We start from the raw sequence: 56,066 nt of genomic DNA, 5'->3' as shown, positions 1-56,066 counted from the left end.
CCATCTCGCTCTAAGGTTTTGTTCTGGAGCATGATCTTGTCCGAAAAGTCCGCAACTTTTCGGGATCATGCTCTAGGCCGCCTTCGAAAGCTCGCGGTGAACGTCAGCGAGGATCTCGAAGGAGCGCACCCGTGCCTTGTGGTCGAAGATCTGCGCCGTGACCATTAGCTCGTCAGCGCCGGTGCGCGCGATGAAGGCTTCCAGGCCTCGTCGCACCGTCTCGGGCGAGCCGACCACCGCACAGGACAGCGCTTGGGCCAGCATGGAGCGGGCGGTCGGGTCGAGATCCCGGTCGTAGTTCTCGACCGGGGAGGGCAGCGGGCCGGGATGGCCGGTGCGCAGGTTGACGAAGGCCTGTTGGAGCGAGCTGAAGAGGAGCTTTGCCTCGGCATCGGTCTCCGCCGCGAACACATTCAGGCCCAGCATCACATGAGGCTTGTCGAGCCGCTCGGATGGCTGGAAACGCTGGCGATAGAGCGCGATCGCATTCTCCATTTCGGCCGGCGCGAAATGCGAGGCGAAGGCGTAGGGCAGGCCGAGTATGGCGGCGAGCTGGGCGCCGTAGAGGCTGGAGCCGAGCACCCACACCTCCACGTCCTGGCCTTCGCCGGGCACGGCGCGCAGGCGCTGGCCCGGCTCGGCGGGCGCGAAATAGTTCATCAGCTCGACCACGTCCTGCGGGAAACTGTCGACCCCGGCGTCGAGGTTGCGGCGCAGGGCGCGCGCGGTCAGCATGTCGGTGCCGGGCGCGCGGCCGAGGCCGAGATCGATGCGGCCGGGATGGAGCGCGGCAAGGGTGCCGAACTGCTCGGCGATCACCAGCGGCGCATGGTTGGGCAGCATGATGCCGCCGGCGCCGACGCGGATGGTGTTCGTTCCGGCCGCGACATGGGCGATGACCACCGAAGTGGCGGCGCTGGCGATGCCCGGCATGTTGTGGTGCTCGGCCAGCCAGTAGCGCCGGTAGCCGAGGCGCTCGGCGTTGCGGGCAAGGTCGAGCGTGTTGGCAAGCGACTGCGAGGCGGTGCTGCCTTCGGTGATCGGCGACAGGTCGAGAACGGAAAGCGGGGTCATGGCGGTCTCTCCGGAAGGCATGAGGCCCGGATATAGGAACCGCTATCGCTTTCGCAAAGGCAGCGCTCGTCGCTGGTCCGACCGTTCGGTCGTCGTGCCCTACTTGGCCGGCACGCGCTCTTCCTCCTGTTCGCTGCCGTTCTCGATCGTCTGTTCGGCGGCGAGGAAGTTGCCGACATGGCGCAGGCCGTCGAAGTGATCGCAGAACACCTTGATGACCACCAGAAGCGGCACCGCGATCAGCGCGCCGATCAAGCCCCACAGCCACGACCAGAAGGCGACGGCGACGAAGATCGAAACCGCATTGATTTCCAGCCGCCGCCCGACGATCAGCGGCGAGACGAATTGACCCTCCATGATGTTGCAGCAGACCACCACCAGAGGCGCGAGCATCGCATAGGACAGGCTGTCGAACGACACGATGGCAATCACCGTCACCAGCGCGATGTTCATCGCCGCGCCGATATAGGGCAGGAAGTTGAGCAGCGCCGCGGTCGCGCCCCAGACGAAGGGCGTGGGCATGCCGATGGCCCACATGGCAAGCCCGATGACGATGCCCAGCCCGATATTGATCAGCGTGATCGTGAGCAGGTAGTGCGAGATTTCGCGCTCGATGTCGTAGACGATGTGCATCGCGCGCTTCTTCTCGCTGAGCCGAGCGAAGGACTGCACGATCTTCTGGTAGAGCAGCGGGCCCGAGGCGAGCAAGAACAGCGACAGCACGAAGGTGATGGCCGGCGTGGCGCCCACCGAGAGAAGGTTCGTGGCCGCCTGCGAGAGGATGCCCGGCTGCGCGATCACCACGCGCTGCACGCCTGGCTCCTGTGCGGTTTGGGCCACCTGCTCGACCTGGTGCGAGATATTTATCATCCGTTCGAAGGGTTGGCGCAGCTTGGCCAATCGCTCTGTGAGCTGGTTGCCGATCGCCGGAGCGTCATTGACGAGCTTGACGACCGGACCGCTGAGCAGATAGCCGGCGGTGCCGACGATGATCACCGCAATGATGACCAGGATGGTCGCCGACACGGGCTCGGGAATACCGCGCCGGCGCAGGAAGCGCACGATCGGCGTCAGCATCAGTGTCAGCAGGCAGGCCAGCACCACCGGCAAAAAGAAGTCACGCGCGAAATAGAGCGCATAGATCACCAGCAGCGTGAAAATGCCAATCAGAAGCGAGCGGATGAGCCTGATATCCGATGCTGTCTGCGCCGCATCCGGTGCGGCAGGTTCGGCCGGCCCATTGGCCATGTGCGATCCCCCTTGGAACGCCTCGCACGGTCTGCGAAGCGAGTGTCCCTTCGGGGCCAGAATGCGGCAGGAATGGTAAGGTTCCGTCAGCTGGCGGCCAGTGACGGCTCCATGGTCTCGACCTCACGGCGAACGAGTGGCGCGACCTTGGTGCCGAAGAGCTCGATGGCCTTCATAATCTTGGCATGCGGCAAGGTGCCGATGGCCATCTGCAACAGGAAACGATCGTTGCGGAACAGCCTGTGCATGTTGACGATCTTTTCGGCCACCTGTTCGGGGTTGCCGACGAACAGCGCGCCGCGCGGGCTGCGGGCCTGGTCGAAATGCGCCCGGCTGGTCGGGCCCCAGCCGCGTTCGCGGCCGATGCGGTCCATCACCTCCGCCTGCGGGGCGTAGAAATCATCGGCGGCCTTTTCAGTCGTCTCACCAACGAAGCCGTGCACGTTGAGGCTGGTGGCGAGCTTGGCCGCATCGTGGCCGGAACGGCGCGCGGCCTCGCGGTACAGCTCGAACAGCGGCGCAAAGCGCGCCGGCTCGCCGCCGATGATGGCCAGCGCCAGCGGCAGGCCGAGTGCGCCGGCCCGCGTCACCGATGTCGGCGTGCCGCCCACCGCGATCCAGATCGGCAGCCTTTCCTGATATGGGCGGGGATAGACGCCACGGTCGTTGATGGCCGGCCGCATCTCGCCCGCCCATGTCACACGCTCGCTGTCGCGCAGCGCAAGCAGCAGCTCCAGCTTTTCCTCGAACAGCTGGTCGTAATCCTCGAGCCGGTAGCCGAACAGCGGGAAGGATTCGATGAACGAGCCGCGCCCGGCCATGATCTCCGCGCGGCCGCCCGAAATCAGGTCGAGGGTCGAGAACTGCTGGAAGACGCGCACCGGATCGTCCGACGACAGCACCGTGACCGCGCTGGTGAGCTTTATGCGCTTGGTATGCTCGGCGGCGGCGGCCAGCGCCACGGCAGGCGCCGAGGCGGCATAGTCCGGCCGGTGATGCTCGCCCAGGCCGAACACGTCGAGCCCGACCTGGTCGGCAAGCTCGATCTCTTCCATCAGGCTGCGCAGGCGCTGAAAGGGCGTGACCGCGTCGGGCCCCGGCTCGGGGCTCACATCCGCGAAAGTGTAAAGGCCGATTTCCATGGCAAACCTCGAAACCGCTTTGCCTAATGCGTCACCAAGAGGTAGCTATGCGCGGGCGCCGAAACCAGTGGCACGACATGCCGACTTCAAAATCGCGTTGGCGCGCAAAAAAACCGTTTCCCAGAGGCAACAACCGTCGTTCGCATGGCTGGAATGCTGAATTCGGGCTTGAACTCTGGGCTCTGCCGCGTATGTAGACGGCTCGCAATTATAAGAAACTTGAAGGCGAAAATTGGCAATCTATAGGGAAAAGGACTTCCACGAGCGGCGCAACGCCGCCAACGCAGCAAAGCTGGCTCTCCTCGAAAGGTACAAGGCACGGCCGGCGGAAGACGATCCGGCAGTGCAGGCCCGCAAGGCCGAGCGCCAGGCAATCCTCGAAGCCCGTGCTGTGCGCGAGGCGGAAAAGGCGCGCCTGAAGCGGGAAAAGCAGGCTCGTGAGGCCGCCGAAAAGGCCGCGCGCCAAGCCGCCGAGGCTGAAGCACGCAGGCTGGCCGAAGAGGCCGCCGCAGCCGAGCGGGCACGCTTCGAAGCTGAGGAACAAGAACGCCTCTCATTCGAGCTTGCCGACGAGGCAGCGCGCAAAGCCAAGCGCGACGCCCGCTATGCCGCTCGCAAGGCGCGCAACGGCCGTATGCCTCTGCCGCCGCGCTGACGCGCGGCCCGGCCTCAAAACTGCAGCTTCTTGATCCTGCGCATCGCGACCCGGCGGCAACGCCGGGGGCGATGCGGGCGGGCAGCTATTTCTTGTCCTTTGATTTGATCGCCTGGACCGGTGGCGCCTTGAACGCCGGTTCGGCGGCATGCTTCTTCGCGTCTTTCTTGGGCTTCCGGGGTTCCTTGTTGCTGCGCAATTGACCTTTGGCCATGGTCAGCTCCTCCAATGAACAATGGAGCCAGTGAACCAAGGGATCGCCTCGAGGGCAAGGGGCGAGATTAACTGCATGCGAAGCCGCAGTTCAGCCGGCCTGGGTTCGATGGTCTTGCCGGAGCTACACTCCCGGCCTTCGGAGCGTTCCGATCCGGCCGCAGCGCTCAACCTTCGTCGCCGTCCATCACCATCAACCGCAGCTGCCCGGTCTTGGAATCGGCCATGCGCCGCGCGGGCTCATTGCTGGCGGGCGCATTTGCCTGCTCGCCGCCAGCGGCGGTCTCGTCGCCGAGTTCCAGCGTCTCGATCTTGGCGCCGCGGCGGGTGATCTTGCCGGTGGAAATCAGGATGTCGTCGATATCCTTGGCGGTCTGGCCGAAATGGCCCTGCAGCCGGCGCACGCGTTCGTCGAGGCGCGACACGTCCTCCATCAGCCGTATCACCTCGCCCTGGATCAGATGCGCCTGCTCGCGCATGCGCGCGTCCTTCAGGATCGCCTGGATCACCTGGATCGACAGCATCAGCAGCGAGGGCGAGACGATGACCACGCGCGCCTTGTGCGCCCGATGCACCAGCGCCTCGAAATTCTCGTGGATCTCGCTGAACACCGATTCGGAGGGCACGAACATGAAGGCCGTGTCCTGCGTCTCGCCGCTGATCAGATATTTTTCGGATATATCGCGGATGTGGATCTCGACATCGCGGCGGAACGCCTGGGCGGCGAGTTTTTGGGCCTCGGGGCCTTCGGCGGCGCGGATGGCGTTCCAGGCCTCCAGCGGAAACTTGGCGTCGATGACCAGCGACGGCGCGCCATTGGGCATCCGCACCAGGCAGTCCGGCCGGTTGCCGTTCGACAATGTCGCCTGGAACTCATAGGCGCCATGCGGCAGGCCGTCGGCGACGATCGCCTCCATGCGCGACTGGCCGAAGGCGCCGCGCGTCTGCTTGTTGGAGAGGATCGCCTGCAACTGCACCACCTGGCCGGCCAGCGACTGGATGTTGTTCTGCGCCGTGTCGATGACGGCAAGCCGCTCCTGCAGTTTGGCCAGGCTTTCGTGGGTCGATTTCGTCTGCTCGCTCATGGTCTGGCCGAGGCGGCCGGTCATGGTGTCGAGTCGCTGGCTGAGCGACTGGGTGAGTTCGGCCTGCCGCGCGCCGAACACTTCGGCCATCGCGCCCATGCGGCCATGCATTTCGGCCTGCGTGCGCAGGATCGTGTCCATGCGCATCTCGGCTTCTTCGGCTGCAAGCATCCGCGACCGGGAAGAGCGCCACAGCGCGATGGTGAGCATCGCCACGAGTGCGAGCAAGGCCAGCCCGAAAGCCAGCAGCATCTCGCCGAGCGTCAGCGTGCTGGCGCCGAGCCGGAGGGCAGGTTGCGAAAGAAGTGCGGGCAGATCGCTCATGAGCGCAAGATACGCGATTCGGCAGTATAGAAAAGATCAAAACAAGAACATTTGCGGTGCGAGCAGTTGACGCCATTCCTGCTAAGTTTTAGGTGAGGCGCATGACGATAAAGCCGCTGATCATCCTTCCCGATCCTGTCCTGCGCCAGCTTTCCAAGTCGGTGGAGCGCGTGGACGCCGACCTGCGCAAGCTGGCCGACGACATGCTGGAAACCATGTATGACGCGCCGGGCATCGGGCTCGCCGCCATCCAGATCGGCATTCCGCTGCGCCTGCTGGTGATCGACCTTGCCAAGGAAGGCGAAACGCCGGCACCGCTGGTGGTGATCAACCCCGAGATCGTGCACAGCTCCGACGAGCGCTCGACCTATGAGGAAGGCTGCCTGTCGATCCCGGACTATTACGCCGAGGTCGAGCGTCCGGCCACGGTGCGCGGAAGGTTCCTCGATCGCGAGGGCAAGCAGCAGGAGATCACGGCCGAGGGCCTCCTGGCCACCTGCCTGCAGCACGAGATCGACCACCTCAACGGCGTGCTGTTCATCGACCACATCTCCAAGCTCAAGCGCGACATGGTGATGCGCAAGTTCAAGAAGCTCGCCAAGGACCGTCCGCCGAGCCGCATGGTGGGGTGACACCCAGATCGTTGAGTTCTGCGCCTGCGGCCACTATGATATCGCTGATATCAGACGGAGGTCGTCATGGGCGACATGCTGATCCGTGGAATTCCAGAACCGCTGAAACGGGAAATTGCCCGCGCAGCCCAGGAGGACGGCAAGAGCTTGTCCGCCAAGGCCATCGAACTGCTGCATAAGGGGATGGTCGCGGAGGAGGACGTTAAGCCGGGCTCCGGGCAATCGGCGTGGGATGCGTTGCGCTCGGTGTTTGTCGCCGAAGGTGCCGTCGATGATGAGTTTTCCAAGATAATGGAAGAAATCGAAGCCGAGCGGAAGCGAGATTTCGGTCGGCCGGTCGAGGACTTCGAATGATCGTGCTGGATACGAACGTCGTTTCGGAAGCCAGTAAGCCTTCACCTTCTCCTGCCGTACTCGGCTGGTTCCAGAATCAGAATCTGCTGGAACTTTATCTCTGCGGTCCTGTGGTGATGGAACAAACCTATGGTGCCGAAAGATACCGGCTCCGGACCGGTTCCGACCGCTTCATTCGCGTGCTCGATCAGCTCGTGCATACCCAATTTCGCAACCGGATTCTTGAATTTGACGGCGGCGCGCCTTCAATTGCAGGTAAGCTGAGAGCTATGAGGGAGAGGCGCAGTCGGCCGGTCAGTCTTCCCGACGCCATGATCGCCGCGATCTGCCTCGTGAACGACGCCACTTTGGCCACGCGAAATGTCCGCGACTTCGACGGACTTGACCTGAAGCTCGTAAACCCGTTTGAAGCGGGTTGAGTAGCCGGCGCCGCATCACGCGCCGCCAAGCAGCCTGAATGGGACAAGAAATGCCGCTTCGCGTCATCTTCATGGGTACGCCGGATTTTTCCGTGCCGACGCTGGCCGCAATCGCGGCCGCCGGGCATGAGGTGGTCTGCGTCTATACCCAGCCGCCGCGCCCGGCCGGCCGCCGCGGGCTGGAGCTGACGCCGTCGCCGGTGCAGCGCGAGGCCGAAAGGCTGGGCATCGAGGTGCGCTCGCCGCTGTCGCTGAAGGGTGAGGCAGAGCAGGAAGCGTTTCGTGCGCTCGGCGCCGATGTCGCCGTGGTGGTGGCCTATGGGCTGCTCCTGCCCAAGGCCATCCTCGAAGGCACGCGGCTGGGCTGCTACAACGGCCACGCTTCGCTCCTGCCGCGCTGGCGCGGCGCAGCACCCATCCAGCGCGCCATCATGGCGGGCGATGGCGAAACCGGCATGATGGTCATGAAGATGGATGTCGGGCTCGACACAGGTCCTGTTGCACTCACCGCGGAGGTTGAGATCGGCCCGGACATGACGGCAGGCGAACTGCACGACCTGCTCATGCAGGAAGGCGCGGGCCTGATGGTCGAGGCGCTGGAAAAGCTCGAGCAGGGCAACCTGCCTTTGACGGCGCAGCCCGAGGACGGCGTGGTATATGCCAGGAAGATCGACAAGGCCGAAACCCGCATCGACTGGGCAAAGCCGGGATCGGAAGTGCACAATCATATTCGCGGCCTGTCGCCGTTTCCGGGCGCCTGGTGCGAGGTGACGATCGGCGGAAAGGCCGAGCGGCTCAAGGTGCTGCGCTCGACGTTTGCGCAGGGGGGCGGCGCGCCGGGGACGATTCTAGACGGAAATCTCACGGTTGCCTGTGGCGAGGGTGCGGTGCGCCTGCTGGAAGTGCAGCGCGCCGGCGGTAAAATCATTTCGGCGGAGGAGTTTTTGCGCGGGGCCAAGCTCGACAAGGGAGGAACACTGTCATGAGCACGGTAACCGTAAGGCAGGTAACACCCGAGGATCGCAAGGCAATTTTCAACGTCGAGGAGCGCGCCTTCGGGCGCAGGCATGAGGCCGATCTGGTAGAGCGCGTGGTGGCCGACGGCGAGCAGCTTCTGGAACTGGTTGCCGAGAAGGATGGCCGCATCGTCGGCCATGTGCTGTTCTCGCGGCTGCTGGTCGATCCGGACGGCACGCCCTTCAACGCAGTTTCGCTGGCGCCGTTGGCGGTCGATCCTGACTATCAGGGGCAGGGCGTGGGCAGCGCGCTCGTTCAACGCGGGCATGAGTTGCTTCAGGCGCGCGGCGAAAAGCTGTCGGTGGTGGTGGGCGATCCCGACTATTACGGCCGCTTCGGCTATGCGCGCGCAGGCGCGGAAAAATTCAAGAGCGACTATCAGGGCGACGCCATGCAGGCACTTTATTGGGGCGAGGCCCCGGACAGCGGGCAACTCGCCCATCCCCGCGCCTTCGCAGGTTGGTGATCAGTGCCGCGTTATCGCCTCGACATCGAATATGACGGAACCGCCTATGCCGGCTGGCAGCGCCAGGACGGCCCGGCTACGGTTCAAGGAGCCATCGAACAGGCCATTAAGGGCTTTTCCGGGCAGGAGGTGACGCTGCGCGGCGCCGGCCGCACGGATGCCGGCGTGCACGCCACCGGGCAGGTCGGCCATGTCGATCTCGAAAAGATCTGGCGGGACGACACGGTGCGCGATGCGTTGAATGCGCATCTGCAGATGGCGGGCGAGGCGGTGGCGATCATTGCCGCTTGCACTGTGCCGGACGATTTCGACGCTCGCTTCTCGGCTACCGGCCGGCAATATCTCTACCGCATCCTCAACCGCCGCGCGCCGGCGGCGCTGGATGCCAATCGCGTCTGGCTGGTGCAGAAACGGCTTGATGCGGATGCCATGCAGGAGGCCGCGCAGGTGCTGGTTGGCCGGCACGACTTCACCACTTTCCGTTCGCAGCAATGCCAGGCGGCAAGCCCGGTGCGCACGCTCGACCGCTTCGACGTGGTGCGTGTGGGCGAGGCGATCGAGATCCACGCCGCCGCGCGGTCCTTCCTGCACAACCAAGTGCGTTCGATGGTCGGCACGATCAAGCGGGTGGGCGAGGGCGCCTGGACGCCCGACGATGTGAGGAAGGCGCTGGAGGCGAAGGACAGGGCTGCCTGCGGCACGGTCGCGCCGCCGCAGGGCCTGTACCTGACCAAGGTCGATTACCTCGGCACGTAGATCCCGAGCGCGGACTGCAGCACCACGAGCACGATGACCGACGCGGCGAACATGGCCGCGAAGACTGCGCTGCCCATGGCCGGGCCGCGCGCGATGACGACGTTCGTGAGCCGCCAGGTCAGCACCATCGAAAGCGCGAACAGGCCGAACGACACCGTCAGGAAAAGTGCCGAGTTGGAGGTGAGCAGCAGCTTGAGCAAGGCCGCCGGCAGCACCAGCCAGGCGAGGATGGCCGAGCCCCAGTTGAAGGCGACGACATATTGCACGAAGCGGTCGCGGATGCCGGCAAGGGGGGCTGCGAGCGCCAGCGCGATCAGCGGCAGGATCCAGACGCCCATTTCGATCACGGCGAGCCGCAGGAGGTAGGAGAAGCGGCTGGCGGTGGCGGCGGGATCGTCGCTGAGTTCGTTGGCCGTGGCGACCCAGTCGACGATCAGCGGCGGCAGGGCGATGATGATGGCGAAGAACGAATTCCAGAATCCGTCCGCCGAAATGTCGAGCAGCGAAAGCCCGTCGCGCTTGCCGGTCATCAGCCGCCAGGCGCCGACCATAAATCGCTGGATGTCGTCGGCGGGCGGCATTGTCAGCCTCGTTCGAACCAGTCCTGTATGAATCGGCCGTAGATATCGGTCAGTGTTTCGAGATCGGCAACTGCGACGCGTTCGTCGACCATGTGCATGGTCTTGCCGACGAGGCCGAATTCGACGACCGGGCAGTGATCCTTGATGAAGCGCGCGTCGGACGTGCCGCCCGAGGTCGACAGCGCCGGCTTGCGGCCGGTGACGGCCTCGACCGAGCCGCTCAGCGTCTCGATCAGCTTCTCGTCGCGGGTGAGGAAGACGTGGCTCGGCCGGTCGCGCCAGGTGAGCTCGAAATCGATCGGCTCCTTGCGGGCCTTGCGGTATTTCTTGCGCTTGGCTGCGACGTCGAGCCGGTTGTGGATCTCGGCCTGGACGGTCTCGGCGTCCCATGTGTCGTTGAAGCGGATGTTGAAGCTGGCGGTGGCCTTGGCCGGAATGACGTTGGTGGCCGGATTGCCGACGTCGATCGTGGTCACTTCGAGATTGGTCGGCTGGAAATCCTTCGTGCCTTCGTCGAAATCGGGCACCAGCAGCGCGTCGACCAGCGTCAGCAGGCCGCGCACCGGGTTGTCTGCCAAATGCGGATAGGCGGCGTGGCCCTGGCGGCCATTGACGGTGATGGTGCCGGAGAGCGAGCCGCGCCGGCCGATCTTGATCATGTCGCCGAGCACGTCGGGGTTGGTCGGCTCGCCGACGATCGAAGCATCCCACTTCTCGCCTTTGCCGGCGGCCCAGTCGAGCAGCTTGGTGGTGCCGTTGATGGCTGGGCCTTCCTCATCGCCGGTGATCAGCAGGGAGATGGAACCCTTCGGCTTGCCGTGCTGTTCAATGTGGCGGGCGAGGGCCGCGACGAAGCAGGCGATGCCGCCCTTCATGTCGACGGCGCCGCGGCCATACATCTCGCCATTGTCGATGGTTGCCGAAAAGGGCGGGTGCTTCCAGGCTGCCTCGTCGCCCACCGGCACCACGTCGGTGTGTCCGGCAAACATCAGATGCGGGCCATTGCCGGAGAGCCGGGCATAAAGGTTATGGATGTCGGGCGTGCCGTCCTCGGAAAACACCGGCAGCTCGACCGTGAAGCCCAGCGGCTTCAGCATGGCTTCGAGCGTGGTCAGCGCGCCGCCTTCGGCAGGCGTCACGGAGGGGCAACGGATCAGGGCGGCGAGGTTTTCGGAAGGGTCTTTGGGCAGCATCATGCGTGAGGGATAGTCGAAAGTGCCGGTCCTGTCACGTGCGACGTGAGGGCTGCCGGGTACTTGCCGGCTTCATGGTTTTCGTGCCGTATAGTCTTGCGGGAAAAGAGATTTTCAATGGTCGATAAAGACAGCCAGATCGTCATTGCGGGCGCCGGCAGCATCGGCTGCTATGCCGGCGGCTGCCTGGCGCTGGCGGGCCGCAAGGTGCGGTTCCTCTGCCGGCCCAACATCGAGGCGAAGCTCCGCGCCGGCGGCCTGCGCGTCAGCGATCTCGATGGCCGCAATCGCCTGCTGGATGCCGGGGTGGTTCATGGGACCACCGATCCGGCTGAGGCGCTTACCGACGCAAACGTGGTGCTGGTCACCGTCAAGAGCGGCGCGACGGAGGAGATGGCCGAACTGATCGCGGCACATGCGCGGTCCGATGCGGTCGTCGTGAGCCTACAGAACGGCGTCGATAATGTCGGCAGGTTGACGGCCCAACTGGGCAGTCGCTGGGTGCTGGCCGGCATGGTCGCCTTCAACGTCGTCCAGAAAAACAATGGCAAGCCCGTGCATGTCCATCGCGCCACCGAGGGGGCGGCGCTGATCGAAAATGTCGTGCCGGGCCTTGCCGAACTTCTCGATGTCGACGGCTTCGCGGTCCGGACGCATGCCGACATGCGGGCGGTGCTGTGGGGCAAGCTTTTGTTCAATCTCAACAATGCGTTGGTGGCGCTGTCGGGCCTGCCGCTGGCAACCGAGCTTGCCGATCGCCGCTGGCGGTTGATTCTGGCCCGCCAGATCGACGAGGCGCTGGCGGTGCTGAAGGCAGCCTCGATCAAGCCGGGCCGGATCGGCGGCTTGCGCCCTGCGCTGCTACCCAAGATCCTGCGCTTGCCCGACTGGCTGTTCCGGCTGGTGGCGAGGCGGATGCTGATGGTCGATCCCGAAGCGCGCGCCTCGATGTGGGATGATCTGGAGCGCGGCCGGCCGACGGAAATCGATGAGTTCCAGGGCAAGATCATGCAGCTGGCGCAGGAAACGGGAACGCCCGCGCCGCTCACCGCGCGCATCATGGCGCTGGTCGAAACGGCGGAAGCCGCCGAGGCCGGCTCCCCGCAACTTTCGCCCGAGCAGGTTCTGGACGGGATCGGCCGCTGAAGGGCACCATCCGCAGATCGATGCATTGGACGGCTCATGTCTTGCGCCCTAACATAGCGCGCAACAATCAGGAGTTTTTGAAGCATGCCGTCAGCTCGTCCTTCTCTGTCCACCATCGGTTTCGATGCCGACGACACGCTGTGGCAGAACGAGCTGTTCTTTCGGCGGACGGAGAAGCAGTTCGCCTTGCTTCTGGCCGAGCATGCCGAGGGCCACGACATCGAGGCGCGGCTTCTGGAGGCTGAAAGGCGCAACCTTGCGCTCTACGGCTTCGGCATCAAGGGGTTCACCCTTTCGATGATCGAGACGGCGCTGGAGATCAGCGGCGGCAAGGTGCCGCCGAAAGTGATTCGCGAAATCCTCGATGCCGGCCGTGACATGCTGAGCCATCCGGTTGAGACGCTGCCGCACGTGCGTGAGACGCTGGAGTTGCTGGCCGGCAATTTTCGGCTGGTGCTGATCACCAAGGGCGACCTGTTCGACCAGGAGCGCAAGCTGGCGCAATCGGGCCTGGGCGAGCTGTTCGACGCGGTGGAGATCGTCAGCGACAAGACGGCGGCAACCTACCAGCGCATCTTCACCCGCTACGGCGACGGGCCGGGGCGCAGCATGATGGTGGGCAATTCATTGAAATCCGACGTGGTGCCGGCCATCGAGGCCGGCAGCTGGGGCGTCTACATTCCCCACGACCTGACCTGGGTGCTGGAACATGTCGACGAGCCGACCGGCGCGCCGCGCTTCCGCCGCATCGAAAACCTGGGCGAACTGGGTGGGCTTATCGATAAGCTCGACGGTGAGGGCTGAGCCGCCACCGACGAGCCGGCGGGTTATCGCGCCGAATTGGTGAATTGGCCGTAGCGGTTGCGTCCGGCGTCGCCCGGGAACAGGCACAGCGCGATGAAGGCGACGATCGACACCACCGGTACGAACAGCGCCACCGCCATGATGCCGGGCTTGCCCATGTCGTGCAGGCGCTTGACCGCCGAGGCGACATGCACCCAAAGGAAGACGATGAAGGTCATGCCGAACACGGCCGACCAGGCCTGCGCGGCCGTGCTGTCGGGCGAAACCCGCATGAACTGGTAGAGGGGGAACGACACCACCACCACCCAGAACATGGCAGTCAGCACGAAAGCCGCGCGGCCGAGCCGGCCGTTGAAGCGGAAGAACAGCCAGATGAGTTCGTCTTTTTCAGGCAAGAGGATCCGGTCCGTATTGGTTGGCGCCACTGGTCCCCTGGAGAATACCTAGCTCCACCAGGATCCACACGGCGCCGATGAGGGGCACAAGCCCGATCAGGCTCCACCAGCCCGACTTGTCCCGGTCATGCCAACGCTTGGCGTAGAGCGCAAGCGCGAAATAGATGGACACCAGCGAAACGACGATGCCGATGACGCCGACGTCATGGTCGCCGAGATGCAGGCCAAGGACGACGTCGAGCAGGTTCGCAACGATTGCAATGACGATCAGAGCAGCGATGCCGGCCCAGAACTTGGCGCGGTTGATGCGCCCGTCCCAGCCGGTGAGAAGATATTTCCAATCCATGTCAGTCACCCCTCCCTCGTATATGGGGCGCACAGCCTGCGCCCCCCGGGAAGGTGCTTTGGATTCTGCGAAAGATCAATCTCTCAAGAGCTCGTTGATCGAGGTCTTGGAGCGGGTCTGGGCGTCCACGCGCTTGACGATCACGGCGCAGTAGAGGTTCGGACCGGGTTCGCCATTCGGCAGCGGCTTGCCCGGCAGGGTGCCAGCCACGACGACCGAGTTCGACGGCACTTCGCCGTAGAAGATCTCGCCGGTGGCGCGGTCGACGATCTTGGTCGACTTGCCGATGAAGACGCCCATGCCCAGCACCGAGCCCTCGCGCACGATGCAGCCCTCGACCACCTCGGAGCGGGCGCCGATGAAGCAATTGTCCTCGATGATGGTCGGGCCGGCCTGCAGCGGCTCGAGCACGCCGCCGATGCCGACGCCGCCCGACAGGTGCACGTTCTTGCCGATCTGGGCGCAGGAGCCGACGGTGGCCCAGGTGTCGACCATGGTGCCTTCGCCGACATAGGCGCCGAGATTGACGAAGGACGGCATCAGGACTGCGCCCGGCGCGACATAGGCCGAGCGGCGCACGATGCAGTTGGGCACGGCACGGAAGCCGGCCTTCTCGAAGTCGAGCGCGCTCCAGCCGGAGAACTTCGACGGGACCTTGTCCCACCACACGGCATCACCCGGACCGTTCTTGACGATCTCCATCGGGTTGATGCGGAACGACAGCAGCACGGCCTTCTTCAGCCACTGGTTGACCTTCCAGTTGCCGTCGCCCTGGCGTTCGGCGACGCGCACGGAGCCGCGATCGAGCAGGTCGAGAGAGGCCTCGATCGCCTCGCGCACTTCGCCGCGCGTCGAGGTGTTGATCGCGTCGCGCTCCTCGAACGCCTTCTCGATGGTGGCTTCCAGGGACGCCAGATCGGGTTTGGTCATGAAAAAGCTCCGTTACATGTGCTGTTAAGGCACGCGCCGTGCACTGTTTTAAGGATCGCCGGGACCCTATGTCAGGGCATAGAAGGGGTCAATCGCGACTGCGTCGTGGAAGGACGCTTTGAGGATGAAATTGGACAAGCAAATCATGAATCCCATGGAAAAGTCCGGTTGGACGCCGCTGCCGCATTCGGGTGAGGACCTGGCGCGAGCCAAAGCCGTTCCAGATACGCCGCAGACGCGCTCTTCGACCTTTCGGCTGGCCTGGGACGACGAAGATTTCATGACGCGGCGCGAATTGCGCGCGGTGCGGCTGCAGCTCGAATTGCTCAAGCCCGAAATGATCCTGAACGAGCGCGGCATCCGCTCGACGGTGATCCTGTTCGGCGGCGCCCGCATTCCCGAGCCGGGCGGCGAGGCCTGGGCGGCAAAGGACGAGACGCAGAAGCGCAATCTCGAGAAGAACAGCAAATATTACGAGGAGGCGCGCAAGTTCGCGCAGCTCTGCTCGCTACATTCGGCCGCGTCCTACTATCGCGAATTCGTCGTCGTCACCGGCGGCGGCCCCGGCGTCATGGAGGCGGGCAACCGCGGTGCGGCCGATGTCGGCGCGCCCTCGATCGGCCTCAACATCGTGCTGCCGCACGAACAGGCGCCGAACGCCTACATAACCCCTGACCTGTGCTTCAACTTCCACTATTTCGCCGTGCGCAAGATGCATTTCGTCATGCGCGCCAAGGCGGTGGCGGTGTTCCCGGGCGGTTTCGGCACGATGGACGAGTTGTTCGAGACGCTGACGCTGATCCAGACCGGCCGCATGGAGCGGGTGCCGGTCATTCTGTTCGGCAAGGAATTCTGGCAGCGCGCGATCGATCTCGACTATCTGGCCGAGCAGGGCACGATCAGCCCCGGCGACCAGGACATCATCGACTTCGTCGACACCGCCGACGAAGCCTGGGAGATCATCAGCCGCTTCTACAAGCTGTAGGCTGGGATTTTGGTGCGTCCTTCGAGGCTCGCCCTTTGGGCGAGCACCTCAGGATGAGGGAGGTTTGCGCAAGCCTCCCAACCCTGCCTCCTCGCGCCCCGTGGTAGTGAGCATCGGCGCCTTCGGTCTTTCTCTTCGAGAGCTTTGCGCAAACCTCCCTCATCCTGAGGTGCGAGCGAAGCGAGCATCGAAGGACGCACCAATAAGCTATGCTGCAGGCGCTATGTTGCGCAGGAAGGCGGCGAGGTCGTCGGTGACGAAGTCGACCGACGAATCGTAGGCCGGGTCGCGTTCCCAGATCTCCGAGAAGGTCGGCTCGAAATTGTGCGGCACGACCAGCACGGTCTGCATGCCGAGCGTCTTGGGCACGATCAGGTTGCGAGCCAGATCCTCGAACATCACCGCGTTCGGGCCAGCGACACGATGCAGCGCCAGGAACTTGTCATAGGTCTCCTGCGCCGGCTTGGGCACCAGCCCGGCGGCGACGATGTCGAAGATATCGTCAAAGTGATCGAGGATGCCGAGCTGGCGCGCTGCGCGTTCGGCATGGCCGCGATCGCCATTGGTGAAGATGAATTTGCGTCCCGGCAGCGCCTTGATCGCCTCGCCGAGCGCCGGGTCCGGCGACAGCCAGGAATAGTCGATGTCGTGGACCTTGTTGAGGAAGTCGTCCGAATCGATCTTGTGGCGCGCGATCAGTCCGGCCAGTGTCGTGCCGTATTCGTGGTAGAGCTCCTTCTGCAGCTTGCGCGCATCCTCGCGCGACAGTTGCAGAAGATCCGACACATAGGCTGTCATCCGCACATCGATCTGCGAGAACAGATTGGTGTGGTGCGGATAGAGCGTGTTGTCGAGGTCGAACACCCAGTCGGTGATGCGGGCGAAGCGGGCGGGATCGGGAGTTTCAGTCATGCCGCCCTTATGGCACGGAACCGGGCTTTTGTGTCCACAGCAAAGCAAAAAAATCCGCGCATTTTGCGGGTCCGCGTTCGCTCAATATTTACCCATGCATGAAAGGGGACGTTCTGCACTGTCTGCCATTCAGGCGGCCAAAAAGGGGGAACGATGACAAGCATATTCCTGAGAGCCTTGCTCGTTTCCATCCTCGCTGTCGCCGGCTCCCTGCTGGTTGCGGTGACCGTCGTGCCGATGATGGGCGGCACCGTCGACGGCAACGCCTGGTTGATGTGCATCGTCTGCCCGCTGGCCACCGCCTTCCCGGCGAGTGCCTACACCTTCTGGCAAAGCGATCGCCTGAAACAGGCCCATCGTGAGCTGGCGCGTGCGCATGCCCAGCTTGCCGCCACCCACCGCGCGCTCGCCGAAAAGGCCTCGCGTGACGACATGACCGGCATGCTGAATCGGGAAAGCTTCTTCGCCGCGCTCGACGGCTCGCGCCGGCGCAGCGACCGGGGCGCGCTGCTCATCATCGATGCCGACCACTTCAAGAAGATCAACGACAATTTCGGTCACCTGACCGGCGACGACGCGCTTCTCGAGATAGCTGCCGCGATTTCGCGCGGCGTGCGCAGCGGCGACATTCTGGGCCGCATCGGCGGCGAGGAGTTCGGCGCCTTCCTGATCGGCGCGACCGAGGCGGAGGCTGCAGTTGTGGCGGAACGCATTCGGGGCGAGGTGGAAAAGGTGTGCTTCCAGCCGGCTGGCGAACAGCAGGTTCCGCTGACCGTCAGCATCGGCGGCACGGTCTGCGCGCTCGGCGCCACGGTTTCCGAGCTCATGCGCGCCGCCGACCGCCGCCTCTACGAGGCCAAGAACCGCGGCCGCAACCTAGCCATCGTCGCCGGGTTGCTGAGCGCCGCATAACTTTTATATTCATCTGCATATTTATTGGCAGGGCGCGGCCATGGCTTTGGTCGCGCCTCTCGTCTTGTTGCAGTGCACAAAAGGGATGGCGGCTGCAAAGGCGCTTCTGGCTGTTCGCGCCTGTTGATGAGAGATAATTGCAAATGCATAGATTTCCTCCTAATGATACGCGGAGGAGGCCGCGACGAGCCGTTTGCGGACAAGGGTAGAGGAAACCTTTCATGAAGACGAACGAAGTGCTCGGCCAGATGGCCGAACTGCTCCTGTCTGGGGGCGTCGAGGTTGTGGACCTGGCTGGCGTGCTCGGCCCCGATACGCCGCTTCTGAAGCTGCCGCCGGAACTGGCGGTCGATACGCCGAAGATCGAGATCCACGAGATCTCCGCCTATGACAAGAACGGTCCGTTCTGGGCCTGGAACTGGCTGAAGGTCGGCGAGCACTCGGGCACGCATTTCGATGCGCCCAAGCACTGGATCACCGGCAAGGACTATGCCGACGGCGCGACCGACACCATTCCGGTCAAGAACTTCGTCGCTCCGGTCAATGTCATCGACTGCTCGAAGGAAGCGGCCGAGAACCACGACTTCCTGCTCACCGTCGACCACATCAAGGCCTGGGAAGCCAAGCACGGCGCCATCAAGGCCGGCGAGTGGGTGGTGATGCGCACCGACTGGTACAAACGCAATGGCTCGGAAGCCGACTTCCTGAATGCCGACGAGACCGGCCCGCACACGCCTGGACCGACGGCCGAGGCGATCGAATACATCATCTCGACCGGCGCGATCGGCTGGGGCACGGAAGCCATCGGCACCGACGCCGGCCAGGCCGGCGGCATGAACCCGCCGTTCCCGGCGCACAATCTGATGCACAAGGCCAACCGCTACGGCCTCGCCAGCCTGTGCAACCTCGACCGCCTGCCGCCCAAGGGTGCTATCCTCATTGCCGCCCCGCTCAAGATCAAGAGCGGCACCGGCAGCCCGATCCGCGCGCTGGCGCTCGTGCCGACGGCCTAATGTGTCGGGCAAAGGGTGCGGCAGGCCGCACCCTTCCTGACAGGGCATGGCGCGCGCGAGCGCGCCTTTCCCGTCCGGGCAGGGCGGTGGTCTCTAGCCACGCGCCCGCAGGGAGAATGTGATGGACCAGACCGGCTCGGAAAAGCGGCAGCGCATCTCGACCTTGGGCGAGATAGGGCTGCAGCAGTTCGCGCCCTACCTGATGAACCGCATCATGGGGCGCTACAACGCCACGCTGCGCGACGACCTGCGCAAGCAGGGGCTGACCGTGCCGCAGGTGCGGGCGCTTGCCGTGCTGTCGGTGGCCGACGGCGTCACCATCAATGACCTGTCGGTCTACAGCGTCATCGAGCAGTCGACCATGAGCCGCACGCTCGACGCGCTGGAGGCGCAGGGGCTGGTGCGGCGCGAGGCCTGCGACGACGACAGCCGGGTGCGCAAGATCTTCCTGACCGACGAGGGCAGGGCCGAGTTCAACCGCGCCTGGCCGGCCATGCACGATGCGTTCGAGGCGATGTTCGCGGATATCGACGACGGCGAATATGCCGCCTTCGTTGCCACCCTGCAGAAGATGCTGCGCAACATCCGCAAGCACGACATCTGAATTGAATTACCCATGCGTACGCCGCAGGCGCCGCATTCGATGTGAAGGAGGCTTCCAATGGCTGAACGGTCCTTTGTGAAGGAAGTCGAAAAACTGCGCCTAAGCGCCGGCGAAGAATTTTCCGGCGAAGGCATTCTGGCCATCACCAAGGCGCTGCTGCAATGCGGCGTCGGCTATGTCGGCGGCTATCAGGGCGCGCCGATCAGCCACCTGATGGACGTGCTGGCCGATGCGCAAGACATTCTGGGCGAACTCGGCGTGCATTTCGAGGCGAGCGCCTCGGAAGCCACCGCCACCGCCATGCTGGCGGCCTCTGTGCACTATCCGATCCGCGGTGCGGCCACCTTCAAGTCCACCGTCGGCACCAATGTCGCTTCCGATGCGCTGGCGAATCTCGCTTCGGGCGGCGTCACCGGCGGTGCGCTGATCATCGTCGGCGAGGACTATGGCGAAGGCTCCTCCATCATGCAGGAGCGCAGCCATGCCTTTGCCATGAAGAGCCAGGTGTGGCTGCTCGACCCGCGCCCGAACCTGCCTTGCATCGTCAAGGCGGTCGAGGATGGCTTCGAACTGTCGGAGGCCTCGAACACGCCGGTCATGCTGCAGGTGCGGATTCGCTGCTGCCATGTGCATGGCAGCTTCACCGCCAAGGACAACAAGCGCCCGGCCATGACCGTGGCCGACGCGCTCGAAAATCCGCGCCGCGACACCGCCCGCATCGTTCTGCCGCCCGCCTCCTTCATCCATGAGAAGGAGAAGGTCGCCAAGCGCTGGCCGGCGGCGGTCGACTTCATCCGCTCGCGCAAGATCAACGAGTTCTTCGGTCCCGACATGGCCAGGGTCGGCATCGTCTGCCAGGGCGGCATGTACAATTCGGTCATGCGCGCGCTGGAGCGCATCGGCCTCGCCGACATCTACGGCGAAACGGAAGTGCCGATCTATGTGCTCAACGCCGTCTACCCGCTGATCGACGACGAGTTTTTGAGCTTCTGCGAGGGCAAGGATGCCGTGCTCGTGGTGGAGGAAGGCCAGCCGAACTACATCGAGCAGGCTTTTGGCAACATGCTGCACAAGGCCGGCCGCGACACGCGCGTCGTCGGCAAGGAATATCTGCCGGTTGCCGGCGAATATACCGGCCAGGTGATGCTGGACGGCCTGACGGCCTTCCTGCGCGAGACCGCCCCGCAAATGCTGCCTGTGCAGATCCGCGCGCCCAACAAGCAGGACGACGGCAACGAAGTGTCCAACCTCGCGGCCATCGTGCCGGGCCGTCCGCCAGGCTTCTGCACCGGTTGCCCGGAGCGCCCGATCTTTGCAGCGACCAAGCTGGTGGAGCAAGAACTGGGGCAGCACCACATCGCCTCCGACATCGGCTGCCATCTGTTCTCGATCATGCCGCCCTTCGAACTGGGCGCGACGACGATGGGCTATGGCCTCGGGCCGGCATCCGCCTCGGCCTTCAACTCGCCGGACGCAAAGCGCCGCTCGATGTCCTTCGTCGGCGACGGCGGCTTCTGGCACAACGGCCTGACCTCCTCGATCGGCAATGCGGTGTTCAACAAGAACGACGGCGTCATCGTCATCGTCGACAATTACTACTCCGCAGCCACCGGCGGGCAGGATATTCTGTCCTCGCGCGCCAGCAACAAGACCAAGTCCACGAAACATCCCATCACCGAGGCGGTGAAGGGCATGGGCGTGAAATGGGTGCGCCACCTCGAGCGCACCTATGACGTGGGCAAGATGCGCGACACGCTGCGCGAGGCGCTGACGACCGAGGAGAGCGGACCAAAAGTCATCGTCGCCTCGTCGGAATGCATGCTCAACCGCCAGCGCCGCGAAAAGCCGCTGGTCGCCAATGCCATCAAAGGCGGCGAGCGGGTGGTGAAGCCGAAATTCGGCGTAGACGAGGACATCTGCACCGGCGATCACGCCTGCATGAGGCTGTCCGGTTGCCCGTCGCTGTCGGTGAAGTCGCTGGACGATCCGCTGCGCGACGATCCCGTCGCGCATATCGATCAGACCTGCGTGGGCTGCGGCAATTGCGGCGAGGTGGCTGATGCGGCGGTGCTGTGCCCCTCCTTCTATCGCGCCGACGTGGTGCACAATCCCGGCAAGTGGGACCAGTTTCTGGAAAAGATGCGCCGCAAGCTCATCGGTTTCATGCAGCGGCGTCGCGAAAGCCGCCGCCTGACTTTTGCGGATGCGTGACATGACAGTTCTGGCTCCGAAGACCCCGAAGCTCGCCGCCGATGGCGGCATCATCAAGCTGGCCGCGCTCGCCGTTGGCGGGCAGGGTGGCGGCGTGCTCACCGACTGGATCACCGACGTCGCCGAACGCAACGGCTATCTGGCGCAGTCGACCTCGGTTGCCGGCGTCGCCCAGCGCACGGGTGCTACGATCTATTATGTCGAGATGTGCCGCGACACCGGCCGCCGACCGATCTTCGCGCTGTCGCCGGCGCAGGGCGACGTCGACATCCTGATCGCCGCCGAGTTGATGGAAGCCGGCCGAGCCGTCATGCGCGGTTTCGTGACGCCCGACCGGACGACACTGATCGCCTCCTCGCACCGCATTGCTGCGGTGTCGGAGAAGATCGAGCCGGGCGACGGCCGCGCCTCGTCGGAAAAGGTGCGCGCGGCGGCCGAACAGGCGTCGAAGCGGCTTGTCGCCTTCGATATGGAAAAGGTTGCCGTCGATGCCGGCTCGGTGATCTCGTCGAGCCTCTTCGGTGCGCTGGCGGGCTCCGGTGCGCTGCCGTTCCCGCGCGAAACCTATGAGGAGACGATCCGCGCTTCCGGCCGCGGCGTGAAGGCGAGCCTTGCGGCCTTTGCCGGCGCTTATGAGCGCACGCGCCGCCTTGTCGAGGAGGGCATCCAGCCCGACGCCGCTCCGGCCCAGTCGGTGAAGATTTCTTCCCACGGCGTGACGGGTCCCGATAGATTGATAATGGGCTGGCAGGCGCTGCGAGCGCGTGTCGATGCCTATCCCGAGGCTGTGCGCGACATGGCCGGGCGTGGCCTGCAGAAGGTGGTCGACTATCAGGACCTTGCCTATGGCGCGGAATATCTCGACCGCGTCGACCAGGCGCTGAAGCTGGATGATGTGGGGCGCGAATACGCGCTCTCGATCGCGGCAGCCAAGCACGTCGCCAACGCCATGTGCTACGACGACATGATCCGCGTGGCCGACCTGAAGACGCGCTCGACCCGCGACCGGCGCGTGCGCAAGGAGGTCGGCGTCAAGGACGGCAACATCCTGCAGGTGACCGAATATTTCCACCCGCGCATCGAGGAATTCTGCGGCACCATGCCGGCGGCGCTGGGCAGCTATATCGAGAGCCGGCCGAAGCTGGCCGGCTGGCTCGACCGCCGCATCAATCATGGCCGGCGCGTTCGCACCGACAGCTTTGCCGGCTTTGCGGCGCTCTGGTTCATCGGCGGATTGCGGCGCTGGCGGCGCAAGCTCTTGCGCCACAAGGTCGAGGCCGAGCATCTGGAGCGCTGGTACAAGCAGGCGCTGGATCGCGTGGCCAGCGACTATGCGCTGGCGGTGGAGATCATCAACTGCCGCCGCCTGATAAAGGGCTACAGCGACACCCATGTGCGCGCGCAGTCGAAATTCGACCGCGTGCTTTCCGGCCTGCCGCTGCTCGAGGGACGCCCGGACGCCGCCGACTGGCTTCGCCGCCTGCGCGAAGCCGCGCTAAAGGACGAGAAGGGCACCATGCTCGACGGCGCGCTGAAGACAATCGCGACGCTGTAGCATCGGATCAAGTTGGAGGATGAGTCCGCGTCCCCAATGATAGGGAAGGCGGCATCGCTCACTGGCGCATGGACGAAATGTTGCTCGCACGCGCGGCGAGGCGGACCAGATCGGCTTGCCCGGTCGCGCCGGTCTTGCCGTAGACATTCTTGAGCTGGGTGCGGATCGTCTCGCGCGAGAGGCCCGCATCGGCGGCGATCTCGTCGATGGAGCGTCCAAGCACGATGCCGGTCATCGCGCGCATTTCCGCGGCCGTCAGCTTGTAGGCGCGGGCCAGGTGCTCGAAATCCACCGCCCGGCTGCCGGCATGGGGCGGCTCGACCAGCACGATCGCCGTCGGTCCCTCGAAATAGGTCGAGATGCGGTCCTTCTGCACAAGGATGAAGGTGAGCTTGAACGGGCCGATGAACAGGCTCTGCACTGTCTGGCCTTCGAAGCCCGTCTCTAGCATCGTGCGCAATAGCGATGTCGCTTCCGAGGAACGGAGCGTCAGCGCGCCGAGCGGCGAGGTGCCGATTGCGGTGCCGTCTGCCAGCATGCGTTCGCCGGTGGCCGACGCCGTCTTAACCTGCATGCCGCTTCCTACGAGGACCAGCCCGACGTCGATGGCGTCGAACAGCGAGCCGCCGATCTCGGTCACCGCCTTTTGGAAAGGCCCGGCGCGATAGTGCCGGAAGGCGCGCTGCAGATGCGGCGCAAGCCGCGACAGACGGTCGGCTGCGGGGCGATTAATCTCGAGATCGGCACTGCTGGTCAGTGTGCTGAGCACAAAGGAGCAGCCGTTCTCGCGGTAAATGGTGACGCCAACCGCGCTCTCCAGGCCGTTCGCGCGCATGAAGTCGCCGTAGTATTCCGACTTCACGAGCTTGTCGCGGGCATACATTTGCTCGGCCAGCACGCCGAGCCCGAGCGGCCGGGTGGTTGCCCCCTTCATCATTGGATTGACGCTGGCATAGTGGGCGCCATAGTCGGCCAGCGCCTCTTCGCTGAAGCCGGTGCTCAACGATATGCCGCCGACATTCTTGTGGGCGTCATGGAAAAACAGCGTGGAGGCGCCGTCCGGCAGCCCCTCGCTCAGCCGGTCGAGAAACTGCTGCCACGACGCTTCGCCGAGTAGCGAGGCGTAGATCAGGTCGATCAGTTCGTCGTCGTTGACGCTCGTTCGGTCCACGCGGCGCACCATGTTCGGCCGGCTGCGGCAGGTAAGCCGACGAAAATCCAGTTATGGGTCTGCTGCCGCCTTCGCAATCCCCCTCGCCGGTAGGCTCCAACCAGGGCCGGCAAGAGCGAGGATAGCTTTGCCGTCGCCGATTTGACAACCTCGGCGAAGGATATGCCGCATTTCGGCAATGCGTGCCGCATCTCACCCGCACGGGTGAGTTTTTCTGTTCCTATATTGGGCATGATGAAGCGTCGATGGGACGTGTGCCCGCGATTCTGGCAGGGGGCGCCGTGGCGGCGGCGCAAGGGGACGAAATGGTTCATTTGGCGCGGAACTTCCGACAATCTTACGGGAGGCTGCTCACCACATCGCTGGCAAACCAGAACGAGGGTGCCCGGGTGCTCAGCACGGCCGGGCTGGCGCTTTGTCTCATCGGCCCGACCGGAGGGATGCTCTCGCCGACGCCGCAGTTCCAGAAGCTGATCTACGATGCAATCGTCGTCGTCGACGGCAGAATGCGTGCTGCCAGGCGGGAAGAAGACCTAGCCTTCCAGGCCGTGCTGTCGGCGCTGACCACCGCATCCCAGCCGTTTTGCGACGACGCGCCGCCGGCGGTCGCCAGGCTCACATGCAAGGACGGAACGACTCTTGTTGCGCACGGAATCTCGATCGTGGACGCCGGTTCCCTTTCTTGGGGAGCACCGGTCGCCATACTGGTCATCGAGGCGCCGGACGCGCTCGCGACCTGCGAGGAACCCCTCTGCGAAGCCTTTGGGCTGACAAGCGCGGAAGCCCGGTTGGCGACGAGGCTCGCCGCAGGTAATTCGCTGCGCAACGCCGCTGTCGAGGAAGGCATCACCTATGAGACGGCCCGAAGCCGCCTGAAGGCCATCTTCCGCAAGACCGACACGACCCGCCAGGCCGAACTGGTGCTTCTGCTCACGCGATTCCGGTAGGTTGGCGCGCTAGGTTCAGCCGCGTTGCGGCCGCAGGAAGGCCGAGATGAAGACCAGCAGCCAGCCCAGGATCAGCAGCGTCCCGCCGATCGGCGCGGCATAGGGAAACAGCCGGTCGCCCAGATAGTCGCGGGCCAGAAGGTCGCCGGCGAACAGAATCAGACCGGCCAGCAGCACGAATCCGGAAAAGCGCAGCAGCCTGGTGGTCGCCATGAGGCCGATGGCCAGAAGTGCGGGCGCTGTCATCAGCAGGAAGTTCGAGGCGGTTTGCATATGCGCGCCGCCCGCGTGCGTGGCCAAGGCTGCCACCACCACGCCGGCCGCGCCGGCGAGCCCGCCTGCGCCTAGAAGAAAACGGTCGCTATGCATGGCGGCCTCCTCGATTGTTCCTCGACTGGTTGCTGCGAACTATAGAACCTTTCGCGGCCAGATTGAATCGTCGCTGCCAGCGACAATTGAGCCGAGGTCTGCTCGCGCTGAACTCAAGAGGATGGCGTTGGAGCGATCGCGGCGCAGGTCCGGCCCGGCAAACCTGGCCTCAAAGCTGTGGATGGCTTTCCTGTGGACCCAGTTTTCGCCGCCATCTTCGGCGATTGGCATGGTGGCGCGATCGGACCTATGGTCGCCGCCTACCGACACTGGAAACGACATGGCCGCAGACATTCAACGCATTGCCGCGCTCATCGCGCCCGACATCAACGCCAGACCCGACCAGGCCGCAGCGGCCATCGGGCTTTTGGACGAGGGCGCGACCGTTCCCTTCATCGCCCGCTACCGCAAGGAAGTCACCGGCGGCCTCGACGACACGCAGCTGCGCAATCTGGCCGAGCGGCTGATCTATGTGCGCGAGATGGATGCGCGCCGGACGACGATTCTCGAATCGATCCGCAGCCAGGGCAAGCTGACCGACGAGCTGGAGGCGGCCATCGCAGTCGTCACCACCAAGGCCGAGCTGGAAGACCTTTATCTGCCCTACAAGCCAAAGCGTCGCACCCGCGCCGAGATCGCCCGCGAGCGCGGGCTGGGGCCGCTGGCCGAGGCGATCCTGGCCGATCGAGCAGCGGTGCCGGCCGAACTGGCTCAAACCTACATCACCGACGACGTGCCGGACGTGAAGACGGCGCTGGACGGCGCGCGCGACATCATCTCCGAGCAATTCGCCGAAAACGCCGACCTCGTCGGCCGCCTGCGCAACCACATGAAGGAGCGCGCCTTCCTGCGCGCCAAGGTGGTGGACGGCAAGCAGGACGCCGGCGCGAAATTCTCCGACTATTTCGACCACACCGAACGCTGGGCCAATGTGCCGAGCCACCGCGCGCTGGCCATGCTGCGCGGCCGCAACGAGGAAGTGCTGTCGCTCGACATCGAAGTCGATGCCGATGACACTTCGCCGGTGAAGCCGGTGGAGCGCATGATCGCCGAGGCCTACGCCATCGGCCGGCAGGGCGCAGGCGACCAGTGGCTGGCGGAAGTAGCCGGTTGGACCTGGCGCGTAAAGCTTTCGCTGTCGCTCTCGCTCGACCTGATGCGCGAGCTGCGCGAAAAATCCGAGGAAGAGGCGATCCGCGTCTTTGCCCGCAATCTGAAGGACCTGTTGCTGGCCGCGCCTGCCGGCTCGCGCGCCACCATGGGTCTCGATCCGGGCATCCGCACCGGCGTCAAGGTTGCCGTGGTCGACCAGACCGGCAAGCTGCTCGACACCGCAACCGTCTATCCCTTTCCGCCGAAGAACGACGTGCGCGGCGCGCAGGCCGAGCTGGCGAGCCTTATCCGCAAGCACAAGGTCGAGCTGGTCGCCATCGGTAACGGCACGGCAAGCCGCGAGACTGAAAAGCTCGTGGCCGACATGCTGGCCGCCATGCCCGCGCCCAAGCCGCTGAAGGTCATCGTCAGCGAGGCAGGCGCCTCGGTCTATTCGGCGTCGGAGACGGCGGCGGCCGAGTTCCCCAATCTCGACGTGTCGCTGCGTGGTGCGGTGTCGATCGGACGACGCCTGCAGGATCCGCTGGCCGAACTGGTGAAGATCGAGCCGAAGTCGATCGGCGTCGGTCAGTATCAGCACGATGTCGATCAGTACCGCCTCGCCCGCTCGCTCGATGCAGTGGTGGAGGATGCGGTGAACGCGGTGGGCGTGGACCTAAACACGGCGTCAGCGGCGCTTTTGGCGCGCGTGTCCGGCCTTGGCGCATCGCTGGCCGAAGCCGTGGTGGCGCATCGCAACGCCAATGGCCCGTTCGCCAGCCGCAAGGACCTTTTGAAGGTTAGCCGCCTCGGCCAGCGCACCTTCGAGCAATGCGCGGGCTTCCTGCGCATTCCGAACGGCGCCGAGCCGCTGGACGCCTCGGCCGTGCACCCGGAAGCCTATGGCGTGGCCAAGAAGATTGTCGCCGCCTGCGGCCGCGACCTGCGCTCGCTGATGGGCGACAGCGCAGCGCTTAAGGCGGTCGATCCGCGCGCTTTCGTGGATGAGCGCTTCGGCCTCCCGACCGTGCGCGACATCATCGCCGAGCTGGAAAAGCCCGGCCGCGACCCGCGCCCGGAATTCAAGACCGCGACCTTTGCCGACGGCATCGACGATATCAAGGACCTGAAGCCCGGCATGATGCTGGAGGGCACGGTGACTAACGTCGCTGCCTTCGGCGCCTTCGTCGACATCGGCGTGCATCAGGACGGGCTCGTGCACTTGTCGCAGCTGGCCGACCGTTTCGTGAAGGATGCGCATGAGGTGGTGAAGGCGGGCGACGTGGTCAAGGTTCGCGTCGTCGAGGTCGACATCAAGCGCAAGCGCATCAGCCTGACCATGCGCAAGCACGACGACGGCGCGGGCGCCCGCCCAAGCGGCGGCTCGCGTGACGATCGCTCACAGCAGCGCGGCGGTGGCGGCAAGTCATTCAAATCGGCCCCGCAGCAGAAGGGCGGCGGTGCCTCGCAAGGCGCCTTTGGCGCAGCGCTGCTGGAGGCGATGAAGCGCAAATAGCCGCTGCATGGCGTGAGACAAAGGATCGACGCCGGCCGGAGCAATCCCGCCGGCGTTTTTGTTGGTTGAAGATTTGTCCTGCGCCCTGTCGGCAATTGCGTTACTCATTCGTCATTCATTCAGACGGAGGACACGGTGCTCTACGCAATCCTTTGCTACAATTCCGAAGACGTGGTCGGTTCCTGGACCAAGCAGGAGGACGACGAGGTGATGGCCCGGCTGGGCGCGGTGCAGGAGAAGATCGCCGAGGCCGGCAAGCTTGGGCCGGTCGTGCGACTTCTGCCTACCACCGCCGCCACCACGCTGCGCAAGGGCCGCGATGGGCCGCTGGTGATCGACGGACCCTTCGCCGAAACCAAGGAGCAGTTCCTCGGTTTCTATGTCGTCGACTGCGAAACGCTCGACGAGGTGCTGGACATCGCCAAGGAATTGCAGGCCGCAAATCGCGGCCCGGGCGCCTATGAAATCCGGCCCGTCAGCATCTTCAGACCCGGAGCATTGACCGAATGACCGCCGACCCCTCCTGGATAGACGACGCACTGACGGCCGCCCGGCCGCAGGTCGTCGGCGCGCTTCTCCGCTATTTCCGCGATCTCGACGCGGCGGAGGAAGCGTTCCAGGAGGCGTGCCTGCGGGCGCTGAAGAACTGGCCGGTGAACGGCCCGCCGCGCGATCCGGCGGCCTGGCTGATCTTCGTCGGCCGCAACACCGGTATCGACGCGGTGCGGCGGCGGGCCAAGCAGGCGCCGATGCCGCCCGAAGAGACGGTATCGGATCTCGAGGATGTCGAGACGCCGATGGTCGAGCGGCTGGACGGCGCCGACTATCGCGACGACATCTTGCGGCTGATGTTCATCTGCTGCCACCCCGATCTGCCGGCCACGCAGCAGGTGGCGCTGGCGCTGCGCATCGTCTCGGGCCTCAGCGTCAGACAGATCGCGCGCGCTTTCCTCGTCAGCGAGGCGGCAATGGAACAGCGCATCACGCGGGCCAAGGCGCGCATCGCGCGCGCCGATGTGCCTTACGAGGCGCCGGGTGCGGTGGAGCGTTCCGAGCGGCTGGCGGCAGTCGCGGCCATGATCTACCTGATCTTCAACGAGGGCTACTCGGCCGGTGTGGAGGAGGCGGACCGCCGCGCGCCGCTTTGCGACGAGGCGATCCGGCTCGCGCGTCTGCTGCTCAGGCTTTTCCCGACCGAGCCGGAAATCATGGGCCTGACGGCGCTGCTTCTGCTGCAGCATTCACGCACCGCTGCTCGGTTTGACGCCGACGGTTCGATCATCCTGCTTGAGGATCAGGACCGATCCCTGTGGAACCGCGCCATGATCGCCGAGGGGCTGGCGCTGATCGACAAGGCGATGCGCCATCGCCAGCCAGGGCCCTATCTCATACAGGCGGCGATTGCCGCTCTCCATGCGCGTGCGGCGAAGCCGGAAGACACGGACTGGGCCGAGATCGAGCTGCTCTATGCCATGCTGGAGCGGCAGGAGCCGTCGCCGGTGGTGACGCTGAATCGTGCCGTGGCGGTTGCCAAGGTGCGCGGACCGGAAGCGGCGCTCGCCATGGTCGAGCCGCTGGAAGACCGCCTGTCGGGCTATTTTTATTTCTTCGGGCTGAAGGGCTATCTGCTCATGCAGCTTGGGCGCACGGCCGATGCGCGCTGCGCCTTCGACCACGCCATTGCGCTGGCCAACACGCCGGCGGAAGCCGCGCATATCCGCATGCATCTGGACAGGTTGATCAAGGAAAGCGCCGAGGCGGCGCGGGCGTGAGCGCAGTGTTTCTCCCCGTCGCGAGACGGGGAGAGACTTGTTTGCAAAATACAGATCAGCTGATGAAGAAGTTCTGCGTACCGTGGGCCTCGATGGCCTCGGCGAGACGGCTCAGTGCATGCACATAAGCCGCCGTGCGCATGGTGACGTCCTTCGAGCGGGAAATGTCCCAGATCGACTGGCCCTCGCGCTCCATAATGGTGCGCAGGCGAACGTGGATCTCCTCGACGGTCCAGTAGTAGCCCTGGCGGTTCTGCACCCACTCGAAGTAGGACACGGTCACGCCGCCGGCATTGGCCAGGATGTCGGGCAGCACGATCACGCCGTTCTGGGCCAGGATCTCGTCTGCTTCCGGGGTCACCGGGCCGTTGGCGAGCTCGAGCACCAGCTTGGCCTTCACCGAAGCCGCATTGCCTTCGTGGATCATGTTCTCGAGTGCTGCCGGAACCAGGAGTTCGCAGTCGACGCCGACGAGGTCGTTGGCCGAAAGCGCCTCGTGGCCGTGCTGGCCGACGGTCGAAACCACCGAGTGGCCTTCATCCTTGGCCGTGAACAGCGCGTCGAGGTTGAGGCCGCCGGGCGCGTAGACCGCGCCTTCGGAGTCCGAAACCGCAACGATCTTGTGGCCGTCGGAGGCGAGCAGGCGGGCGATGTGCTGGCCGGCATTGCCAAAACCCTGCACGGCCACGCGCATGCTGGCGGCCAGGCCCAGGTCCTTGGCGAGGTGCCGCACGAGGTAGTAGCCGCCGCGCGCCGTGGCGTCGCCGCGTCCCAGCGAGCCGCCGAGTGCGATCGGCTTGCCGGTGATCACCGCAGGCTCGGCCTGGCCGACGATCTGCGCATATTCATCGGCCATCCAGCCCATGATCATGGAGTTGGTGTAGACGTCCGGCGCCGGGATGTCGCGGTCGGGGCCGATGATGCGGGCGAAAGCCTGGATATAGGAGCGCGACAGGCGCTCCAGCTCGGCCTTGGAAAGCTTGCGCGGATCGACCTGCACGGCGCCCTTGCCACCGCCATAGGGCAGGTTCATCACGGCGCATTTGAAGGTCATCCAGAAGGCCAGCGTCTCGACCTCGTCGATCGTCGCATCGGGATGATAGCGAATGCCGCCCTTGGTGGGCCCGCGCGTGTCGTCATATCGGCATCGCCATGCCAGGAACGATTTTCGTGATCCGTCGTCCATGCGGATCATCAGACGAACTTTGGTGGTTTCTCGCGGGAATTTCAGTTTCTCGATGACATCGGCGTCGATGTTCAGGTGTGCGGCGGCCTCGTCGAGGCGGACCAGAGCATTATCGAGAAGACTGTCTTCGGACATCATTTTCCCTTGTTGAGGTAGGAATTGAAAGATTGCGTCGAAACGCGCCATGCTTTTGCCACAAATGTTCGCGGCACGCCATGCTGCGCTGTTATCACAGTTGGTGACTCGAACTTTCAGGCTGGGCCCGGCATCTCGTCCCGGCTGAAGCGCCACATGGGGCTCGCATCGGGCAGGTTTTGCATACTCCGCCGCCCTTTGCGACAATGGGTATGGTCCAGAACCGGGTAAAGATTGTCAACCGGCCGCGTCCTGCTGCTTGACGCAGGGACACGATGTCGCAGGTTTTCCCGGGGCCATGGATCGAAATCGGAGAACTCTTCAACCGCTTCGCCCGAAGCGCTAGAGATTTGAGGCCGCGATCTCCTGCCGACGCTTCGTCAAGGCGGGTGCGGAACCGCCAGGAGGGTCGCCATGGAGCCGACCGAAAAGCCGATCGCCGTGGTGCAGGGTGCATTGAGCGCCGTCATCCAGCAGATGTTCGATGCGCTCGTCGGGCGCTGGCGACCGACCTTGCGCATTGCCGGCATGATCGAGGAAGGCCACGAGCTCACGGATTGGAAGCGCAGCGATGGCGGCCGGCTGCGCAGCATCGTCGACGGCAACTGCTATCCGATCTTCCAGGACCTCGGCGCGGGCTCCATGGCCTGCCAGCTGGAAGGCTCGGGCGCTGCCGCTGCCAGCGAGGCCGTCAGGCGCGACATTGCGGCAGGCTGCGACCTCGTGGTGCTCAGCAAGTTCGGCAAGCTCGAAATGGGCAATGAGGGGCTGGTTCCTGCCTTCGTCGCGGCGATGGAAGCGGAAGTGCCGATCCTCACATCCGTCTCGCCGATGTTCCGCCAGGCATGGGCGGATTTCGCCGATCCGCTCTTCGTCGTGCTGCCGGCGGAATTGGAAGCGGTGGAAGCCTGGCTGCGCGCGGCCCTGTCACGGCGCGTTGTCGGCGCGGCTTCGCTTGGCCTTTGAGCTCGTCGCCGAGCGGCCCTGTGTGATCAGCAGTGCGCTGCGCTGGCCAGTGGTGTGAATCCAGAGCCAGTTGAGCGCCACGCTCAGCCGGTTGCGCACGCCGATGAGGAAGAAGATGTGGGCGATGCCCCATATCCACCAGGCGAGCGCGCCGCGCAGCTTGGTCCAGCCGAAATCGATGACGGCCAGCCTCTTTCCGATGGTGGCGAGGTTGCCGGCATGCTTGTAGCGGAACGGACGCGGCTTGGTGTCGCCCTTGAGCCGGGCGCGGATGGTGTCGGCGACATGAGTGCCCTGCTGCTTGGCCGCAGGGGCAATGCCCGGCACCGGGCTGCCGTCGGGCGCCTTGGAGAGTGCGGTGTCGCCGATGACGAAGATATCCGGATGGCCGGGCACGGTGAGGTCCTGCTCGACGATGACGCGGCCGGCGCGGTCGGCCGGCGCGCCAACCCACTGCGCGGCGGGGGATGCCGCAACGCCGGCTGCCCAGACGAGCGTCGCGGCAGCCAGGTGCTTGCCGTCATAGACGACGCCCTTCAAGTCACAGGAGCTGACCGCCTCTCCGAGCATCACCTCGACGCCGAGCGAGCGCAGCGCTTTTGCGGCATAGTCCGAGAGATCCTCGGGGAAGGCGGGCAGCAGGCGCGGGCCGGCTTCGATAAGGACGATGCGCGCCTTGCGCGGATCGATCCGCCGGTAGTCGTCCTTCAGCGTGACATGCGCCAGCTCGGCGATTGTGCCGGCCATTTCGACGCCGGTCGGGCCGCCGCCGATGATGACGAAGGTGAGCAGCGCCTCGCGCCGCGCCGGATCGGTCTCCCGTTCGGCCCATTCGAAGGCGAGCAATATGCGCCGCCTGAGCTTCACCGCATCCTCGAGCGATTTGAGCCCCGGGGCGACTTCTTCCCACTCGTCATGGCCGAAATAGGCGTGGCGGGCGCCGGTGGCGAGCACCAGCGTGTCGTAGGAAATCTCGCTGCCGTCCTCGAGTTTCACCACGTGCCTGTCGGGATCGACGCCGACGACCTCGCCCAGGATCGTGGTGACGTCCGGCCGGTTGGCAAACAGGTGGCGGATCGGCCAGGCTATCTCGGAGGTCGCCAGCGTGGCGGTCGCGACCTGGTAGAGCAGGGGCTGGAACAAATGGTGGTTGCGGCGGTCGATGACGGTTATGCGCGCGCCCGAGCCTTTTAGGCGCCGGATGGCCTCAAGGCCGCCGAAGCCGGCGCCCACGATCACGACATGATGTCCTTGCGGCGTCTCGGACATGGGCTTGCCCTCGCATCCGTGTCTCATGCAACCTGCGCGGCAAGCTTGCCCGTATTGTCGGCGCAAGGCGAGACAATTTTCGAGGCGGGCAGCGGCCTAAACGGGTTGCGGCTGGTCCGAGATGATCGAGGTGAAGGCGCCGATCTCGGCGAAATGCGCCGGCCGCACCTTGCCGAACTTGCTGGCATCGACCACGAGATGGCATTCGAGCGCGCGCTCGATGGCCGTCTGCTTGATCGGCACCTCGTGGAAATGAGAGCAGGTCACGCCGCGCGTCTCATGCACGCCGCCGGCCGAGATGAAGGCCTTGTTGAGGTTGAGGCGCTTCAGCGTCTCCAGCCCTTCCTCGCCCGAGAACGAGGCGGCGGCTGGATGATACAGGCCCCCCAGCACGATCAGCCGGATGTTCTTGCGGTGGCACAGGATCTCGGCGACGTTCATCGAATAGCAGATCGCCGTCAGCCGCATGTCTTCGGGAATGCGTGCGGCCAGATGCGGCGTCGTGGTGCCGCAATCGATGAAGATCGTGTCGTCTTCCTCGATCAGCTTCACGGCTCGCGCGCAGGCGGCTGCCTTGGCCGCGGCATGGCTGTCCTTTTCCTGGTCCAGCACGTAGTCGCTGCCCGCCAGCCCGTCGAGCGCGCCGACGATGTGGCCGCCAAGGCAGGTGAAGCGGTCGCGCGCTTCGGTGATGTCGCGGCGAACCGTCATTTCCGAGACACCGAGCCGCACGGCGGCGTCGCGCAGCCGCAAAACGCCCTCGCGCTCCAGCATCGCGCCCAGCGCTTCCAGCCGCTCGTCCCTGTATCCCGTCCTGCTCATGCGTCCTCCGGTGCAGCGCACCTTGACAGTTTACACGTCAATATGAAACGATCCAAACATAATGATTGAATTCTAACAAATCGACTGCCGGGCCGCCAGCGCGGGCTGCAAGCCGAAATCACAGGACGGGCACTATCCGTGGATCAATCGACGCAGCGTATGGAAAACTTTCAGCGCAATGACGGAATCCCGCTTCGGACCGAGGCTTTCGAGGCGGTTCAGGTCAATCTGAGCGCGGTGGAGCGGCGTGCCGCGACGCTTCCCACCCGCCGCTCGGTGAAGAAGGAATATCAGGCGGCGTGGCTGGTGAAGGCGCTGACCTGCATCGACCTGACCACGCTTGCCGGCGACGACACGCCCGGCCGCGTGCAACGGCTGTGCGCCAAGGCGATGCGCCCGCTGAGCGACGAACTTGTCGAGGGCCTGGGGCTGACGGACGCGCCGCCCAAGGTGGGCGCGGTCTGCGTCTACCCGGCCATGGTGCCCGCCGCGGTCAAGGCACTGGCCGGCTCCGGCATTCCGGTGGCCTCGGTCGCAACGGGCTTTCCGGCAGGTTTGACCCCGCTGCCGCAGCGGCTTGCCGAAATTCGCTATGCGGTGGATCAGGGCGCGCATGAGATCGACATCGTCATCAACCGACAACTCGTCTTCAGCCAGGACTGGCAGGCGCTCTATGACGAGGTCGCGGCGATGCGCGAGGCCTGCGGGGCGGCGCATCTGAAGGCGATCCTGGCCACCGGCGACCTGAAGACGCTGCGCAATGTCTACAAGGCCTCGATGGTGGCAATGCAGGCCGGCGCCGACTTCATCAAGACCTCGACCGGCAAGGAAGACGTCAACGCCACGCTGCCGGTCAGCCTCGTCATGCTGCGGGCGCTCCGCGACTATGGCGAGGAGACCGGCTTCAAGATCGGCTTCAAGCCGGCCGGCGGCCTCAAGACCGCCAAGGACGCGATGAACTGGCTGTTCCTGATGAAGGAGGAGCTCGGCCGGCGCTGGCTGGAGCCCGACCTGTTCCGCATCGGTGCAAGTTCGCTTCTGGGCGACATCGAGCGCCAGCTCGAACACTTCGTTACCGGCCGCTATTCCGCCGCCTACCGGCACCCGCTCGCCTGAAAGAGACACCCATGGCCCTCATCAAGGATATCCTGCAAACCATGGAATATGGTCCGTCGCCCGAAAGCAACGAGCACGTCATCGCCTGGCTCGGGCAGCATGAAGGGGGCTTCGGCCACTTCATCGACGGCAAGTTCACCGATCCGTCGGCAGGCGCAAGCTTCGAGGTGACCAGCCCGGCCAATGGCGCGAAACTTGCCCGCGTGGCACGTGGCACGGCCGACGACGTCGACCGCGCCGTGACTGCTGCGACGCGTGCCTTCAAGAGCTGGTCGAAACTTGCCGGCCACGAGCGGGCGCGGCATCTTTATGCGCTGGCCCGCCATATCCAGAAGCGCGAGCGCTTCCTGGCCGTTCTGGAATCGATGGACAATGGCAAGCCGATCCGCGAAAGCCGCGACATAGATATCCCGCTGGTCGCCCGCCACTTTTATCACCATGCCGGCTGGGCCGAGCTGATCGAAAGCGAGCTTCCCGGCTACCAGCCGGTCGGCGTGTGCGGCCAGGTCATCCCCTGGAATTTTCCGCTGCTGATGCTGGCCTGGAAGATCGCGCCGGCGCTCGCCGCCGGCAACACGGTGGTGCTGAAGCCGGCCGAGCAGACGCCACTGACGGCACTTGCCTTTGCCGAGATCTGCCGGGAAGCCGGCCTGCCGGACGGCGTGGTCAACATCGTCACCGGCGAGGGCGAGACGGGTGCCGCGCTGGTCGGCCATCCGGGCGTCGCCAAGGTCGCCTTCACCGGCTCGACCGAGGTCGGCCGCATCATCCGCCGCACGACGGCCGGCTCGGGCAAGAAGCTGTCGCTGGAGCTCGGCGGCAAGTCGCCCTTCATCGTCTTCGAGGACGCCGATCTCGACAGTGCCGTCGAGGGACTGGTGGACGCCATCTGGTTCAACCAGGGCGAGGTCTGCTGCGCGGGTTCGCGCCTGCTGGTGCAGGAGGGGATCGCGGAAAAGTGCTACGCCAAGCTGCGGGCCCGCATGGCGACGCTGCGGGTCGGCGATCCGCTCGACAAGTCCACCGACATCGGCGCGGTCGTCTCGACCGAACAGCTCGAGCGCATCGGCGCGCTTGTCGCCAAGGGCAGGCAGGAGGGCGCGGAGGTTTTCCAGCCCTCGATCCCGATGCCGGCCAAGGGCTGCTTCTTCCCGCCGACACTGATGACCGGCGTGGAGCCGGCATCCACGGTTGCGACCGTCGAGATTTTTGGGCCGGTGTTGGTCGCCATGACCTTCCGCACGCCGGACGAGGCGGTGGCGCTGGCCAACAACACGCGCTTCGGCCTGGCCGCCTCGATCTGGTCGGAGAACATCAACCGCAGCCTCGATCTCGCCGCGCGGGTAAAGGCCGGCGTGGTGTGGATCAACGCCACCAATCTCTTCGATGCGGCGGCCGGCTTCGGCGGCTATCGCGAAAGCGGTTTCGGGCGCGAGGGCGGGCTTGAAGGGCTCTACGAATATCTGGTGCCGGGCCATGGCAAGCCGGCTAAGAGCGCAAAGACCGGCAAGCCGCAGCTCAATGCAGCACCGTCGCCTACCGCAATCGCTGCTTCCGCCGAGCCCATCGACCGCACGGCCAAGCTCTATATCGGCGGCAAGCAGGCACGGCCGGATTCCGGCTACAGCTATGCCGTGACGAACCCGTCTGGCAAGACGGTCGGCCTCGCCGGCCTCGGCAACCGCAAGGACATCCGCAACGCCGTCGAGGCAGCGGCCAAGGCGGGAAGCTGGGGCGCTGCGACCGGCCACAACCGGGCGCAGATCCTCTATTACATCGCCGAGAACCTCTCGGCCCGCGCGGCCGAATTCGAGGCGCGGTTGCGCGCGATGACGGGCGCGTCCGCGAAGGATGCGGCAGAGGAGGTGGCAACGACGATCCGCCGGGCCTTCTTCTACGCCGGCTTTGCCGACAAATATGACGGCGCGGTGCACGCCACCAAGTCGCGGCATGTGACGCTGGCAATGAACGAGCCCTTCGGCATCATGGGCATCGTCTGCCCGGACGAGACGCCGCTGCTCGGTTTCGTCTCGCTGCTGATGCCGGCGCTCGCCGTCGGCAACCGCGTGGTCGCCGTTCCGTCGGCCCGCTACCCGCTTGCGGCGACCGATTTCTACCAGCTGCTCGATACCAGCGACGTGCCGGCTGGCGTGGTCAGCATCGTCACCGGCGAGACGGCAAGCCTTGCCAAGACGCTGGCCGAGCACGACGAAGTCGCAGCACTTTGGGACTTCGGCTCGACCACCGACGCGGCCACCATCGAGGCCGCATCCGCAGGAAATCTCAAGCCGGTCTGGATCGGCGGTTCGCGCGACTGGACGTCAAGCGATGGCCAGGGCCGGGAATTCCTGCGCCGCGCAACCCAGGTGAAGAACATCTGGGTGCCTTACGGAGAGTGATCTTCTCCGCAACGAAGCGCGCGCTGGGCGGCCACCCAGCGCGTGCCAATGTCACCAGTCAACCTTGAGCGCGCTCACCGCTGTTTCGCTGTCGTGGATGTGCTCATTGGCGTTGGGCTGGCGCTGCACCAAGAGAATGAACAGCAGGTCCGTCAGGGCAAGCTGCGCGTCGCGGACGGTGATCGACGAAGAACGCACGCCGTCGTCGTCGCCGACCGAATGGAGCACGACATCGGCGATCGCGCCCAGCGGGTTGTCCTTGAGCGAGGTGACCACCACCACCTTGGCTCCCCGTGCCTTGGCAAGTTCGGCGATCCGTAGCGTCTCGATGCTCGTGCCCGAATGCGAGAGCGCGAACATCACGTCCTTCGGCCCTAGCGATGACGCGTTGGCAAGCTGCACATGGCTGTCATTGTCCTGCAGCACGTTGCGGCCGAGCTTCATCAGCTTGATCGAGAAATCGCGCGCCACCAGCGCCGAGGCACTGACGCCGGCGAGGTGAATGCGCTCGGCCTTGTCGAGCAGTTCGAGCACCTTGCCGATGGTCTGCTCGCTGTTCACCGACATGGTCTGCTGCATGGAGGCGAGCTTGCTGGCGATCAGCTTCTGCATCACGGTCAGATAGGCGTCGCCGCGCTCGATGCTGCCATGCACCATGCCTTCTGGCGCCTGCCATTGCTGGGCCTTGGCCTCGCTGACGGCGAGCTTGAGCTGCTGGTAGCCGGGATAGCCCAGCTTCTGCGAGAATTTGACGACGCTCGACTGGCTGCGGCCGGTTTGCTCGGCGAGAGCTGCCGAGGAAAGGCGTAGCATCTCGTCGGGATTGTCGACGATGAACTGGCCGATCTGCCGGTCGGCCGGCGCCATGGTGTCCAGCGTGGCGTGTATCTTCTTGAGAACCGACATTCCCCGTTCCCCGGTCGTGCTCTAATTTGCGCAGGAATAGATTATTCCAACTGAGGTTGACAGAGAAGAATATCCGGATCAACTCTCCCCACGGCGCGGCCCGCTCCGGCCGCTGAACGGATCGTGGAACATGGACAAACTGCGGATTGTCGGCGGGCAGAGGCTGCAGGGCGCTGTCGCCATTTCGGGCGCGAAGAACGCGGCGTTGCCGCAGATCGCAGCCTCGCTGCTGAGCCCCGAACCGCTCGAACTGACCAATCTTCCCGCCGTCAGCGACGTGGAAAACATGCTGGGCGTGATCGAGCAGCATGGCGCGCGCGTCAGCCGCTCGGCCCATGCCGTCAGCATCGACGCGAGTGCTGCAGTCTCCGGCGAGACCAGCTACGACACGGTGCGCAAGATGCGCGCCACGGTGCTGGTGCTTGGGCCGCTGCTGGCGCGCTTCGGCCAGGCGCAGGTGTCGCTGCCGGGCGGTTGCGCCATCGGCGCGCGGCCCGTGGACCTGCACATCAAGGCGCTTAGCCTGCTGGGAGCGGAGATCGGTATAGAAGGCGGCTCGATCGTCGCATCGGCGCCGAATGGGCTGGCCGGCGCGCGCATCGTGCTGGGCTCGCCCTCCGTCGGAGCCACCGAGACGGCGATGATGGCCGCTACCGCCGCGCGCGGCGAGACCGAGATCGTCAATGCCGCGCGCGAGCCGGAGGTGGCCGACCTTGCCGCCTGCCTCAGTGCCATGGGCGCGAATATCGAGGGCGCCGGCACACACCGTATTCTGGTTCAGGGCGGCACCTCGTGGCGCGCCGCGACGCATCACACCATTCCCGACCGCATCGAGGCGGGCACTTATGCGATTGCCGCGGCGATCACCGGCGGGCAGCTCGAACTCACCCATGCGCGGCTGGAGCACATGGCCTCGATGGTACAGGTGCTGGAGGCGACGGGCGTCTCGGTGTGGCCGGGCGATCGTGGCCTGATCGTCTCGCGCGACGGGCCGCTCAGGTCGGTCGACATCACGACCGAGCCTTATCCCGGCTTCCCGACTGACCTACAGGCGCAGTTCATGGCGCTGATGTGCTGCGCGCCCGGGGCCTCGCTGCTGCGCGAGACGGTGTTCGAAAACCGCTTCATGCATGTGCCGGAACTGATGCGGCTCGGCGCCAACATAACCCTGCAGGGAACCTCGGCGCTGGTGCGCGGTGGCACCCCCTTGCGCGGCGCGCAAGTGATGGCGACGGATTTGCGCGCCTCCGTTTCGCTGGTGCTGGCGGCGCTGGTGGCCGAGGGCGAAAGCGTCGTCAACCGCGTCTACCACCTCGATCGCGGCTATGAGAGCCTCGACCGCAAGCTCGGCATGTGCGGCGCGAATATCGAACGGATACGCTGATGACCGCCGCGTCCGGCCCAAACTTCTATCTCGGCGTCGACGGCGGCGGCACCGGCTGCCGCGCCCGCATCGAGGACGAGGCCGGCAATGTGCTGGGCCAGGGCCTGTCCGGCCCGGCGACGACCCGGCTCGGCATCGATGTCGCCTGGGCGTCCATCGCCCGCGCCTATGGTGCAGCCGCCGAGGAGGCAGGCTTCGGACCTGCCGAGCTGGCGCGCACTTTTGCGGGCGTGGGGCTGGCCGGCATCGGCCGCAAGGGCGCGCTGGAAGCGCTGCAGGCCATCGGGCATCCGTTTCGCGGCATCGCATTCACCAGCGATGGCATGGGCGCTTGCCTGGGCGCGCATTCGGGGCGCGACGGCGCGATCGTGATTGCCGGCACCGGCTCGATCGGTCTGGGTTTTGTCGACGGGCGCGACCTCCGCGTCGGCGGCTACGGCTTTCCGATTTCGGACGAAGGCAGCGGCGCCGATCTCGGCCTGAAGGCAGTGCAGCTTGCGCTGCGCGCTCATGACGGCCGGCAAGACCGCTCGGCGCTTCTCACCGAGATCATGCTTCGCTTCCACGACGATCCGATGGAGGCGGTGGCCTGGATGGATCGCGCGACGGCCACCGATTATGCGGCGCTCGCGCCGGCTGTCATGCGCCACGCCGACCAGGGCGATGCCGCCGGCCGCCACATCGTGCAGTCGGCCGCAGAGCAGATCGACACGCTGGTGCGCACGCTGTTCGACAAGGGCGCGCCGCGCGTGACCCTGCTGGGCGGTCTTGCAAGCCCGCTGGAGCCCTGGCTGGCACCGGATGTGCGCCGGCGGCTGAAGCCGGCCGATGGAGACGCCGTCTCTGGCGCGATCATCCTTGCCCGACGTCTTGCCCGGGAAGCGTTGGCCTAATCATAATTGGAATATTAAATTCCAAGTCTGATTGACAGAAAGGAATATTGCATTCTAAATCCTTAACCGGATCTTACCGATGCGCTATCATTGCGGCCGGTGCGGTTCGTCTTTGACAAGCATGAGTGGCGACGTGTCCGAGCAGGCGTTGATTTCCGAACTGGAGCAGCTGGTTTCCGAAGGGCGCAATCCGCGCACAATGGATCTGGATCTTTTGCCGACGACCGAGGTCCTGCACCGGATCAACGACGAGGACAAGAGCGTCGCCGAGGCCGTCGAGAAGGTCATCCCCGAGATCGCCGCCGCCGTCGACCGCATCGCCGCCGCCTTCCAGCAGGGCGGCAGGCTGATCTATATGGGCGCCGGCACCAGCGGTCGCCTCGGTGTGCTCGATGCCTCGGAATGCCCGCCGACCTTCAGCGTTCCCGCTACCATGGTCGTCGGCCTGATCGCGGGCGGCTACGATGCGCTGATGAATGCTGCCGAAGGCGCGGAGGACAATGAGGCCGAGGGTGCCCAGGCCCTGGCCGAGATCGGCCTCACCGAAAAGGATGTTGTGGTGGGCATCGCCGCCAGCGGGCGCACGCCTTACGTCATCGGCGGCCTGAACTATGCCAAGAAGATCGGCGCGACCGCTGTCGCACTCTCCTGCAATCCGGATTCGGCCATCGCCGCCATTGCCGACATCGCCATTTCCCCGGTCGTCGGCCCGGAAGTCCTCACCGGTTCAACGCGCATGAAGGCTGGCACCGCCGAGAAGCTGGTACTGAACATGCTGACCACTGCCGGCATGGTGCGGGTCGGCAAGACCTACCAGAATCTGATGGTGGATGTGAAAACGTCCAACAAGAAGCTGGTGGCGCGCGCGGCCCGCATCATCATGCAGGCGACCGAGTGCACGCTGGAAGAGGCGCAGGATGCGCTTGCGCAGACCAACAACGACGTGAAGCTCGCGATACTCACCATTATGACGGGGATGAACCCGACTGAGGCCCGCTTTGTGCTGGAAGATGCCGGGGGCTTCCTGCGAAAAGCAATTCAACAAGGCAAGGCCTCCGCGTGAGCCGGCTTTCAATCTTCGGCTTCTTTGAATGAGAACGAAAAAGGGGAGGGTAGAATGACCAGCAAGTTCAGGGGCCTTTTGGGCCTCACCACCGCCGCGATGCTCGGCGTTTCGGCGCTCGTAACGCAGGCGGATGCAGCGACGCTGCGCATGGCCTGGGCGCAGGATGCGACCGGCCTCGACCCGCACAAGCAGACGGCGTTCTCCTCGCTGCGCCTGCTCGAGCTGATCTATGAGCCGCTCGTGCGCCTCGATGCCGATCTCAAGATCGTGCCCGGCATCGCGCAGAGCTGGGAGTTCTCCGCCGACGGCAAGGAACTGACCTTCAAGCTCGATCCGAAGGCTAAATTCCAGAACGGCGACGCGGTGACCTCGGCCGACGTGAAGGCATCCTTCGAGCGCATTCTCGATGAGCAGACCGGCGCGGCCAACCGTGCGAACTACCTCTCCATCGAGGGCATCGAGGCTCCCGATGCCGGCACCGTCGTCTTCAAGCTGAAGCAGCCCGACGCACCGATCCTGACGGCCATGACCGACACCAACTCGTCGATCGTCCCGGCAAGCGAGATCGCCGCCGGCACCATCGGCACCAAGGCGGTCGGCTCCGGCCCGTTCAAGCTTGAGCGCTGGGACCCGAACTCCAAGGAAGTGCTGGTCGCCAACAAGGACTGGGCCGGCGGGCCGACCGGCGTCGAGGGCATCGAGATCAGCGTGTTGCCGGACGAGAGCGCGATCCTTGCGGCCATGCGCACCGGCCAGGTCGATTTCGCGCTGCTCAACGACCCGCTCATTGCAACGCTGGTGCCCAATGAGGCCAAGCTGCAGCTCAACCGCGCGCCGGTGCTCGCCTATCACGTGCTGCAGCTCAACCCGGCGCGCAAGCCGATGAACGAGCTTGCCGTGCGCCAGGCCATTTCCTGCGCCGTCGATCGCCAGGCCGTGCTCGACACCGCCTCGCTCGGCGAAGGCAAGGTGACCGGGCCGCTCACCATGCCGGTCTATGCGTCAGATCCGGACTCGCTGTTCTGCTACAAGCGCGATGTCGAAAAGGCCAAGAAGCTGATGGCCGACGCCGGCTTTGCGGACGGCTTCACCGCCACGGTCATCGCCGCCACCGGCGAGCCGCCCACAGCCGCCTCCGAAGCGCAGGTGCTGCAGTCGCAGCTTGCCGAGATCGGCGTGAAGCTCGACATCAAGATGATGGAGCTCAATGTCTATGTCGACACCTGGCTGAAGGGCGACTTCGATATGGCCGTTGCGCTGAATGGCGGCCGCCCCGATCCGTACACTATGTACAACCGCTACTGGACGAAGAACGGCAACCTGCAGCAGGTCTCCAACTTCGCCGACGACACGCTCGATACCCTGCTGCAGCAGGGCCGGGCCGAAACCGACCCGGATAAGCGCAAAGTCATCTTCGCCGACTTCGAAAAGCAGCTCGCCGAGAAGTCGCCCTGGGTCTGGCTCTACACTTCTTACGGCTACACCGCGCAGCAGAAGAATGTGCAGGGCTTCGTGCCGATGCCGACCGGCTCGCTCTACAGCCTCGGCAAGGTTACGCTTCAGCAGTAAGGCCGGACGGGCAGGCGCCTTGCCGTTTCCCTTTTGGGAAGGGTGAGGCGCCAATTCCGGCTGGTACATTGCTCATTCCGACGAAAAGGCACGATCCGTGAACTACCTGATACGGCGCCTGGCGGCTTTCCCACTTGTGCTGATCGGCGTGTCGGTCGTCGTCTTCGTCGCCATCCGCTTGGTTCCCGGCGATTCCATCACCGCCATGCTGGGCACCGAAGCGGGGCTTCTCACGCCGCAGCAGCGCCAGTCGCTCGCCACCTATTTCGGCATCGACCAGCCGTGGATCGTGCAGTACTGGCGCTGGTTCACCGGCCTGTTCAGCGGCGATCTCGGCATATCCGTCACCTATGGCAAGCCGGTGCTGACCGTCATCCTCGAGCGCTTTCCGCTGACGCTGGAACTTGCGCTGCTTTCCATGCTGATTGCGCTGGCCATCGGCGTTCCGGCCGGCGTCTATGCCGCCACGCGCAATGAGCGGCCGGCCGATCTCGGCGTCCGAATTGTCGCGATGATCGGCCAGTCGACGCCGAGCTTCGTGGTCGGCCTTATCCTCATCTACCTCCTCTCGGTCGGTTTCGGCGTGCTGCCAACCATGGGGGCCTTTACCCCGCTCTGGCAGGACCCGCTGCAGAACCTCAGCCAGATGATCCTGCCGGCCTTCACGCTCGGCTGCGCCTTCGCGGCCTCCGTCACGCGCGTGTCGCGCTCGGCGATGCTGGATGTGTTGAGCGACGATTATGTGCGCACGGCGCGCGCCAAGGGCGTTCCCGAGCGCAAGGTGATCTGGCGCCACGCATTGCCCAACGCGCTGGTGCCGGTGGTGACGCTGAGCGGCATCGAGTTCGGCTACCTGCTGGGCGGCGCCGTGATCGTCGAGCAGATCTTCGCGCTGCCCGGCCTCGGGCGCATGGTGCTGGAGGCGATCCTGCAGCGCGACTATGCGCTGGTGCAGGGGGCTGTGCTGTTCATCGCCTTCAACTTCATGATCGTCAATCTCCTGGTCGATCTGGCCTATGCCGTGCTCGATCCGCGCATCCGCCTGGAGGGCAGGTGATGCGCATCCTGAAATCGATCTTCGCGCATCCGAGCGGCCGCATCGGCGGCGCGATCGTGCTCGTCTATCTCGTCATCGCGCTCTGCGGTGCGTTCGGCCTCACCCCGCACGACCCGTTGATGCAGTACCGCATCGACCGACTGCATGGGCCGTCCGCCTCCTACTGGATGGGCACCGACCTGTTCGGCCGCGATGTGCTTAGCCGGCTGATGCAGGGCGTGGGTCAATCCTTCACCGTGGCGTTCTTCTCCGTCGCGTCGGCCACCATTGTCGGCACCGTGCTCGGCCTCACCGCCGCCTGGTACGGCAAGCGCTGGGACACGGTGCTGATGCGGCTGATGGATGTGCTGCTGGCTTTCCCCGCCATCCTGCTCGCTCTGCTGGTTGTCACCATCGTCGGCCCCGGCACCTGGACCAGCGTCGCGGCCATCGGCATCGTCTACACGCCGATCTTCACTCGCGTCGTGCGCGGCCCCGCGCTTTCGCTGAAGACGCGCGATTTCGTCGATGCTGCGCGCACCTTCGGCTCCAGCCGCACCTACATCCTGACCCGGCACCTGCTGCTCAATCTCGTCGCGCCGCTCACCGTGCAGGTCACGCTGGCGCTCGCCTGGGCGCTCTTGACGGAGGCGGGCCTCAGCTTCCTCGGCCTCGGCACGCAGCCGCCCGCCGCCTCGCTTGGCCTGATGCTCAGCGACAGCCGCAACCTGATGGAGCAGGCACCCTGGCTGCTGGCCTTCCCGGCGCTGGCGATCATGCTGTCCATCCTCGGCTTCAACCTCTTGGGCGATGCGCTGCGCGATATCCTCGATCCCAAGACGAGAAGGGCGTGAAAATGGGGGGCGTGACATGAAGCCGATCCTCTCCGTCCGCGACCTGCGTGTCAGCTTCGGCCGCGCGCCGAACGCGAAAGAGGTCGTGCATGGCGTCAGCTTCGACCTCGGCGTGGGCGAAGTGCTGGCCATCGTCGGCGAAAGCGGTTCGGGCAAGTCCGTCACCGCGCTCTCCACCAACCGGCTGATCGACTATGCCGGCGGCCGCATCGCCAGCGGATCGATCGAACTGCTCCGCGCCGATGGCAGCGTCGCCGACATTACCACCGCAAGCGCGCAGGAACTGACGAAGATCCGCGGCGCCGAGATCGGCGTGATCTTCCAGGAGCCGATGACCTCGCTCAACCCGGTGCTCACCATCGGCGCCCAGATCGAGGAGGCGTTCCGCCTGCATCGAGGCCTTACCGGCAAGCAGGCGAAGGCGGCCGCGCGCGAAGCGCTGGAGCGCGTGCGCATTCCCGACGCCGAGCGCCGCCTGTCGGCCACGCCCGACCAGCTTTCCGGCGGCATGCTGCAGCGTGTGATGATCGCCATGGCGCTGGCCTGCAATCCGCGCCTGCTGATCGCCGACGAGCCGACCACCGCGCTCGACGTCACCGTGCAGGCGCAGATCATGGCGCTGCTCAGCGAGCTTCGGCGCGAGACCGGCATGTCGATGATCTTCATCAGCCATGACATCGGCCTCGTCGCCGGCATCGCCGACCGCGTGATGGTGATGCAGGACGGGCGCGCGGTGGAGCAGGGGAAACTCGGCCAGATCCTTGACGATCCGCAGCATTCCTACACGCGCCATCTGCTGCACGCCGTGCCGCACTTTTCCGCCGGCGAGGCGGTGCGCGCAGACGCAAAGCGCGCCGGCGAAGCGCCTGCCAAGCCGGCGCTGGCAGTGGATGACCTCGTGGTGCGCTTCCCGCTCAAGCGCGGCTGGCTCAGCCGTCCATTCGGTGCAGTCCATGCCGTGGATGGCGTCGGCTTCGACCTGTTGCCCGGCGAGACGCTGGCCATCGTCGGCGAAAGCGGCTCGGGCAAATCGACCACCGCGCGCGCTGTGCTCGGCCTGGTGTCGCCCACGCGCGGAGCCTTCGCCGTCGACGAGCGCACCGCCTCGCCGGGGCAGAGCCGCCTGCCGGTGCAGATGGTGTTCCAGAACCCTTATGCCTCGCTCAACCCGCGCCTGAATGTCGAACAGATACTGGCCGAGCCCGTCATCGCCGCAGGCCAGCGCGTGGACGCGACCGTTCTTGTGCGGATGAGGAAGCTGCTAAAGCAGGTCGGCCTGCCCGAAGACAGCCTGTCGCGCTATCCGCACCAGTTCTCCGGCGGTCAGCGCCAGCGCCTGTGCATTGCCCGCGCGCTGATGCTGAACCCTTCGGTGGTGGTGCTCGACGAGGCCGTCTCGGCGCTCGACGTTTCCGTGCAGGCGCGCGTTCTCGAACTGCTGGTCGATCTGCAGCGCGAATACGGCCTTGCCTATCTCTTCATCTCGCACGACATGGCGGTGGTGGAACGTATCGCCCACCGCGTCGCCGTGATGTTCGCCGGCCAGATCGTCGAGATCGGCGATGCGAAGTCGGTACTTTCCAACCCGCAGCATCCCTATACGAAGAAGCTCATTTCCGCCGTTCCGACCATCGAACGGCGCAATCAGCGTTTCGAACTGGACACGCGGCAGGTTCCCTCGCTGGTGCGACCGATAGGTTTCGAGCCGCCCGCCGCCAGATGGCTGGAACGCGGCGACGATCACAAGGTGCGCGCCGAAGCCTGATGGAGTAGATGCAGGACATGGCCACCGACGATCTCCAGCACCGCTTCGACCGCGCCTTCGCCCCGTCGCAGAAGGCGATCGAGACGGGTCGCATTCCGGGCGGCGTGCTGGGCATTGTCGACCGCGAGGGACACCGGCTGACGAAAGCCGTTGGTCTCGCACAGCGCATTCCGTCCGAGCGGCCGATGCGGGAGGACACCTGGTTCGACCTCGCCTCGCTGACAAAGGTCATCTTCACCACGCCGCGCATTCTGGCGCTGGCCGAGGCCGGCGCAATAGACCTCGACGCGCCGCTGACCACGCTGCTGCCCGACCTTCGGCAATATGATGCCAACGCCTGGGAACGTCAGGTGACCTTCCGGCAATGCCTCGGCCATCAGACGCCGTTTCCTGCGGTCGAACCGATCTACACCTATGGCCGCGACCCGCAACTGCTGCGCGCCTTCGTGCTGCAGCGCGAATGGCGCAGGCTAAGCGAGCCGGTCTATTCCGACATCAACTTCATCCTGCTCGGGCTCGCCATGGAGCGCCTGTCGGGCAAATCGATCCGCGACATGGACGCCGGGCCGGGCTTCGCGTTTTCGGCCGATCCCGCGCAGTCGGCCGCGACGGAGGACTGTACCTGGCGCCACCGGGTGCTGTGCGGCGAGGTTCATGACGACAACTGTTCCGCGCTCCAGGGCGCTGCCCATGCCGGTCTCTTCGGCACGGCCGGCTCGGTGCTGGACTTCGCGCAAGGGCTGCTCGATGGCAGCGGCGCTTCGGAGAATGTCATTGCGCTGATGCGCACCCCGCTGTCGGACAAGCACACCCATGGCTGGGAACACGCGCGCGCCGGCTGGTTCGGCGGCGACGGCTGCAGCCCCGGCACCATCGGCCACACCGGCTTTACTGGCACGGCCCTCTGGATCGACTTCGACGCGGGGCTCGCCTGGACGCTGCTCACCAACCGCATCCACCCGACCCGGCATTTCGACAGCGGCATTCAAGACCTTCGCCGCCAGGTCGGCAACCTCATCAACGGAGCGTAACCATGGAACCCATCTGGTCGGTCGGGCTGATGACCGGAACCGTGCTCGACGGAAACATCGACGTCGCTCTGCTGAAGACCGATGGCGAGCGCATCGAGACTTTTGGTCCTTACGCGCTCGTTCCCTACGAAGCCTTCGTCCGCCCCATGCTGGAAGAGGCGCAGGCTGCCGCACGCGCGTGGAATTTCGAGGGGCCGGAACCGGCGATCTTCGCCGAGGCTGAAGAGGCCCTGACCCGCGCGCAATCGGTGGCGGTTAAGCAGGTGGTGGAAGAGGCCGGCATGACGATGGACGACATCGGTGTCGTCGGCTTCCACGGCCAGACGGTGCTGCATCGCGGCCCGCAGAAGGGCCGTGCGGGCGATACGCGTCAGCTCGGCGACGGCGAGTTGATGCATTCGATCCTCGGCACAAAGGTGGTCTACGATTTCCGCACCGCCGACGTCCGCGCCGGAGGGCAGGGCGCGCCGCTCGCGGCCGCCTATCACGCGGCGCTCCTGGGCACGGCCGGCGCGCGCGGCGACAGCGCGATCCTCAATCTCGGCGGCGTCGGCAATATTACCTGGTGGGACGGCAAGGGCGATTTGGTCGCCTTCGACACCGGGCCGGCCAATGCGCCGATCAACGATTTCATCAAGGCGCGCGGACTGGGCGAAATGGACCGGGACGGCGCGCTCGCCGCTACGGGCAAGGTGGACGAGGCAAGGCTGGCAAAGCTCCTCGAGCACCCCTACCTCTCTGCGCCTTACCCGAAGTCGCTCGACCGCTTTGACTTCACCGCCGCTATGGCCGATGGTCTGAGCGATGCGGACGGCGCCGCGCTGCTGACGGCCTTCAGCGCCTCATGCGTCGGCAAGGCACTCGACCTTCTGCCGCAGCGCCCAAAGACGCTCTACGTCTCGGGCGGCGGCCGCCGCAACCCGACACTGATGGCAATGCTTGGCGCACGTGCCGGCGTCGAGGCCATCTCGGCCGACAAGATCGGCTGGCGCGGCGATGCGGTGGAGGCAGAGTGCTTTGCGTTTCTGGCGGTGCGCGCGCTGCGCGGCCTGCCGATCAGCTTCCCCAGCACGACCGGCGTGCCACAGCCGATGACCGGTGGGCGTATTGCCGGCTGATTGCCGGCCTACAAGCTTTTCGCCAAAAAGGTCCGCGTGCGGCCCTTCGGAAAATCCGGCAGGGTGCCGAAGGGCTTGTAGCCTTGGCGCTGATAGACCTTTAGCGCTACGGGGCTGAAGGTGTCGATATAGGCGCCATGGCAGCCGCGCGCGGTCGCCTCATCTTCCGCTGCCTGCAGCATGCGCGAGGCCATGTTCTGGCCGCGCAGGCTCTCATGCACCCAAAGCCACTGCACATAGAGCCAGCCCCAGGCCGTGTAGCCCGAAATGCCGGCAACGACAGTGCCGTCATCGTCCCGCACCAATACGGCAAGCGGCCGCCTGTCGGCCGGTCCCACATCGCTTGCGTTGAAGGCGGCCAGATTGTCGCCGACGATGGCCAGATCCTCAGGCGAAGGGGTTTCGGTGACTTCGATATCCATGCGGCTGCCTTGTGGAGTGCGAAGCGCCGACACTTCGGCGCTGGCTCGATAGCTTCCCGTTGAACCAATCGACCAAGGTCTGCAAGCGTCAAATGCGCTAGCCGATCTGTCACGTCGCAATGTGGGTCACGGGCCGCCCGCTGCACCTATCGGCTTAGGGCCGGCCGCCGTTTACACCGCCGCCACTTGGTTGTTTGATATCGTTCGTGAAACGGAGAATACGCGTCTCCGGACACTTGGTTCAGGGAGACATTCGGAAGTCGGCTTAAAGGGGAAACATAAGGTCCGGGAGGGGGAAGCCATGGATCAGACGGGGGTGTCGAAGACTGAGGCCTACGAAGCCTCGGTGCCGGGAATTTTTCTGTCCATAGCCGTGCTTACGCTTTCGCTGTCAGCGCTCGTGCAGTTCCTGTGGCAGGGAACCGTGCTGTTCATGCGCGAGGCCGGCCAGCCGTCCCAAATGATAGGGCTGGCAACGCGTAAAGCTCGGTGCAGACCCGATCCAGGGCCGGGCGATCGTCGGCGGCAAGCAACGCGGTGCATTTCAGCACCAACAGGTAGATGTGGAACTCGCTGCCGCGCTCCGACAGCTCGATCCCCTTGTCGAGCAGCATGAGCGATTGGTCGATCGCCCCTTTGAACATGCGGATTTGCCCCTGGACGGCAAAGGCGGCGGCGAAGGCCGTGCTTTTAGCGAACGCCTCGTCGGCAAGGCTCGCGGCCAGGTCCAGATGCCCGCGGCCGATGAACATGAGGAGCTTTGCAACGCCGAGCACCAGAAGCGGGTTGCTCTGCACCTTCGGCAAACTGGCGAAGGCCAGCTCCTCTATTTCGTCCTCGATGGCTCTCCAGGCCGAGACCGGCAGCTTCTCCCGCTGCATCTGCATCACCAGCTTTGCGTAGAGCGTCATGCCCCACATGATGGCGAGCGTCGGGTCGTCGGGACGTTCCGCGCGCGCTGCAGCGAGCTGCATCTCGTTTTCGCGCCAGCTTTCGAGCGACCGCGCCAGCACAATGGCCGCGTCATGGATGCGCAGATGCAAGGGCGTGTCGACCGGAGTGGCGTCCGCACTGTCCGGGATCGCCAGATGCGCCCAGATGGCTTTCCTGACCTGCTCCGCGACATGCTTTGCCATCTGCGAGACTTCGGCGTCGCCGATGTTTACGCGAATGGCGCTGATCACCTGGCGCGTGGAGACCTGCCGCAGGACAAAAGCCGCATGGAGGGTGTCGCCCTCGAGATGGAGGCTGACATCCATGCTGTAGTCGACATTGTCGGGGCTGAGTTCGCGGTTCCAGCCGGGTTCGGAAACGACCGGTCTGTCCGGTCCCATGGACTTCCGTAACGCCCGATCCAGCGCGGCCAGTACATGCGCCGCAAGCGGGGAAGCAGCCGCATCCAGCCCGTAGACCGGCCCGATGACGAGAAAAGCGGCGGCAGGCGTATCGGCCGCCGGCTCCGCGATCCAGATATATCCTTCGCCATACTGCGTCGCGATGAAGCGCGGCTTGCGCGCATTGTCACTCAGCCGGGTCCGCAGGCGATTGACGAGAAAATCGATATTCCGCTCGCTCGTTTCCGAGCCGTCCCTGGCCAGCATGCCCATAAGCCAGGCGCGGCTGAGCAACTTTCCCGGATGGCCGGCAAAATTGAGCAACAGGGCCCGCTCGTGCCGGGTGAAACGCAGCTCTGTGCCGTCGTCCCGCCGCGCAGACAGCATGTCGGCATCGAATACCAGATCGTGAAAGCGCTTCGCCCGCATTCCTCTCCACCCCGCCGAAAGAAGAAAGACAAATAGATTCCTGCCTGAAGCCACTATTTCAATAGGCTAATTTCTTCCGGGAACGGCATTATTTTATCAAGACCAAATATTGGCACAACAATCTCCCGCTAGCGAATACGGACACCGGAAGAGCATGTCCGTAACGCGTTCGGCGGAGTGAGTTTTGCGTCTCCTGCCGGCAATTACTGTTCTGTCAACATTGGGAAGACAGACGAGGCGAGAGAGCGCAGATGCTACGCATTTGGCTGAGAGAGAGCTCCGAACTGCTTCACGATGCGGTCAGGCTACTGATGCTGATGCGGTCGGCTTCCAGCTGGGACCCGCATGAAAAGGGCCGGCCGCCGCGCGATTTCGACGGGCGATGACCGGATGCGATCCATCCCGGAAGCCAAAGCCAATCATCCGAACCGGAGACGCTCGCATGCATATGGCCAACTCGGCCCCGGCAATCGGAGCGTGCGCACGCCTCGCAGCCTCGGGCATATTTCCAGCCGAGTGGAGATCGCCGGTTCGAAAAAGGGGAGCCTTCTGCGGCTCTCTTGCCGCCGCATTTGTAGCCCTGCACTCAATGACGCTGTCGCCAGACGTAGCATTTGCCGTCGAGGACGATGCGGTGGACACAGCGGTCATCTTCGCCGTCGACAAATCCTCCTCCATCGGCCCCGGCACCGCGCAGCTGCAGCTCAACGGTCATGTCGAGGCGCTGCGATCCGCGGAGGTCGCCAAGGCCATTGCAAGCGGTGCGATCGGATGCGTCGCGATCTCCTATGTCGAGTGGTCGAGCGTCGGAAAGCTGGACGTCATCCTTCCCTGGACCCGGCTGTGCGGTGCCGAGGATGCCAGCAATGCCGCGGGCCGCATCCTTGAACGCGGAAGCGACGGCATCGAGCGAAGGGGAGGCGGCAGAACCTCTCTGTCATTCGCCATCGATGCCGGCAGATTGCTGCTCGGCAGATACCCCGGCCATGCGGGACGCAAGGTCATCGACGTTTCGACGAACGGCACCAACAATGACGGGCTTTCGGTCAGCGACAGCCGGGCGCGGGCATTCGAGGTCGGCTACATCGTCAACGGCATTGCGGTTTCGCGAGACGAGCCCGGAATTACCGATGACCTGCCGGGATATCTGGAACACAACGTCATCACCGGGGCGGGAGCCTTCGTGGTCGCGCCAAGCAAGCCCGAAGAATACGCAATGGCGCTTCGCCGCAAGCTTGTGCTGGAGATCAGTGACAGTCAGACTGGCGGCGCCGCAGGCGCGCAATATGCCAGCAACAGTGTTCGATAGACTGTGCGATGAGGTGAACCTCAAAAGCGCTATGGCTTTCATCCATGGTTGATGGTCTTGAGCGCAGGCCGCATGCTGCAGCGCGTGGCGTGGTCGCAGCCTTTGGAGCAGCGGACCAGGGGCGTGTTCCCCATCGCAAAGATCCTGTTCAGGACGGAGCAGGCGACTTCAGCGCGCTGAACTGGGATGTTCGTGAGCTGCCTGCTGTCCAGGGTGGCAGCGGCGCCGAGGTCCGCGTCCCATACTGTAGCAAGCCCGGTCGTTTTCCACACAGCTGTACCTCCCGGGCTGCGTGTCGGTTTGCTCCGTTGAGGGGGCGCGAAAGTCAAAGTCGTCCAATGTGAGGCTCCGTGTGCGTGCCGGGCGGATAAGCCGTTTCGAAGGCCGCTCATTTGATCTCGGTCAAGTCGGACCAGACTTCCCTCATAAAGAAACAGCTTATGGACAGGAGTCTTTGAACGCACGGGCTGAAACCGCCTCGGCGCCAGAATTCGACCGCAGCCACAGCGAAGGCTATCGGCATAGCTTCGCTTGGCGCTATGTCTCCAAAGAGCTCAAGCCCCGGAAGCCTAGGCGGGAGGAGACGTGCATGTCGACGGCAATCGCCATTCTCGGCGGCGTCGGGCTGTTCCTGCTCGGCATGACCGTCATGACCGACGGCCTGAAGGCGCTGGCGGGATCGGCCCTGCGCACCGTTCTCGCCAAGGCGGCGGCCACGCCGCTCTCGGGCGCCTTCTGGGGGGCGGTCGTCACGCTGCTTGTGCAGTCGTCGAGCGCGGTGACGATGACGACAATCGGCCTGGTAAGCGCCGGGCTTCTCACCTTTCCCCAGGGGCTCGGCCTCGTGTTCGGCGCCAATGTCGGCACGACGGGCACCGGCTGGCTCGTGGCGCTGATCGGCCTGCGCGTCTCGCTTTCGACCTATGCGCTGCCGATCATCTTCGTTGGCGCGCTGGCCAAATTGCTGGGGGGCAGGCGGATCGCGGCGGCGGGTGGCGCGCTCGCGGGCTTCGCGCTGGTGCTCTACGGGTTGGCGACGCTCCAGCAGGGCATGGGCGGCCTCGCCCAGAGCCTGCATCCGTCTGACCTGCCCGCCGTGCTGGGCCCGCCCGGGGTTGGCTGGATCGCAGGGTCGGTCGGCCTCATGACCCTGATCGTCGTCGGCCTGGCGATGACTGCGGTGATGCAGTCCTCGACGGCCGCCATCGCCGTCACCCTTTCGGCTTTCTACGCCGGAGCAGTGAGCCTGGAGCAAGGCACGGCACTGATCATCGGCCAGAATATCGGCACGGCGACCAGCTCGGCTTTGGCAGCCATCGGTGCCAGCGCGACCGCCAAGCGCCTTGCGCTTGCCTATGTGCTGTTCAAGCTCATAGCGGCGCTGATCGCAATCGTCGCCTTTCCATTCACCACGGCGCTGATGAAGGTCCTGGCCGAGTCGGTCGACGGGATGACGCTGCTTGCCGCCTATCACACGGCCTATAACGTCGTAGGGGTCGCGGTGCTTCTTCCGGCGACGCAGTGGTTCACACGTACCGTGGAGCGGCTCGTGCCCTCCAAGCAGACGGCGCTTCAGCGCGCGCTCGATCCAAGCGCACTCGCCAGTCCGGTGATCGCGGTCGAGACCGCCCGGCGTGTCGTGGCGGATGTGCTGACGACCACGACCGCTTCGGTGTCCGCGGCGCTTTCGGGTGGGCCCGGACCTGCGGCGCGGGACACTGCGGCAGCCGCGGCCACGCTCGAGGAGGTGCGGGATTTCCTGTCCGAATTGAAGGAGCCGCCCGAGACCGAGGCCGAACTACTCCGCATGACGAGCACGCTGCACGCGCTCGATCACGCTTTGCGCCTGGTGGAAGTCGTAACGAATGGCGAGTTCGCAGGACAGCTGGACGGAGCTCTGCATGACCGTCGCGCCGCCGAGCTGTGCACACGGGCCATGCGCGCGGCACAGGCGATTGGTAGCTCGATCACTTCGGAATCCGGGCTCAGCGCCCGGGCCGCATCCATCGATTGGAGCGTTTCGTCCGATGTCGCCGCAGCGCTCGCCGAGGCGGAGGGCGCAGCGAGGGAACTCGACGGACTGGAGCAGGACCATCGCGCCGCGACCCTTGCTTCCGTCGCGCCGGGAAAGCTGACCGCCGCGGATGCCTTCGCCAGGGTCGACGCCGCCCGACGGCTCGGCCGGATCGCGCATCATGCCTGGCGCTCGGCGGCGCATCTCTTCGGCCGCGGCGCGCCTGACAGTCAGGACCCGGTGGGGACAGTTCGGGAGGTCCGCATGACGAGCCGAGGACAAAGTACCGCGCCTCGGCCGATGCCGGATGTGGAGTAACGGCGGCGGCTCGCTTTCAATCCATCCCGGCCTATGTTTCCGGGTCAAACATGGACGTGACCGTGTGCCGCCTCTGCGAATTGAGGCTCCATGTCAGGCCATAGGAGGCTAGCCATGAATGTGAAGCAAATGGCAATCCTGGCTGCTCTTGCAGCGACAACGATAGTCGTGCCGGTGCTGCCGGCGGAGGCGGCCCGAGCCGTCGTCACCGGGAATGTCGATGTCCGCTCAGGACCCGGTCCCCAGCACCGCGTCGTAGGTCGCCTGCGCGCCGGGGAGCGAGTGGATGTCACTCGATGTGCCTCCTCGCGCCGCTGGTGTCACGTTCAGTCTCGGCGCACGCGCGACGGCTGGGTCAATTCACGGTTTTTGGACCGCGTTCGCGGCGGCCCCAAACGTACCGGCGGCATTTGTTTCTTCGGCGCACGTGGCCAGATTTGCCTGGGCCGCTAGCACGCCGAGAAACGCTGGAACGGTGGCGCTCGGTACTATGAGGACGCCGCGGAACGGGATCTGCAGCCACTGATGTCCCACGGGCTGTAAAGAAAAGATCGGATGATTGGGGCTCCCGTGGCGCTCCCGCTGCGGGGGTGACAGGATTTCAATCTGCGGGCAGGCTCCTCAAGCTTAACTGGTCAAGGAGCCCTGCCCATGGATCTGTTCGTCGGTCTCGATGTGTCCGTTCGCACCACCAGCGTCTGCGTCATGGACGCTACCGGTCAGATCCTCAAGGAGGGCAAGGTCGAGACCGAGCCGGATGCAATCGGCGCTCTGCTCCATTCCATCGGCGGGCATTTCAAGCGGGTCGGCCTCGAGGCCGGCCCGTTGTCGCAATGGCTCTACAGTGGGCTTGCGGCAGCGGGGTACCCGGTCATCTGCGTCGAGA

The 56,066-nt window shown here is 65.0% G+C and carries 54 protein-coding genes; 35 read left to right on the top strand and 19 right to left on the bottom strand.

Features of this window, described 5'->3' with window-relative positions:
• Positions 1-72 precede the first annotated feature (72 nt).
• The 3 genes from C7I85_RS21035 to C7I85_RS21025 all read right to left on the bottom strand — a co-directional run bounded on the left by C7I85_RS21035 (position 73) and on the right by C7I85_RS21025 (position 3,464).
• Positions 73-1,074: an LLM class flavin-dependent oxidoreductase gene (locus C7I85_RS21035; RefSeq protein ID WP_106725992.1), complete on the bottom strand. Its 1,002-nt coding sequence runs from the start codon at positions 1,072-1,074 to the stop codon at positions 73-75.
• 99 nt (positions 1,075-1,173) lie between these two features.
• Positions 1,174-2,322 (bottom strand): AI-2E family transporter, encoded by a 1,149-nt coding sequence (locus tag C7I85_RS21030; RefSeq protein ID WP_106725991.1) that lies wholly within the window; start codon positions 2,320-2,322, stop codon positions 1,174-1,176.
• 86 nt (positions 2,323-2,408) lie between these two features.
• Positions 2,409-3,464: an LLM class flavin-dependent oxidoreductase gene (locus tag C7I85_RS21025; protein WP_106725990.1), complete on the bottom strand. Its 1,056-nt coding sequence runs from the start codon at positions 3,462-3,464 to the stop codon at positions 2,409-2,411.
• Positions 3,465-3,696: 232 nt separating this feature from the next.
• Between C7I85_RS21025 and C7I85_RS21020 the strand changes: the two genes are divergently transcribed.
• Positions 3,697-4,119, top strand: a complete 423-nt coding sequence (locus C7I85_RS21020; protein ID WP_106725989.1) for a DUF6481 family protein — start codon at positions 3,697-3,699, stop codon at positions 4,117-4,119.
• 85 nt (positions 4,120-4,204) lie between these two features.
• Here the strand turns inward: C7I85_RS21020 and C7I85_RS32035 are convergent, their stop codons facing one another.
• Both C7I85_RS32035 and C7I85_RS21015 read right to left on the bottom strand, forming a co-directional pair.
• Complete coding sequence (locus C7I85_RS32035; protein WP_280954404.1) at positions 4,205-4,333, bottom strand: hypothetical protein; 129 nt, start codon at positions 4,331-4,333, stop codon at positions 4,205-4,207.
• A gap of 166 nt (positions 4,334-4,499) precedes the next feature.
• Positions 4,500-5,741, bottom strand: coding sequence for a DNA recombination protein RmuC (locus C7I85_RS21015; RefSeq protein WP_106725988.1), 1,242 nt, complete (start codon positions 5,739-5,741; stop codon positions 4,500-4,502).
• A 101-nt stretch (positions 5,742-5,842) separates the two neighbouring features.
• Here C7I85_RS21015 and def point away from each other — a divergent pair, with 101 nt between their 5' ends.
• From def to truA, 6 genes are all read left to right on the top strand, one after another.
• Entirely contained in the window at positions 5,843-6,373 is a 531-nt protein-coding gene (def, locus tag C7I85_RS21010) for a peptide deformylase (RefSeq protein ID WP_106725987.1), read from the top strand.
• Positions 6,374-6,439: 66 nt separating this feature from the next.
• Positions 6,440-6,727, top strand: a complete 288-nt coding sequence (locus C7I85_RS21005; protein WP_106725986.1) for a plasmid stabilization protein — start codon at positions 6,440-6,442, stop codon at positions 6,725-6,727.
• The gene (locus C7I85_RS21000) at positions 6,724-7,146 is read left to right on the top strand and encodes a type II toxin-antitoxin system VapC family toxin (protein WP_106725985.1); all 423 of its coding nucleotides are present in this window, start codon (positions 6,724-6,726) and stop codon (positions 7,144-7,146) included. Before C7I85_RS21005 ends, C7I85_RS21000 begins: the two co-directional genes overlap by 4 nt.
• A 50-nt stretch (positions 7,147-7,196) precedes the next feature.
• On the top strand, positions 7,197-8,132 hold the full coding sequence (fmt, locus tag C7I85_RS20995) for a methionyl-tRNA formyltransferase (RefSeq protein WP_106725984.1): 936 nt from the start codon (positions 7,197-7,199) through the stop codon (positions 8,130-8,132).
• Positions 8,129-8,629 (top strand): GNAT family N-acetyltransferase, encoded by a 501-nt coding sequence (locus C7I85_RS20990; protein ID WP_106725983.1) that lies wholly within the window; start codon positions 8,129-8,131, stop codon positions 8,627-8,629. The genes fmt and C7I85_RS20990 overlap by 4 nt, the downstream gene beginning before the upstream one ends.
• Positions 8,630-8,632: 3 nt before the next feature.
• A complete protein-coding gene (gene truA, locus C7I85_RS20985; protein WP_106725982.1) occupies positions 8,633-9,385 on the top strand; it encodes a tRNA pseudouridine(38-40) synthase TruA in 753 nt (250 codons plus the stop codon).
• Here the strand turns inward: truA and C7I85_RS20980 are convergent.
• Positions 9,370-9,966, bottom strand: a complete 597-nt coding sequence (locus C7I85_RS20980; RefSeq protein WP_106725981.1) for a transporter — start codon at positions 9,964-9,966, stop codon at positions 9,370-9,372. The genes truA and C7I85_RS20980 overlap by 16 nt on opposite strands.
• 2 nt (positions 9,967-9,968) lie before the next feature.
• Positions 9,969-11,162 carry a succinyl-diaminopimelate desuccinylase gene (gene dapE, locus C7I85_RS20975; protein WP_106725980.1) on the bottom strand — a complete coding sequence of 398 codons (1,194 nt, stop codon included), beginning with the start codon at positions 11,160-11,162 and terminating at the stop codon, positions 9,969-9,971.
• A 114-nt stretch (positions 11,163-11,276) separates the two neighbouring features.
• Here dapE and C7I85_RS20970 point away from each other — a divergent pair, with 114 nt between their 5' ends.
• Both C7I85_RS20970 and C7I85_RS20965 read left to right on the top strand, forming a co-directional pair.
• Positions 11,277-12,305: a 2-dehydropantoate 2-reductase gene (locus tag C7I85_RS20970; protein WP_106725979.1), complete on the top strand. Its 1,029-nt coding sequence runs from the start codon at positions 11,277-11,279 to the stop codon at positions 12,303-12,305.
• An 84-nt stretch (positions 12,306-12,389) separates the two neighbouring features.
• Positions 12,390-13,109, top strand: a complete 720-nt coding sequence (locus tag C7I85_RS20965) for an HAD family hydrolase (protein ID WP_106725978.1) — start codon at positions 12,390-12,392, stop codon at positions 13,107-13,109.
• Between the two features lie 23 nt (positions 13,110-13,132).
• Here C7I85_RS20965 and C7I85_RS20960 read toward each other — a convergent pair whose 3' ends face one another.
• The 3 genes from C7I85_RS20960 to dapD all read right to left on the bottom strand — a co-directional run bounded on the left by C7I85_RS20960 (position 13,133) and on the right by dapD (position 14,780).
• Positions 13,133-13,504 (bottom strand): DUF805 domain-containing protein, encoded by a 372-nt coding sequence (locus C7I85_RS20960; protein WP_106725977.1) that lies wholly within the window; start codon positions 13,502-13,504, stop codon positions 13,133-13,135.
• The gene (locus C7I85_RS20955) at positions 13,497-13,850 is read right to left on the bottom strand and encodes a DUF805 domain-containing protein (protein WP_106725976.1); all 354 of its coding nucleotides are present in this window, start codon (positions 13,848-13,850) and stop codon (positions 13,497-13,499) included. The genes C7I85_RS20960 and C7I85_RS20955 overlap by 8 nt, the downstream gene beginning before the upstream one ends.
• Positions 13,851-13,925: 75 nt before the next feature.
• Positions 13,926-14,780, bottom strand: coding sequence for a 2,3,4,5-tetrahydropyridine-2,6-dicarboxylate N-succinyltransferase (dapD, locus tag C7I85_RS20950; protein ID WP_106725975.1), 855 nt, complete (start codon positions 14,778-14,780; stop codon positions 13,926-13,928).
• A 145-nt stretch (positions 14,781-14,925) separates the two neighbouring features.
• Here dapD and C7I85_RS20945 point away from each other — a divergent pair, with 145 nt between their 5' ends.
• Positions 14,926-15,765, top strand: a complete 840-nt coding sequence (locus tag C7I85_RS20945) for an LOG family protein (protein WP_106726087.1) — start codon at positions 14,926-14,928, stop codon at positions 15,763-15,765.
• 207 nt (positions 15,766-15,972) lie between these two features.
• Here the strand turns inward: C7I85_RS20945 and C7I85_RS20940 are convergent, their stop codons facing one another.
• A complete protein-coding gene (locus C7I85_RS20940; RefSeq protein ID WP_106725974.1) occupies positions 15,973-16,677 on the bottom strand; it encodes a pyrimidine 5'-nucleotidase in 705 nt (234 codons plus the stop codon).
• 153 nt (positions 16,678-16,830) lie between these two features.
• Here C7I85_RS20940 and C7I85_RS20935 point away from each other — a divergent pair, with 153 nt between their 5' ends.
• The 5 genes from C7I85_RS20935 to C7I85_RS20915 all read left to right on the top strand — a co-directional run bounded on the left by C7I85_RS20935 (position 16,831) and on the right by C7I85_RS20915 (position 22,972).
• On the top strand, positions 16,831-17,589 hold the full coding sequence (locus C7I85_RS20935; protein WP_106725973.1) for a GGDEF domain-containing protein: 759 nt from the start codon (positions 16,831-16,833) through the stop codon (positions 17,587-17,589).
• Between the two features lie 221 nt (positions 17,590-17,810).
• Positions 17,811-18,602, top strand: a complete 792-nt coding sequence (locus tag C7I85_RS20930) for a cyclase family protein (RefSeq protein ID WP_106725972.1) — start codon at positions 17,811-17,813, stop codon at positions 18,600-18,602.
• 121 nt (positions 18,603-18,723) lie between these two features.
• Positions 18,724-19,206 carry a MarR family winged helix-turn-helix transcriptional regulator gene (locus tag C7I85_RS20925; protein ID WP_106725971.1) on the top strand — a complete coding sequence of 161 codons (483 nt, stop codon included), beginning with the start codon at positions 18,724-18,726 and terminating at the stop codon, positions 19,204-19,206.
• A 57-nt stretch (positions 19,207-19,263) separates the two neighbouring features.
• Positions 19,264-21,417 (top strand): indolepyruvate ferredoxin oxidoreductase subunit alpha, encoded by a 2,154-nt coding sequence (locus C7I85_RS20920; RefSeq protein ID WP_106725970.1) that lies wholly within the window; start codon positions 19,264-19,266, stop codon positions 21,415-21,417.
• A 1-nt stretch (position 21,418) separates the two neighbouring features.
• Positions 21,419-22,972 (top strand): indolepyruvate oxidoreductase subunit beta family protein, encoded by a 1,554-nt coding sequence (locus C7I85_RS20915; RefSeq protein ID WP_181257245.1) that lies wholly within the window; start codon positions 21,419-21,421, stop codon positions 22,970-22,972.
• A 58-nt stretch (positions 22,973-23,030) separates the two neighbouring features.
• Here the strand turns inward: C7I85_RS20915 and C7I85_RS20910 are convergent, their stop codons facing one another.
• Complete coding sequence (locus C7I85_RS20910) at positions 23,031-24,143, bottom strand: helix-turn-helix transcriptional regulator (protein ID WP_245445029.1); 1,113 nt, start codon at positions 24,141-24,143, stop codon at positions 23,031-23,033.
• 182 nt (positions 24,144-24,325) lie between these two features.
• Between C7I85_RS20910 and C7I85_RS20905 the strand changes: the two genes are divergently transcribed.
• Positions 24,326-25,090: a helix-turn-helix transcriptional regulator gene (locus C7I85_RS20905; RefSeq protein ID WP_146148909.1), complete on the top strand. Its 765-nt coding sequence runs from the start codon at positions 24,326-24,328 to the stop codon at positions 25,088-25,090.
• A 15-nt stretch (positions 25,091-25,105) separates the two neighbouring features.
• Here the strand turns inward: C7I85_RS20905 and C7I85_RS20900 are convergent, their stop codons facing one another.
• Complete coding sequence (locus C7I85_RS20900) at positions 25,106-25,459, bottom strand: DUF423 domain-containing protein (RefSeq protein ID WP_106725966.1); 354 nt, start codon at positions 25,457-25,459, stop codon at positions 25,106-25,108.
• A gap of 280 nt (positions 25,460-25,739) precedes the next feature.
• Here C7I85_RS20900 and C7I85_RS20890 point away from each other — a divergent pair, with 280 nt between their 5' ends.
• The 3 genes from C7I85_RS20890 to C7I85_RS20880 all read left to right on the top strand — a co-directional run bounded on the left by C7I85_RS20890 (position 25,740) and on the right by C7I85_RS20880 (position 29,839).
• The gene (locus C7I85_RS20890) at positions 25,740-28,067 is read left to right on the top strand and encodes a Tex family protein (RefSeq protein WP_106725964.1); all 2,328 of its coding nucleotides are present in this window, start codon (positions 25,740-25,742) and stop codon (positions 28,065-28,067) included.
• Positions 28,068-28,202: 135 nt separating this feature from the next.
• Positions 28,203-28,577: a YciI family protein gene (locus C7I85_RS20885; RefSeq protein ID WP_106725963.1), complete on the top strand. Its 375-nt coding sequence runs from the start codon at positions 28,203-28,205 to the stop codon at positions 28,575-28,577.
• Positions 28,574-29,839 carry an RNA polymerase sigma factor gene (locus C7I85_RS20880; protein WP_106725962.1) on the top strand — a complete coding sequence of 422 codons (1,266 nt, stop codon included), beginning with the start codon at positions 28,574-28,576 and terminating at the stop codon, positions 29,837-29,839. Before C7I85_RS20885 ends, C7I85_RS20880 begins: the two co-directional genes overlap by 4 nt.
• 55 nt (positions 29,840-29,894) lie before the next feature.
• On the opposite strand, the gene C7I85_RS20875 is transcribed toward C7I85_RS20880, so the two are convergent.
• Positions 29,895-31,160 (bottom strand): Glu/Leu/Phe/Val family dehydrogenase, encoded by a 1,266-nt coding sequence (locus C7I85_RS20875; protein WP_106725961.1) that lies wholly within the window; start codon positions 31,158-31,160, stop codon positions 29,895-29,897.
• A gap of 414 nt (positions 31,161-31,574) precedes the next feature.
• On the opposite strand from C7I85_RS20875, the gene C7I85_RS20870 reads away from it, so the two are divergent.
• Complete coding sequence (locus C7I85_RS20870) at positions 31,575-32,126, top strand: DUF2478 domain-containing protein (RefSeq protein ID WP_106725960.1); 552 nt, start codon at positions 31,575-31,577, stop codon at positions 32,124-32,126.
• Here C7I85_RS20870 and C7I85_RS20865 read toward each other — a convergent pair.
• Together C7I85_RS20865 and C7I85_RS20860 are read right to left on the bottom strand one after the other, a co-directional pair.
• Entirely contained in the window at positions 32,088-33,395 is a 1,308-nt protein-coding gene (locus tag C7I85_RS20865; RefSeq protein WP_106725959.1) for an NAD(P)/FAD-dependent oxidoreductase, read from the bottom strand. The two genes, C7I85_RS20870 and C7I85_RS20865, sit on opposite strands and share 39 nt — an antisense overlap.
• A gap of 96 nt (positions 33,396-33,491) precedes the next feature.
• Complete coding sequence (locus C7I85_RS20860; protein ID WP_106725958.1) at positions 33,492-34,217, bottom strand: DeoR/GlpR family DNA-binding transcription regulator; 726 nt, start codon at positions 34,215-34,217, stop codon at positions 33,492-33,494.
• Between the two features lie 159 nt (positions 34,218-34,376).
• On the opposite strand from C7I85_RS20860, the gene deoC reads away from it, so the two are divergent.
• Entirely contained in the window at positions 34,377-35,333 is a 957-nt protein-coding gene (deoC, locus tag C7I85_RS20855) for a deoxyribose-phosphate aldolase (protein ID WP_106725957.1), read from the top strand.
• Positions 35,334-35,344: 11 nt separating this feature from the next.
• Positions 35,345-37,732 carry an aldehyde dehydrogenase family protein gene (locus C7I85_RS20850; RefSeq protein WP_106725956.1) on the top strand — a complete coding sequence of 796 codons (2,388 nt, stop codon included), beginning with the start codon at positions 35,345-35,347 and terminating at the stop codon, positions 37,730-37,732.
• A gap of 51 nt (positions 37,733-37,783) precedes the next feature.
• Here the strand turns inward: C7I85_RS20850 and C7I85_RS20845 are convergent, their stop codons facing one another.
• On the bottom strand, positions 37,784-38,638 hold the full coding sequence (locus C7I85_RS20845; RefSeq protein WP_106725955.1) for a MurR/RpiR family transcriptional regulator: 855 nt from the start codon (positions 38,636-38,638) through the stop codon (positions 37,784-37,786).
• Positions 38,639-38,768: 130 nt separating this feature from the next.
• On the opposite strand from C7I85_RS20845, the gene murA reads away from it, so the two are divergent.
• From murA to C7I85_RS20800, 9 genes are all read left to right on the top strand, one after another.
• Positions 38,769-40,022, top strand: a complete 1,254-nt coding sequence (murA, locus tag C7I85_RS20840) for a UDP-N-acetylglucosamine 1-carboxyvinyltransferase (RefSeq protein WP_106725954.1) — start codon at positions 38,769-38,771, stop codon at positions 40,020-40,022.
• Complete coding sequence (locus C7I85_RS20835) at positions 40,022-40,915, top strand: N-acetylglucosamine kinase (protein WP_106725953.1); 894 nt, start codon at positions 40,022-40,024, stop codon at positions 40,913-40,915. Before murA ends, C7I85_RS20835 begins: the two co-directional genes overlap by 1 nt.
• Positions 40,916-41,048: 133 nt before the next feature.
• Positions 41,049-41,978, top strand: coding sequence for an N-acetylmuramic acid 6-phosphate etherase (gene murQ / locus C7I85_RS20830; RefSeq protein ID WP_106726086.1), 930 nt, complete (start codon positions 41,049-41,051; stop codon positions 41,976-41,978).
• A gap of 54 nt (positions 41,979-42,032) precedes the next feature.
• Positions 42,033-43,550, top strand: a complete 1,518-nt coding sequence (locus tag C7I85_RS20825) for an ABC transporter substrate-binding protein (protein WP_106725952.1) — start codon at positions 42,033-42,035, stop codon at positions 43,548-43,550.
• Between the two features lie 97 nt (positions 43,551-43,647).
• Complete coding sequence (locus C7I85_RS20820) at positions 43,648-44,607, top strand: ABC transporter permease (RefSeq protein ID WP_106725951.1); 960 nt, start codon at positions 43,648-43,650, stop codon at positions 44,605-44,607.
• A complete protein-coding gene (locus C7I85_RS20815) occupies positions 44,607-45,440 on the top strand; it encodes an ABC transporter permease (RefSeq protein ID WP_106725950.1) in 834 nt (277 codons plus the stop codon). The genes C7I85_RS20820 and C7I85_RS20815 overlap by 1 nt, the downstream gene beginning before the upstream one ends.
• A 16-nt stretch (positions 45,441-45,456) precedes the next feature.
• Positions 45,457-47,205: an ABC transporter ATP-binding protein gene (locus C7I85_RS20810; protein ID WP_106725949.1), complete on the top strand. Its 1,749-nt coding sequence runs from the start codon at positions 45,457-45,459 to the stop codon at positions 47,203-47,205.
• A 17-nt stretch (positions 47,206-47,222) separates the two neighbouring features.
• On the top strand, positions 47,223-48,236 hold the full coding sequence (locus C7I85_RS20805; protein WP_106726085.1) for a serine hydrolase domain-containing protein: 1,014 nt from the start codon (positions 47,223-47,225) through the stop codon (positions 48,234-48,236).
• A 2-nt stretch (positions 48,237-48,238) separates the two neighbouring features.
• Entirely contained in the window at positions 48,239-49,354 is a 1,116-nt protein-coding gene (locus C7I85_RS20800) for an anhydro-N-acetylmuramic acid kinase (RefSeq protein WP_106725948.1), read from the top strand.
• An 8-nt stretch (positions 49,355-49,362) separates the two neighbouring features.
• Here the strand turns inward: C7I85_RS20800 and C7I85_RS20795 are convergent, their stop codons facing one another.
• On the bottom strand, positions 49,363-49,776 hold the full coding sequence (locus C7I85_RS20795) for a GNAT family N-acetyltransferase (protein ID WP_106725947.1): 414 nt from the start codon (positions 49,774-49,776) through the stop codon (positions 49,363-49,365).
• 431 nt (positions 49,777-50,207) lie between these two features.
• On the bottom strand, positions 50,208-51,539 hold the full coding sequence (locus tag C7I85_RS20790) for a winged helix-turn-helix domain-containing protein (protein WP_106725946.1): 1,332 nt from the start codon (positions 51,537-51,539) through the stop codon (positions 50,208-50,210).
• A 589-nt stretch (positions 51,540-52,128) separates the two neighbouring features.
• Here C7I85_RS20790 and C7I85_RS20785 point away from each other — a divergent pair.
• From C7I85_RS20785 to C7I85_RS20765, 4 genes are all read left to right on the top strand, one after another.
• Positions 52,129-52,848, top strand: a complete 720-nt coding sequence (locus tag C7I85_RS20785; RefSeq protein WP_106725945.1) for a DUF1194 domain-containing protein — start codon at positions 52,129-52,131, stop codon at positions 52,846-52,848.
• 589 nt (positions 52,849-53,437) lie between these two features.
• Entirely contained in the window at positions 53,438-55,180 is a 1,743-nt protein-coding gene (locus C7I85_RS20775; protein WP_106725943.1) for a Na/Pi cotransporter family protein, read from the top strand.
• Between the two features lie 90 nt (positions 55,181-55,270).
• The gene (locus C7I85_RS32300) at positions 55,271-55,633 is read left to right on the top strand and encodes an SH3 domain-containing protein (protein ID WP_106725942.1); all 363 of its coding nucleotides are present in this window, start codon (positions 55,271-55,273) and stop codon (positions 55,631-55,633) included.
• Between the two features lie 198 nt (positions 55,634-55,831).
• Positions 55,832-56,066: IS110 family transposase (locus C7I85_RS20765; protein ID WP_146148908.1), on the top strand; the 235-nt coding region annotated here is incomplete at its 3' end.

It is taken from the genome of Pseudaminobacter soli (ex Li et al. 2025) (genome assembly GCF_003012705.1).
Taxonomy (GTDB): domain Bacteria; phylum Pseudomonadota; class Alphaproteobacteria; order Rhizobiales; family Rhizobiaceae; genus Pseudaminobacter; species Pseudaminobacter soli.
This window is presented reverse-complemented; position numbering and strand designations above follow the sequence as displayed.

Excerpts from the sequence above, each read along its gene's own strand:
- C7I85_RS21035 (WP_106725992.1), bottom strand. The coding sequence starts at position 1,074 with ATGACCCCGCTTTCCGTTCTCGACCTGTCGCCGATCACCGAAGGCAGC.
- C7I85_RS21030 (WP_106725991.1), bottom strand. The coding sequence starts at position 2,322 with ATGGCCAATGGGCCGGCCGAACCTGCCGCACCGGATGCGGCGCAGACA.
- C7I85_RS21025 (WP_106725990.1), bottom strand. The coding sequence starts at position 3,464 with ATGGAAATCGGCCTTTACACTTTCGCGGATGTGAGCCCCGAGCCGGGG.
- C7I85_RS32035 (WP_280954404.1), bottom strand. The coding sequence starts at position 4,333 with ATGGCCAAAGGTCAATTGCGCAGCAACAAGGAACCCCGGAAGCCCAAG.
- C7I85_RS21015 (WP_106725988.1), bottom strand. The coding sequence starts at position 5,741 with ATGAGCGATCTGCCCGCACTTCTTTCGCAACCTGCCCTCCGGCTCGGC.
- def (WP_106725987.1), top strand. The coding sequence starts at position 5,843 with ATGACGATAAAGCCGCTGATCATCCTTCCCGATCCTGTCCTGCGCCAG.
- C7I85_RS21005 (WP_106725986.1), top strand. The coding sequence starts at position 6,440 with ATGGGCGACATGCTGATCCGTGGAATTCCAGAACCGCTGAAACGGGAA.
- C7I85_RS21000 (WP_106725985.1), top strand. The coding sequence starts at position 6,724 with ATGATCGTGCTGGATACGAACGTCGTTTCGGAAGCCAGTAAGCCTTCA.
- fmt (WP_106725984.1), top strand. The coding sequence starts at position 7,197 with ATGCCGCTTCGCGTCATCTTCATGGGTACGCCGGATTTTTCCGTGCCG.
- C7I85_RS20990 (WP_106725983.1), top strand. The coding sequence starts at position 8,129 with ATGAGCACGGTAACCGTAAGGCAGGTAACACCCGAGGATCGCAAGGCA.
- C7I85_RS20980 (WP_106725981.1), bottom strand. The coding sequence starts at position 9,966 with ATGCCGCCCGCCGACGACATCCAGCGATTTATGGTCGGCGCCTGGCGG.
- dapE (WP_106725980.1), bottom strand. The coding sequence starts at position 11,162 with ATGATGCTGCCCAAAGACCCTTCCGAAAACCTCGCCGCCCTGATCCGT.
- C7I85_RS20970 (WP_106725979.1), top strand. The coding sequence starts at position 11,277 with ATGGTCGATAAAGACAGCCAGATCGTCATTGCGGGCGCCGGCAGCATC.
- C7I85_RS20965 (WP_106725978.1), top strand. The coding sequence starts at position 12,390 with ATGCCGTCAGCTCGTCCTTCTCTGTCCACCATCGGTTTCGATGCCGAC.
- C7I85_RS20955 (WP_106725976.1), bottom strand. The coding sequence starts at position 13,850 with ATGGATTGGAAATATCTTCTCACCGGCTGGGACGGGCGCATCAACCGC.
- dapD (WP_106725975.1), bottom strand. The coding sequence starts at position 14,780 with ATGACCAAACCCGATCTGGCGTCCCTGGAAGCCACCATCGAGAAGGCG.
- C7I85_RS20945 (WP_106726087.1), top strand. The coding sequence starts at position 14,926 with ATGAATCCCATGGAAAAGTCCGGTTGGACGCCGCTGCCGCATTCGGGT.
- C7I85_RS20940 (WP_106725974.1), bottom strand. The coding sequence starts at position 16,677 with ATGACTGAAACTCCCGATCCCGCCCGCTTCGCCCGCATCACCGACTGG.
- C7I85_RS20935 (WP_106725973.1), top strand. The coding sequence starts at position 16,831 with ATGACAAGCATATTCCTGAGAGCCTTGCTCGTTTCCATCCTCGCTGTC.
- C7I85_RS20930 (WP_106725972.1), top strand. The coding sequence starts at position 17,811 with ATGAAGACGAACGAAGTGCTCGGCCAGATGGCCGAACTGCTCCTGTCT.
- C7I85_RS20925 (WP_106725971.1), top strand. The coding sequence starts at position 18,724 with ATGGACCAGACCGGCTCGGAAAAGCGGCAGCGCATCTCGACCTTGGGC.
- C7I85_RS20920 (WP_106725970.1), top strand. The coding sequence starts at position 19,264 with ATGGCTGAACGGTCCTTTGTGAAGGAAGTCGAAAAACTGCGCCTAAGC.
- C7I85_RS20915 (WP_181257245.1), top strand. The coding sequence starts at position 21,419 with ATGACAGTTCTGGCTCCGAAGACCCCGAAGCTCGCCGCCGATGGCGGC.
- C7I85_RS20900 (WP_106725966.1), bottom strand. The coding sequence starts at position 25,459 with ATGCATAGCGACCGTTTTCTTCTAGGCGCAGGCGGGCTCGCCGGCGCG.
- C7I85_RS20890 (WP_106725964.1), top strand. The coding sequence starts at position 25,740 with ATGGCCGCAGACATTCAACGCATTGCCGCGCTCATCGCGCCCGACATC.
- C7I85_RS20880 (WP_106725962.1), top strand. The coding sequence starts at position 28,574 with ATGACCGCCGACCCCTCCTGGATAGACGACGCACTGACGGCCGCCCGG.
- C7I85_RS20875 (WP_106725961.1), bottom strand. The coding sequence starts at position 31,160 with ATGTCCGAAGACAGTCTTCTCGATAATGCTCTGGTCCGCCTCGACGAG.
- C7I85_RS20870 (WP_106725960.1), top strand. The coding sequence starts at position 31,575 with ATGGAGCCGACCGAAAAGCCGATCGCCGTGGTGCAGGGTGCATTGAGC.
- C7I85_RS20865 (WP_106725959.1), bottom strand. The coding sequence starts at position 33,395 with ATGTCCGAGACGCCGCAAGGACATCATGTCGTGATCGTGGGCGCCGGC.
- C7I85_RS20860 (WP_106725958.1), bottom strand. The coding sequence starts at position 34,217 with ATGAGCAGGACGGGATACAGGGACGAGCGGCTGGAAGCGCTGGGCGCG.
- deoC (WP_106725957.1), top strand. The coding sequence starts at position 34,377 with ATGGAAAACTTTCAGCGCAATGACGGAATCCCGCTTCGGACCGAGGCT.
- C7I85_RS20850 (WP_106725956.1), top strand. The coding sequence starts at position 35,345 with ATGGCCCTCATCAAGGATATCCTGCAAACCATGGAATATGGTCCGTCG.
- C7I85_RS20845 (WP_106725955.1), bottom strand. The coding sequence starts at position 38,638 with ATGTCGGTTCTCAAGAAGATACACGCCACGCTGGACACCATGGCGCCG.
- murA (WP_106725954.1), top strand. The coding sequence starts at position 38,769 with ATGGACAAACTGCGGATTGTCGGCGGGCAGAGGCTGCAGGGCGCTGTC.
- C7I85_RS20835 (WP_106725953.1), top strand. The coding sequence starts at position 40,022 with ATGACCGCCGCGTCCGGCCCAAACTTCTATCTCGGCGTCGACGGCGGC.
- C7I85_RS20825 (WP_106725952.1), top strand. The coding sequence starts at position 42,033 with ATGACCAGCAAGTTCAGGGGCCTTTTGGGCCTCACCACCGCCGCGATG.
- C7I85_RS20815 (WP_106725950.1), top strand. The coding sequence starts at position 44,607 with ATGCGCATCCTGAAATCGATCTTCGCGCATCCGAGCGGCCGCATCGGC.
- C7I85_RS20810 (WP_106725949.1), top strand. The coding sequence starts at position 45,457 with ATGAAGCCGATCCTCTCCGTCCGCGACCTGCGTGTCAGCTTCGGCCGC.
- C7I85_RS20805 (WP_106726085.1), top strand. The coding sequence starts at position 47,223 with ATGGCCACCGACGATCTCCAGCACCGCTTCGACCGCGCCTTCGCCCCG.
- C7I85_RS20800 (WP_106725948.1), top strand. The coding sequence starts at position 48,239 with ATGGAACCCATCTGGTCGGTCGGGCTGATGACCGGAACCGTGCTCGAC.
- C7I85_RS20795 (WP_106725947.1), bottom strand. The coding sequence starts at position 49,776 with ATGGATATCGAAGTCACCGAAACCCCTTCGCCTGAGGATCTGGCCATC.
- C7I85_RS20790 (WP_106725946.1), bottom strand. The coding sequence starts at position 51,539 with ATGCGGGCGAAGCGCTTTCACGATCTGGTATTCGATGCCGACATGCTG.
- C7I85_RS20785 (WP_106725945.1), top strand. The coding sequence starts at position 52,129 with ATGACGCTGTCGCCAGACGTAGCATTTGCCGTCGAGGACGATGCGGTG.
- C7I85_RS20775 (WP_106725943.1), top strand. The coding sequence starts at position 53,438 with ATGTCGACGGCAATCGCCATTCTCGGCGGCGTCGGGCTGTTCCTGCTC.
- C7I85_RS32300 (WP_106725942.1), top strand. The coding sequence starts at position 55,271 with ATGTCAGGCCATAGGAGGCTAGCCATGAATGTGAAGCAAATGGCAATC.